Origin of the sequence: Pseudonocardia sp. Ae331_Ps2 (genome assembly GCF_001932405.1) — a bacterium.
GTDB lineage: Bacteria > Actinomycetota > Actinomycetes > Mycobacteriales > Pseudonocardiaceae > Pseudonocardia.
Genome location: NZ_MCIM01000001.1, coordinates 700056 through 754902, shown reverse-complemented (window position 1 = coordinate 754902; position 54847 = coordinate 700056). Strand labels below are relative to the sequence as shown.

The 54847-nt window shown below is 74.0% G+C and carries 54 protein-coding genes (1 of these 54 running past the window's edge); 36 read left to right on the top strand and 18 right to left on the bottom strand.

Annotated features, from left to right (window positions below; all coding sequences use genetic code 11):
• Positions 1-49: 49 nt before the first annotated feature.
• The 3 genes from Ae331Ps2_RS03680 to cofC form a co-directional block, all read right to left on the bottom strand.
• On the bottom strand, positions 50-997 hold the full coding sequence (locus Ae331Ps2_RS03680; RefSeq protein ID WP_075310686.1) for an NUDIX hydrolase: 948 nt from the start codon (positions 995-997) through the stop codon (positions 50-52).
• Positions 997-3378, bottom strand: coding sequence for an RNA degradosome polyphosphate kinase (locus Ae331Ps2_RS03675; RefSeq protein ID WP_233147639.1), 2382 nt, complete (start codon positions 3376-3378; stop codon positions 997-999). Before Ae331Ps2_RS03675 ends, Ae331Ps2_RS03680 begins: the two co-directional genes overlap by 1 nt.
• Before the next feature lie 85 nt (positions 3379-3463).
• Positions 3464-4201 carry a 2-phospho-L-lactate guanylyltransferase gene (gene cofC / locus Ae331Ps2_RS03670; RefSeq protein WP_075310688.1) on the bottom strand — a complete coding sequence of 246 codons (738 nt, stop codon included), beginning with the start codon at positions 4199-4201 and terminating at the stop codon, positions 3464-3466.
• Positions 4202-4330: 129 nt separating this feature from the next.
• On the opposite strand from cofC, the gene Ae331Ps2_RS03665 reads away from it, so the two are divergent.
• From Ae331Ps2_RS03665 to Ae331Ps2_RS03650, 4 genes are all read left to right on the top strand, one after another.
• Entirely contained in the window at positions 4331-5050 is a 720-nt protein-coding gene (locus tag Ae331Ps2_RS03665; protein WP_075310690.1) for a 1-acyl-sn-glycerol-3-phosphate acyltransferase, read from the top strand.
• Positions 5047-6105 (top strand): NAD(P)H-dependent glycerol-3-phosphate dehydrogenase, encoded by a 1059-nt coding sequence (locus Ae331Ps2_RS03660; RefSeq protein ID WP_060712981.1) that lies wholly within the window; start codon positions 5047-5049, stop codon positions 6103-6105. The genes Ae331Ps2_RS03665 and Ae331Ps2_RS03660 overlap by 4 nt, the downstream gene beginning before the upstream one ends.
• Before the next feature lie 5 nt (positions 6106-6110).
• Positions 6111-7223 carry a cystathionine gamma-lyase gene (locus Ae331Ps2_RS03655; RefSeq protein ID WP_060714811.1) on the top strand — a complete coding sequence of 371 codons (1113 nt, stop codon included), beginning with the start codon at positions 6111-6113 and terminating at the stop codon, positions 7221-7223.
• Positions 7224-7285: 62 nt separating this feature from the next.
• Positions 7286-8230: a class I SAM-dependent methyltransferase gene (locus tag Ae331Ps2_RS03650; protein ID WP_075310692.1), complete on the top strand. Its 945-nt coding sequence runs from the start codon at positions 7286-7288 to the stop codon at positions 8228-8230.
• A gap of 6 nt (positions 8231-8236) precedes the next feature.
• Here Ae331Ps2_RS03650 and Ae331Ps2_RS03645 read toward each other — a convergent pair whose 3' ends face one another.
• Positions 8237-9265 carry a glycosyltransferase family A protein gene (locus Ae331Ps2_RS03645; protein ID WP_075310694.1) on the bottom strand — a complete coding sequence of 343 codons (1029 nt, stop codon included), beginning with the start codon at positions 9263-9265 and terminating at the stop codon, positions 8237-8239.
• 161 nt (positions 9266-9426) lie between these two features.
• On the opposite strand from Ae331Ps2_RS03645, the gene Ae331Ps2_RS03640 reads away from it, so the two are divergent.
• From Ae331Ps2_RS03640 to Ae331Ps2_RS03595, 10 genes are all read left to right on the top strand, one after another.
• On the top strand, positions 9427-10719 hold the full coding sequence (locus Ae331Ps2_RS03640; protein ID WP_075310696.1) for an O-antigen ligase: 1293 nt from the start codon (positions 9427-9429) through the stop codon (positions 10717-10719).
• Complete coding sequence (locus Ae331Ps2_RS32425; protein WP_075310698.1) at positions 10716-12716, top strand: glycosyltransferase; 2001 nt, start codon at positions 10716-10718, stop codon at positions 12714-12716. Before Ae331Ps2_RS03640 ends, Ae331Ps2_RS32425 begins: the two co-directional genes overlap by 4 nt.
• Before the next feature lie 189 nt (positions 12717-12905).
• Positions 12906-13547 carry an HNH endonuclease gene (locus Ae331Ps2_RS03630; RefSeq protein WP_369804849.1) on the top strand — a complete coding sequence of 214 codons (642 nt, stop codon included), beginning with the start codon at positions 12906-12908 and terminating at the stop codon, positions 13545-13547.
• A 144-nt stretch (positions 13548-13691) separates the two neighbouring features.
• Complete coding sequence (locus Ae331Ps2_RS03625) at positions 13692-14591, top strand: DUF4397 domain-containing protein (RefSeq protein WP_020624111.1); 900 nt, start codon at positions 13692-13694, stop codon at positions 14589-14591.
• A gap of 9 nt (positions 14592-14600) precedes the next feature.
• Complete coding sequence (locus tag Ae331Ps2_RS03620) at positions 14601-15464, top strand: sortase domain-bontaining protein (protein WP_249265638.1); 864 nt, start codon at positions 14601-14603, stop codon at positions 15462-15464.
• Between the two features lie 47 nt (positions 15465-15511).
• Positions 15512-16735 (top strand): glycosyltransferase, encoded by a 1224-nt coding sequence (locus tag Ae331Ps2_RS03615; RefSeq protein WP_075310702.1) that lies wholly within the window; start codon positions 15512-15514, stop codon positions 16733-16735.
• Entirely contained in the window at positions 16732-17754 is a 1023-nt protein-coding gene (locus Ae331Ps2_RS03610; protein ID WP_139318952.1) for a hypothetical protein, read from the top strand. Before Ae331Ps2_RS03615 ends, Ae331Ps2_RS03610 begins: the two co-directional genes overlap by 4 nt.
• Position 17755: 1 nt before the next feature.
• The gene (locus Ae331Ps2_RS03605; RefSeq protein WP_075310704.1) at positions 17756-19288 is read left to right on the top strand and encodes an oligosaccharide flippase family protein; all 1533 of its coding nucleotides are present in this window, start codon (positions 17756-17758) and stop codon (positions 19286-19288) included.
• A complete protein-coding gene (locus tag Ae331Ps2_RS03600) occupies positions 19264-20145 on the top strand; it encodes a bifunctional 2-polyprenyl-6-hydroxyphenol methylase/3-demethylubiquinol 3-O-methyltransferase UbiG (RefSeq protein WP_075310706.1) in 882 nt (293 codons plus the stop codon). Before Ae331Ps2_RS03605 ends, Ae331Ps2_RS03600 begins: the two co-directional genes overlap by 25 nt.
• Complete coding sequence (locus Ae331Ps2_RS03595) at positions 20142-21257, top strand: glycosyltransferase family 4 protein (protein WP_075310708.1); 1116 nt, start codon at positions 20142-20144, stop codon at positions 21255-21257. The genes Ae331Ps2_RS03600 and Ae331Ps2_RS03595 overlap by 4 nt, the downstream gene beginning before the upstream one ends.
• Positions 21258-21271: 14 nt before the next feature.
• On the opposite strand, the gene Ae331Ps2_RS03590 is transcribed toward Ae331Ps2_RS03595, so the two are convergent.
• Entirely contained in the window at positions 21272-22498 is a 1227-nt protein-coding gene (locus tag Ae331Ps2_RS03590) for a putative glycoside hydrolase (RefSeq protein WP_075310710.1), read from the bottom strand.
• Positions 22499-22542: 44 nt separating this feature from the next.
• Here Ae331Ps2_RS03590 and Ae331Ps2_RS03585 point away from each other — a divergent pair, with 44 nt between their 5' ends.
• From Ae331Ps2_RS03585 to Ae331Ps2_RS03575, 3 genes are all read left to right on the top strand, one after another.
• Positions 22543-23286: an SDR family oxidoreductase gene (locus Ae331Ps2_RS03585; protein WP_075310712.1), complete on the top strand. Its 744-nt coding sequence runs from the start codon at positions 22543-22545 to the stop codon at positions 23284-23286.
• A 151-nt stretch (positions 23287-23437) separates the two neighbouring features.
• Positions 23438-24028, top strand: coding sequence for a dTDP-4-dehydrorhamnose 3,5-epimerase family protein (locus tag Ae331Ps2_RS03580; protein WP_075312907.1), 591 nt, complete (start codon positions 23438-23440; stop codon positions 24026-24028).
• Positions 24025-25125, top strand: a complete 1101-nt coding sequence (locus Ae331Ps2_RS03575) for a class I SAM-dependent methyltransferase (RefSeq protein ID WP_075310714.1) — start codon at positions 24025-24027, stop codon at positions 25123-25125. Before Ae331Ps2_RS03580 ends, Ae331Ps2_RS03575 begins: the two co-directional genes overlap by 4 nt.
• Before the next feature lie 70 nt (positions 25126-25195).
• Here the strand turns inward: Ae331Ps2_RS03575 and Ae331Ps2_RS03570 are convergent, their stop codons facing one another.
• The gene (locus tag Ae331Ps2_RS03570) at positions 25196-25501 is read right to left on the bottom strand and encodes a hypothetical protein (RefSeq protein ID WP_075310717.1); all 306 of its coding nucleotides are present in this window, start codon (positions 25499-25501) and stop codon (positions 25196-25198) included.
• Between the two features lie 276 nt (positions 25502-25777).
• Here Ae331Ps2_RS03570 and Ae331Ps2_RS03565 point away from each other — a divergent pair, with 276 nt between their 5' ends.
• From Ae331Ps2_RS03565 to Ae331Ps2_RS03555, 3 genes are all read left to right on the top strand, one after another.
• Entirely contained in the window at positions 25778-26839 is a 1062-nt protein-coding gene (locus tag Ae331Ps2_RS03565; RefSeq protein WP_075310719.1) for an LCP family protein, read from the top strand.
• Positions 26840-26921: 82 nt separating this feature from the next.
• Positions 26922-27512, top strand: a complete 591-nt coding sequence (locus Ae331Ps2_RS03560; protein ID WP_075310721.1) for a hypothetical protein — start codon at positions 26922-26924, stop codon at positions 27510-27512.
• Positions 27513-27514: 2 nt separating this feature from the next.
• On the top strand, positions 27515-27763 hold the full coding sequence (locus Ae331Ps2_RS03555) for a helix-turn-helix transcriptional regulator (protein WP_075310724.1): 249 nt from the start codon (positions 27515-27517) through the stop codon (positions 27761-27763).
• A gap of 7 nt (positions 27764-27770) precedes the next feature.
• Here Ae331Ps2_RS03555 and Ae331Ps2_RS03550 read toward each other — a convergent pair whose 3' ends face one another.
• From Ae331Ps2_RS03550 to Ae331Ps2_RS03535, 4 genes are all read right to left on the bottom strand, one after another.
• Positions 27771-28568 (bottom strand): glucose-1-phosphate cytidylyltransferase, encoded by a 798-nt coding sequence (locus Ae331Ps2_RS03550; protein WP_075310726.1) that lies wholly within the window; start codon positions 28566-28568, stop codon positions 27771-27773.
• 86 nt (positions 28569-28654) lie between these two features.
• Positions 28655-29626, bottom strand: a complete 972-nt coding sequence (locus Ae331Ps2_RS03545) for an IS30 family transposase (protein ID WP_075308805.1) — start codon at positions 29624-29626, stop codon at positions 28655-28657.
• A 324-nt stretch (positions 29627-29950) separates the two neighbouring features.
• The gene (locus Ae331Ps2_RS33940; protein WP_083695205.1) at positions 29951-30091 is read right to left on the bottom strand and encodes a sugar transferase; all 141 of its coding nucleotides are present in this window, start codon (positions 30089-30091) and stop codon (positions 29951-29953) included.
• Positions 30092-30218: 127 nt separating this feature from the next.
• The gene (locus tag Ae331Ps2_RS03535) at positions 30219-30722 is read right to left on the bottom strand and encodes a hypothetical protein (protein ID WP_139318953.1); all 504 of its coding nucleotides are present in this window, start codon (positions 30720-30722) and stop codon (positions 30219-30221) included.
• Between the two features lie 126 nt (positions 30723-30848).
• On the opposite strand from Ae331Ps2_RS03535, the gene Ae331Ps2_RS03530 reads away from it, so the two are divergent.
• Positions 30849-31928 (top strand): glycosyltransferase family 1 protein, encoded by a 1080-nt coding sequence (locus Ae331Ps2_RS03530; RefSeq protein WP_075310730.1) that lies wholly within the window; start codon positions 30849-30851, stop codon positions 31926-31928.
• A gap of 8 nt (positions 31929-31936) precedes the next feature.
• On the opposite strand, the gene Ae331Ps2_RS03525 is transcribed toward Ae331Ps2_RS03530, so the two are convergent.
• Positions 31937-32761: a transposase family protein gene (locus tag Ae331Ps2_RS03525; protein ID WP_075313133.1), complete on the bottom strand. Its 825-nt coding sequence runs from the start codon at positions 32759-32761 to the stop codon at positions 31937-31939.
• Between the two features lie 416 nt (positions 32762-33177).
• Between Ae331Ps2_RS03525 and Ae331Ps2_RS03520 the strand changes: the two genes are divergently transcribed.
• Positions 33178-34503: an HNH endonuclease signature motif containing protein gene (locus Ae331Ps2_RS03520; RefSeq protein WP_075310732.1), complete on the top strand. Its 1326-nt coding sequence runs from the start codon at positions 33178-33180 to the stop codon at positions 34501-34503.
• Between the two features lie 22 nt (positions 34504-34525).
• Here the strand turns inward: Ae331Ps2_RS03520 and Ae331Ps2_RS03515 are convergent, their stop codons facing one another.
• Positions 34526-35668 (bottom strand): acyltransferase, encoded by a 1143-nt coding sequence (locus Ae331Ps2_RS03515; protein WP_075329685.1) that lies wholly within the window; start codon positions 35666-35668, stop codon positions 34526-34528.
• A 125-nt stretch (positions 35669-35793) separates the two neighbouring features.
• Here Ae331Ps2_RS03515 and Ae331Ps2_RS03510 point away from each other — a divergent pair, with 125 nt between their 5' ends.
• From Ae331Ps2_RS03510 to Ae331Ps2_RS03495, 4 genes are all read left to right on the top strand, one after another.
• On the top strand, positions 35794-36387 hold the full coding sequence (locus tag Ae331Ps2_RS03510) for a DUF4232 domain-containing protein (protein WP_075310736.1): 594 nt from the start codon (positions 35794-35796) through the stop codon (positions 36385-36387).
• Positions 36388-36418: 31 nt separating this feature from the next.
• Complete coding sequence (gene rfbC / locus Ae331Ps2_RS03505) at positions 36419-36991, top strand: dTDP-4-dehydrorhamnose 3,5-epimerase (protein WP_020628444.1); 573 nt, start codon at positions 36419-36421, stop codon at positions 36989-36991.
• A complete protein-coding gene (locus Ae331Ps2_RS03500; RefSeq protein WP_075310738.1) occupies positions 36991-38274 on the top strand; it encodes an NAD(P)H-dependent oxidoreductase in 1284 nt (427 codons plus the stop codon). Before rfbC ends, Ae331Ps2_RS03500 begins: the two co-directional genes overlap by 1 nt.
• A gap of 82 nt (positions 38275-38356) precedes the next feature.
• Positions 38357-38833, top strand: coding sequence for a hypothetical protein (locus Ae331Ps2_RS03495; protein ID WP_075310741.1), 477 nt, complete (start codon positions 38357-38359; stop codon positions 38831-38833).
• A 22-nt stretch (positions 38834-38855) separates the two neighbouring features.
• Here the strand turns inward: Ae331Ps2_RS03495 and Ae331Ps2_RS03490 are convergent, their stop codons facing one another.
• From Ae331Ps2_RS03490 to rfbD, 3 genes are all read right to left on the bottom strand, one after another.
• Complete coding sequence (locus Ae331Ps2_RS03490) at positions 38856-40361, bottom strand: sugar transferase (RefSeq protein WP_158071525.1); 1506 nt, start codon at positions 40359-40361, stop codon at positions 38856-38858.
• 356 nt (positions 40362-40717) lie between these two features.
• Positions 40718-41605 (bottom strand): glucose-1-phosphate thymidylyltransferase RfbA, encoded by an 888-nt coding sequence (rfbA, locus tag Ae331Ps2_RS03485; protein WP_075310745.1) that lies wholly within the window; start codon positions 41603-41605, stop codon positions 40718-40720.
• Positions 41602-42447, bottom strand: a complete 846-nt coding sequence (gene rfbD / locus Ae331Ps2_RS03480; RefSeq protein ID WP_075310747.1) for a dTDP-4-dehydrorhamnose reductase — start codon at positions 42445-42447, stop codon at positions 41602-41604. Before rfbD ends, rfbA begins: the two co-directional genes overlap by 4 nt.
• 73 nt (positions 42448-42520) lie before the next feature.
• Here rfbD and rfbB point away from each other — a divergent pair, with 73 nt between their 5' ends.
• Together rfbB and Ae331Ps2_RS03470 are read left to right on the top strand one after the other, a co-directional pair.
• Entirely contained in the window at positions 42521-43483 is a 963-nt protein-coding gene (gene rfbB, locus Ae331Ps2_RS03475; RefSeq protein ID WP_075310749.1) for a dTDP-glucose 4,6-dehydratase, read from the top strand.
• Positions 43480-44079 carry a dTDP-4-dehydrorhamnose 3,5-epimerase family protein gene (locus Ae331Ps2_RS03470; protein ID WP_075312916.1) on the top strand — a complete coding sequence of 200 codons (600 nt, stop codon included), beginning with the start codon at positions 43480-43482 and terminating at the stop codon, positions 44077-44079. Before rfbB ends, Ae331Ps2_RS03470 begins: the two co-directional genes overlap by 4 nt.
• 4 nt (positions 44080-44083) lie before the next feature.
• Here Ae331Ps2_RS03470 and Ae331Ps2_RS03465 read toward each other — a convergent pair whose 3' ends face one another.
• Positions 44084-44758, bottom strand: a complete 675-nt coding sequence (locus Ae331Ps2_RS03465; protein WP_075310751.1) for a GPP34 family phosphoprotein — start codon at positions 44756-44758, stop codon at positions 44084-44086.
• 115 nt (positions 44759-44873) lie between these two features.
• Between Ae331Ps2_RS03465 and Ae331Ps2_RS03460 the strand changes: the two genes are divergently transcribed.
• Entirely contained in the window at positions 44874-46223 is a 1350-nt protein-coding gene (locus Ae331Ps2_RS03460; protein WP_212611752.1) for a UDP-glucose/GDP-mannose dehydrogenase family protein, read from the top strand.
• Here the strand turns inward: Ae331Ps2_RS03460 and Ae331Ps2_RS03455 are convergent.
• Positions 46193-47122: an NmrA family NAD(P)-binding protein gene (locus tag Ae331Ps2_RS03455; RefSeq protein WP_075310753.1), complete on the bottom strand. Its 930-nt coding sequence runs from the start codon at positions 47120-47122 to the stop codon at positions 46193-46195. The two genes, Ae331Ps2_RS03460 and Ae331Ps2_RS03455, sit on opposite strands and share 31 nt — an antisense overlap.
• 96 nt (positions 47123-47218) lie before the next feature.
• Here Ae331Ps2_RS03455 and Ae331Ps2_RS03450 point away from each other — a divergent pair, with 96 nt between their 5' ends.
• The 7 genes from Ae331Ps2_RS03450 (at position 47219) to Ae331Ps2_RS03420 (ending at position 52861) form a co-directional block, all read left to right on the top strand.
• Complete coding sequence (locus Ae331Ps2_RS03450) at positions 47219-47794, top strand: TetR/AcrR family transcriptional regulator (protein ID WP_075310755.1); 576 nt, start codon at positions 47219-47221, stop codon at positions 47792-47794.
• Positions 47791-49221 carry a DUF2252 domain-containing protein gene (locus Ae331Ps2_RS03445; RefSeq protein ID WP_020626926.1) on the top strand — a complete coding sequence of 477 codons (1431 nt, stop codon included), beginning with the start codon at positions 47791-47793 and terminating at the stop codon, positions 49219-49221. Before Ae331Ps2_RS03450 ends, Ae331Ps2_RS03445 begins: the two co-directional genes overlap by 4 nt.
• An 11-nt stretch (positions 49222-49232) precedes the next feature.
• Positions 49233-49487 (top strand): hypothetical protein, encoded by a 255-nt coding sequence (locus tag Ae331Ps2_RS03440; RefSeq protein ID WP_020626927.1) that lies wholly within the window; start codon positions 49233-49235, stop codon positions 49485-49487.
• Entirely contained in the window at positions 49474-49953 is a 480-nt protein-coding gene (locus tag Ae331Ps2_RS03435; RefSeq protein WP_075310757.1) for a DUF5130 family protein, read from the top strand. Before Ae331Ps2_RS03440 ends, Ae331Ps2_RS03435 begins: the two co-directional genes overlap by 14 nt.
• 81 nt (positions 49954-50034) lie before the next feature.
• Positions 50035-50706, top strand: coding sequence for a response regulator transcription factor (locus tag Ae331Ps2_RS03430; RefSeq protein ID WP_075310759.1), 672 nt, complete (start codon positions 50035-50037; stop codon positions 50704-50706).
• A gap of 101 nt (positions 50707-50807) precedes the next feature.
• Positions 50808-52370, top strand: a complete 1563-nt coding sequence (locus Ae331Ps2_RS03425; protein WP_075310760.1) for a sensor histidine kinase KdpD — start codon at positions 50808-50810, stop codon at positions 52368-52370.
• Between the two features lie 167 nt (positions 52371-52537).
• Entirely contained in the window at positions 52538-52861 is a 324-nt protein-coding gene (locus Ae331Ps2_RS03420; RefSeq protein ID WP_075310761.1) for a hypothetical protein, read from the top strand.
• A gap of 63 nt (positions 52862-52924) precedes the next feature.
• On the opposite strand, the gene pepN is transcribed toward Ae331Ps2_RS03420, so the two are convergent.
• A protein-coding gene (gene pepN / locus Ae331Ps2_RS03415) for an aminopeptidase N (protein ID WP_075310762.1) crosses the window boundary here: on the bottom strand, positions 52925-54847 show its 3' portion. Its footprint extends 684 nt past the window's final position; 1923 of the gene's 2607 nt are visible here — the last part of the coding sequence; its start codon lies off the right edge, out of view; the stop codon is at positions 52925-52927.

Here is a 54847-nt window from a genome sequence, read left to right as displayed (position 1 = left end):
GCGGCACCGGGGATGCCGGGAGGCGGGCGGAGCGGGACGGCGAGGCGGGTCAGGCCGGCGGGCGGCGGTAGTAGTCGGCCGACAGCAGGGCGCCGTCGTCGCCGAAGCCCAGGACCCAGGTGCTGGCCTTGTGCGAGGGCAGGTCGGGGTCGGGGGACCTCCCCGCGTCGGCCAGCAGGTGCCCGACGACGTCCGGGATGACCCCGCCCTGGCTGCACAGCAGCGTCACGCCGGGCTGGGCCGCGAGGGTGCGGAAACGGGCCAGGCCGTCGGCGGGCGAGACCCAGTAGCCGTGCTCGCCCAGCAGCGGCTCCACGTCCGGCTCGCCCGCACCGGACGCCCGTGCGTAGGGCTCGATCGTCTGGCCGCAGCGCAGCGGCGGGGCGGTCGCGAGCCGGTCCGGGCCGAAGCGGGCGAGGAAGTCCGCGAGCCGGTCGGCCTGGGTGAACCCGGTGCCGGAGAGGGGGCGCAGGTCGTCGTCGCCCTCCCAGGCGGTCCGGCTGCCCGCCTTGGCGTGCCGCACGAGCACCACCGTCGACGACGGCGGCCCCACCTGGTCGAGCCGGTCCAGCAGGTCGGCGTCGGCCGGGCGGCTGAGCAGCGTGGCGGCCTCGTCGCGGGGCAGCCACCTCAGCTCGTCGGTCTCGTCGGTGGCGGTGAAGCCGGGGTCGCGGACGACCTCGGCGGCCCAGTAGTGCACGACCTTGTGGCCCTTGCCGGGCACGTCGTACGCGGTGTGGCCGAGCCGCGCGCCGAGGCGGCACTCCAGGTGCGCCTCCTCGACGGTCTCGCGCAGCGCGGTCGACGTCAGCGCCTCGCCCGGGTCCTGGTGGCCCTTGGGCCAGGACCAGTCGTCGTAGCGGGGGCGGTGGACCAGGGCCACCTCGACGGTGCCGTCGTCCGCGCGGCGCCACGGCACCGTCCCGGCCGCGACGACGTCGGCGATCCCCGCCGGGTCGACCTCGGCCCCGTCGGTCCGGAACTGCGCGGAGAGCATCAGTCCTCGCTCTTCCCTCGCCGGGAGTTCATCATCTCCACCTGGTGGTCGCGGACACGGATGTTCTCCGATCCCGGCGCGGGCGACGGCGACCAGGTCCCGTCCGGGCCGAGCGTCCAGCAGCGCGTCGCCGGGTCCAGGCAGGAGTCGAACATCGCGCCGAGCTGGTCGGCGAGCTTCGGGTCGGCGACCCGCAGCATCACCTCGACCCGGCGGTCCAGGTTGCGGTGCATCATGTCCGCCGAGCCGATCCAGTACTCGTCGGCCGAGCCGAAGTGCAGCACCCGGGAGTGCTCCAGGAACGGCCCGAGGATCGACCGGACGGTGATGTTCTCGCTGAGCCCCGGCCGCCCGGGGACGATCGCGCAGATGCCGCGCACCACGATGTCGACCGGCACCCCCGCCTGCGACGCCCGGTAGCAGGCGTCGATGATCGCCTCGTCGACGAGCGAGTTCGCCTTGATCTGCACCCGCGCGCCGGCCTCGCCGGACAGGTGCGCCTCGATCTCGTCGTCGATGCGGCGGACGATGCCGCGGCGGATCCCGTACGGCGCCACGAGCAGGCTCCGGTAGGAGGTCTGCCGCGAGTAGCCGGTGAGGGAGTTGAACAGGTCGGTGAGGTCCGCGCCGATCGTCGGGTCGGCGGTGAGCACGCCGACGTCCTCGTAGAGCCGCGCGGTCTTCGGGTTGTAGTTGCCGGTGCCGATGTGGCAGTACCGACGGATCTCCGACCCCTCCTGGCGCACGACCAGGCAGGTCTTGCAGTGCGTCTTGAGCCCGACGAGGCCGTAGACGACGTGCACGCCGGCCTTCTCCAGCTCGCGCGCCCAGCGGATGTTGGCCTGCTCGTCGAACCGGGCCTTGATCTCCACCAGGGCGACGACCTGCTTGCCCGCCTCGGCGGCGTCGATCAGCGCGTTGACGATCGGGGAGTCGCCGGAGGTGCGGTACAGGGTCTGCTTGATCGCGAGCACGTTCGGGTCCGCGGCGGCCTGCTCGATGAAGCGCTGCACCGAGGTCGAGAACGAGTCGTAGGGGTGGTGCACGAGCACGTCGCCCTCGCGCAGCGTCGCGAACACGCTGCGGGGGGTCTCCCGCTCGGCGAACGCGGGGTGCGTCGCGGGGCGGAACGGCTCGTCCTTCAGGTCGGGGCGGTTGACCCCGTGCACCTGCCACAGGCTGGTGAGGTCGAGCAGCCCGGGGACGGTGACGACGTCGTTGGGATCGACGTCGAGCTCGCGCAGCAGCAGCTCCAGCACGTGCTCGGACATCGTGTCGAGCACCTCGAGGCGCACCGGCGGCCCGAACCGGCGCCGGGCGAGCTCGCGCTCCAGGGCCTGCAGGAGGTCCTCGTCGCGGTCCTCCTCGACCTCGAGGTCGGCGTTGCGGGTGACCCGGAACGGATGGACCTCGGTGACCTCCATGCCGGTGAACAGGTCACCGAGGTGCGCGGAGATCAGGTCCTCGATCGGCAGGAACGTGCACTGCCGGTTCCCGGCGCGGGTGTCGGTGTCCGGCGGGTCGACCGACACCAGCCGCGGCACGTTGTTCGGAACCTTCACCCGGGCGAAGCGTTCGGTCCGGCCCTCCGGGTCACGGACGGTCACCGCCAGGTTCAGCGACAGCCCGGAGATGTAGGGGAACGGGTGCGCCGGGTCGACCGCGAGCGGGGTGAGCACCGGGAACACTGTCTCGGTGAAGTAGTCCGACAGGCGCAGGCGCTCGGCGTCGGTCAGGTCCTCCCAGCTGCGCAGGTGGATGCCGGCCGCGTCGAGCTCGGGGAGCAGCTCGTCCATGAACACCTCGGCGTGCGCCCGCGACAGCGCGCGGCTCCGCTCGGTGATCCGGGCCAGCTGCTGGCGCGGGGTGAGGCCGTCGGCGCTGCGCACGGACAGGCCGGTCTCGTCGCGGCGCTTCAGGCCCGCGACCCGGACCATGTAGAACTCGTCGAGGTTGGAGGCGAAGATCGCGAGGAACTTCGCGCGCTCCAGCAGCGGCTGGCTGGAGTCCTCGGCCAGGGCCAGCACGCGGGCGTTGAAGTCGAGCCAGGACAGCTCGCGGTTGAGGTAGCGGTCCTCGGGGAGCAGCTCGCCCATCGTCGACGCCGGGGTGGTCGCCCCCGCGGGCGGCGCGATCGGGGCCGCCCCCTGGCTCGGCGACGGCGTGGCGGCCGGCGGGGCGGGCGGTGCCGCGGGACCCGAGGGCGCGTGCTGCTGGGCCGGGATCTCCGCGGACGGTGCCTGGTCGGCGACGCTGCGGCTCGCGGTGTGCAACCGCCGCGACGCCGGCCGCGGGGCACGGCGCGCCGCCGTCCGGGGACGGCCGCCCGGGTGCGCGGAGGTGCCGTTCCGTCCGTCCGGGGTCGCCGAGTCGTCGCTCACGTCACGATTGTTTCGTACCGCTCCGCAACCGTCCACGGGGACACGGCCCCGGCCGACGACGTCACGTACGTGGCCTGCCACACCGTCACGTACGTGGTGTGCCACACCGTCGGGCGACGGCCTCCCCCGGCGGGTGACATCCGGGTGGGCGGGGTACGGCGGGGGGTCCGTGCCGGGCGTCGACCACGGCCCGGGTCCACGCCCCCACCCCGAGGGCGACGGCGTCGTCGAGGTCGGCGGCGGTGTCGACGTCGCGGCGCAGACCGGGACGGTCACCGGGCAGCGGCCGGGCCCCGGAGGCACGGTGCCGGGCGGCCGACCCGCGGCCGAAGTGCGGGTCGAGGTCCTGCCCCGGGGCGACCAGCAGCAGCGTGGTGCCCTCGCCGGGCGCGTCGGGCTGGAAGGCGCGGGTCGCGCCGCCGTCGAACAGCACGGCGGCCGCGGCGACGGCGGCGTCGAGCTCGGCCGGGCGCAGGGCGGGCAGGTCGGCCTGCAGCGCCCCCAGCGCGACGTGCGGGTCGCGCGAGCGCAGCAGCGCGGCACCGTGGCGCAGCGCGCCGTTGAGCCTGCGCCCGGGGTCGGTGACGACCTCGGCGCCGAGCGCGCCGACCTCCACCGCCACCGCCGGGTCCGAGGAGATCACCAGCACGTGCCGGACCGCCGTCGCGGCGACGGCGGCGGCGACCGTGTCGCGGGCCAGGGCCAGCGCGAGCCGCTGGTGCGCGCCGAGATCACCCACCCCGCCGTCGGCGGCACCACGCAACCGGGTCTTCGCGCGGGGCAGCGGCTTCACCGGCACCACCAGGTCCACCCGCAGGGTCACGGCCCCAGTCTGGCACCCCGCGTGACAGCGTGGGGCCTCTGTGGGGAGACTCCACGGATCAGATCCGGATCATCCCGATCCGCGACGACCCCACGACCCGCCGCAGCGGCGGGCAGGAGGAGGCCGCCGGTGGCACGCGAGAAGGGCGGATTCTGGGTCGGTCTCGCCGTCCCGTTCTTCTACTCGATCGGCTGGCTCACCGGCCGGCCGCGCTACCAGGGCCGCGAGCACCTCCCGGCCCGCGGCGGTGCGCTGCTGGTCGGCAACCACATCTCCCATCTGGACCCGATCCACACCGGCACCTACGTCCACAGCGCGGGCCGGGTGCCGCGCTTCCTGGCCAAGAGCAGCCTGTGGAACGTGCCGGTGCTCGGCGCGGTGCTGCGCGGCTCGGGCCAGATCCCGGTGTTCCGCGACTCCGCCGACGCCCAGCAGAGCCTCGCCGCGGGCACGCAGGCGCTCGCCGACGGCAAGATCGTCATCATCTACCCCGAGGGCACCATCACCCGGGACCCCGACGGGTGGCCGATGCGCTCGCGCACCGGCGTCGCGCGGATGGCGCTGGCCTCGGACGCGCCGGTCATCCCGATGGTGCACTGGGGGACCCGCGAGGTCCTGAACGGCTACGAGAAGAAGTTCCGCCCGCTGCCGCGCACCGACGTCGTGCTGCGCGCGGGGGACCCGGTGGACCTGAGCGCCTACCGCGGGCGCCCGCTGGACGCCCACGTCCTGCGCGAGGTCACCGACCTGATCATGGGACGGGTGCGGGAGCTGCTCGCCGAGGTCCGCGACGAGGACGCGCCGGAGGAGTTCTACCGCCGACGCCCGGAGAGCGAGGCAGGCCGATGAGCGTCCCTGGGGTCCCGTCGTTCGGGGAGCGCCCGGTCAACGAGCCGGTGCACTCGATCCAGCGCGTCGCCGTGCTCGGCGCGGGCAGCTGGGGCACCGCGTTCGCGAAGGTCCTCGGCGACGCCGGCCGGGACGTGCGGCTGTGGGCCCGCCGCTGTGAGATCGCCGAGGCGATCAACGCCGACCGGCGCAACCCGGACTACCTGTCCGACGTCGCGCTGCCGGACACGCTGCGCGCCACCCACGATGCCGCCGAGGCCCTCGACGGTGTCGACGCGGTGATCCTCGCGGTGCCGTCGCAGTCGCTGCGCGCCAACCTGGAGCAGTGGCGTGACCTGGTCCCGGCCGGGGTCACCCTGACCAGCCTGGCCAAGGGCGTCGAGCTGGGGACGCTCAAGCGGATGACCGAGGTCATCGACGACGTCACCGGTGTCGGCGCGGACCGGCTCGCCGTCGTGTCCGGGCCGAACCTGGCCGCGGAGATCGCGCACGAGCAGCCGACGGCCACCGTCATCGCCTGCTCCGACCACGAGCGCGCGGTGGCGCTGCAGACCGCCTGCGCGACCGGCTACTTCCGCGCCTACACCAACACCGACGTCGTCGGGGCGGAGCTGGGCGGGGCGGGCAAGAACGTCATCGCGCTCGCCGTCGGCGTCGCCTCCGGGATGGGGCTGGGTGACAACTCGCGGGCGTCGCTGATCACCCGTGGGCTGGCCGAGATGTCGCGGCTCGGGATGGCGCTCGGCGCCTCGCCGCTGACCTTCGCCGGCCTGGCCGGCATGGGCGACCTGGTGGCGACGTGCAGCTCCCCGCTGTCGCGCAACCGGACCTTCGGCGAGCAGCTGGGGCGCGGCGCGAGCCTCGCCGAGGCGGAGAAGGCCAACCACGGCCAGGTCGCCGAGGGTGTGAAGTCCTGCCTGTCGATCTGCGAGCTCGGCGAGCGCGCCGGGGTCGAGCTGCCCATCGCCGACGCGGTCCGCCGGGTCTGCCACGAGGGCATGACCGCCCACCAGATGGCCAAGGAACTGATCTCCCGGGCCCCGAAACCGGAGTGAACCCCATGCTCGGAGACGGCACCCGCTGTGTGCACGGCGGGGAGCAGCACGCCCACGCCGTGGGCGACCCGATCCATCGCGGACCGGTGCTGACCAGCACGTACCACCTCGGACGTCCGGAGGAGGCCGACCAGGGCGCGGACTTCTACGCCCGCGCGGACAACCCGACGTGGCGGGAGTTCGAGGCCGCCGTCGGCGAGCTAGACGGCGGGCCGTGCACGGTGTTCCCGTCCGGGATGGCCGCGGTCGCGGCGGTCCTGCGCGCCTTCACCGGCGCCGGGCGCGGCGTGCTGCTGCCCAGCGACGGCTACTACGTCGCACGCCTGCTCGCCGACGAGGAGCTCGCCCCGCTCGGGGTGCCGGTCGCCTACTGCGCGACCGCGGGCGACTGGGCGTCGGCGATCGCCCGGCACCGGCCCGCGCTGGTGATGCTGGAGACGCCGTCGAACCCCGGCCTGGAGGTCTGCGACGTCGCCGCGGTCGCCGCCGCCGCGCACGCGGCCGGTGCGGTCGTCGCCGTCGACAACACCACGTGCACCCCGCTCGGGCAGCAGCCGCTCGCGCTGGGGGCCGACCTGGTCGTCGCCAGCGACACCAAGGCGCTGTCCGGGCACGGGGACCTGCTGCTCGGGCACGTCTCCGCCGCCGACCCGGTGCACCACGAGCGGGTCCGCGCCTTCCGCACCCGCGGCGGCGCGATCGCCGGGCCGATGGAGACCTGGCTGGCGCTGCGCGGGCTCGGCACCCTGGACCTGCGGCTGGGCCGGCAGGCCGAGAACGCCCGCGCGCTCGCCGTCGCGCTGCGGGAGACCCCCGGCGTACGGGACGTCCGCTGGCCCGGGCTGGCCGACGACCCGTCGCACCTGCTCGCCCGGACCCAGATGCGGCGCTGGAACGGCATCCTGCGGTTCACCCTGGCCGACACCCACGCCGTCTCGGACTTCCTGGCCGCCGCTACGCTGGTCGACTCGGCGACGAGCTTCGGCGGACTGCGCACGGCCGCGGACCGGCGGGCCCGGTGGGGCGACGCGGTGCCGGACGGCCTGGTGCGGCTGTCCTGCGGGGTGGAGGACACCGACGACCTCCTCGCGGACGTGATCGGCGCCCTCGGGGGGTAACGGCGGGCAGGTCCGGCACGAGCGCAGCGGTGCACGATCCGCCGCGAGACGAGGTGCCGTCCATGACCACCGACCACGCCGACCACACCGACTACGCCGACCATGCCGAGCGCACGTCCGGCACCGGGTCGGCCGGTGCCGCCGCCTGCCCGGCCTGCGCTGCGCCGGGCCGGCTGCTCCGCCACGTCGTCCAGGAGCGGTACCGGCTGCTGCGCTGCACCGGCTGCGGCACCGAGTTCCTGCGCGACCCGGTCCCCGGCGGCTCGACGGCGGGGGAGTACTGGGAGGACTACAAGTTCGACGTCTACGCCGGCGACGCCGTCCGGGTGGGCTACGAGCAGCGCTACGCCGCCGTGTTCGACCGGCTGGAGGACCGGGCCGGCCGGTGCGGGCGGGTGCTCGACGTGGGCTGTGGGATCGGGAACTTCCTGGCGTGGGCGAGGGACCGCGGGCTGGACGCCGTCGGGTCCGACGTCGACGAGCGCGCGCTGGCCGGCGCGGCCGCCCGCGGGCTGACGGTGTTCGCCCCCGAGCAGCTCGCCGCGCAGGACACCGAGGTCGACGTGGTCACCCTCTGGGATGTGATCGAGCACGTCGCGGACCCTGGCCCGTTCCTCACCGACGCGCTGTCCCGGCTGCGTCCCGGCGGCTGGGTGCTGCTGGAGACCCCGGACGCCGCGTTCCCGGTGCGGCCGCTGGTGCGTGCGCTGCACCGCGCCACCGGTGGGCGGATCGACCTGGCCAAGAACATGTACTACTGGGAACACAAGATCTACTTCACCGAGCGGGGCCTGGAACGGGTCCTCGCGCCGCACGGGGTGACCGTCGTCGAGGTGCACCGGATGACCTCGCCGGTGGCGAAGATGCAGGCCACCTTCGACCACGGGGCCGAGGGCTCCGGCCCGGTGGATCGGCTGCTCGCGCGCGGCTGGCCCGCGGCGGAGGCGCTGTTCCGGCGGATGGGCCGGGGCAACAAGCTCGTCGTGCTGGCCCGCCGGACCGGGTGAGCGCGCTCAGCGCGCGGCGTCGGTGACCCGCACCGGGACGACCGGCGCCGGGACCTTCCCGCCCCGGGAGCGACGGTAGGCCCAGCGGGTCGCGCCCGGGGCGAGCAGCACCGCGGCGGCGACGGCGAGGGTCCGCGGGTCGGTCCGCTCCCGCAACGCCGCCCGGACCCGGGCGCGGGCGGTCGCGAGATCGCCCTCGAACAGCGCGACCCGGGCGCCGACGACACCGCGGCGGTGCCGGCTGCGCCGCAGCTCCCGCTCCAGGGCGGCGGCGACGGCCGGGTCGTCCGAGCGTGCGGCGGCCGCGCGGACCGCCCGTTCCCGGGCCTGTTCCACGGCCAGCACCGCGGGCCCGCCGCGGGACAGCGACTGCGGCGCCTGAGCGTAGCTCGCGAGCCGCTCGGGCAGCGTCACCATCCGGTGGCCCGCCGCGACGATCCGCAGGAACAGGTGCAGGTCCGCGACGGTCACCCCGGCGTCGTCGACGTGGCCGTGGGCGTCCCACACCTCCCGGCGCACCGCCCCGGTGTAGTACGGGCACGGCCCCTCGATGAGCTCGGGCAGGGTCAGCACGTGCTCCGGGTCCGGTGTCGGCGCCCCGGCGTTCTCCAGGTAGGAGGCGGGCAGCCGCGCCCCGGTGGCGGCGTCGGTGAACCAGGCGTCGCAGGTGACGGCGGCGAGGTCCGGACGGGAGTCGAGCACGTCGCCGAGCCGGGCGCAGAACTCGGGCAGCACCCGGTCGTCGGAGTTGAGCAGGGTGACGTACCGGCCCGAGGACTCGGCCGAGGCGCGGTTGATCCCGCCCGCGGCGCCCCGGTTGGGCTGGCGGACCAGCACGATCCGCGCGTCGCGCTCGGCGCGGGAACCGACGATCCGGGCCATCTCGTCCGACATCCCGTTGTCGACGACGACGAGCTCCCAGTCCGGATCGGTCTGGGCCTGCACCGACCCGATCATCCCCGACACCGCGTGCTCGGTGCGGTAGGCGGTCGACAGGAAGCTGAACCGCGGACGTGCCTGACGGTGGTGGCCCATTCTCGTCCGTTCTGTCGGGGTTGCTGGGATGACCGTCGTCCCGGAGTGGCACCCGCGTTACGCCGCAGTGTCGTCGATCTCCGCCACGAGCGGTAACGATCCCTGGTGAACGGCCGAATGCACCGCAGTACGGATCACGGCGGGCGGCGGGCGGAGGCGGGATGGTGCAGCGGACCGCACCGGCCGGGGTGGTCCTGCGGGACACCGGCCCGCGGCCCGGCACCCCGCTGGTGCAGGAGATCGCCACCCGCACGCCGCTGGCCCGGCTGCTGCAGGGGCTCGTGTTCCTGACCGTGGGCGTGGCCTCCTGCGAGGGGTACCTGCTCGACATCAACGACGTCGTCACCAAGCTCCCCGCGGCGACGCTCGTGCTCGTGTGGCTGGTGGCCCGGCTGCGCCCGTTCCGGCTGCCGCGCTTCCACCCGGTCCACGTGCCGCTCGCCGTGCTCGCCGTGGCCGTGCTCGCCTCGACCGCGGTGCACGCCGGCGACACCTTCACCATGAGCTACGCCCAGCGCTGGGTGTCGTTCCTGGTCACCGTGACGGTGCTGATCGACGTCTGCTCCCGCGAGGTCCCGGTGCGGGTGCCGGTGTGGGCCTCGGTCACCGGCGCGACCGTCGCCGCGAGCGGGGCCCTGTGGAGCTTCCTCATCGAGGGCTCGCCGCGGGCGACCGGGCCGCTGGAGGACCCCAACGACCTGGCCTACGTGCTGGTCTCGGCGGTGCCGCTGCTGCTCGCGCTGTGGCTGCGCCCTCCGCGCCGGGACGGGCCTGAGCGCGCACCCCGGGCCGCGCAGGTGCTGGTCGGGGTGCTGCTGGTGCTGCTCGTGCTGGGGGCGGCGGTGACCGTGTCCCGCGGCGGCATGATCGCGCTCGTCGTCGCCATGGTGTGGCTGACGGTGCGCGGGGCGATCGCGCCCCGGGTGCTCGCCGCGGCCGCCGTCGCCGTCGTGGTCGCGGGGGTCGGGCTGGTCGCCGGCTTCGGTGACGACGTCGGCCGCGCGCTCTCCCAGAAGGACCAGGTCGCCGCCTCCAACATCGACAGCCGGGCGCTGCGCTGGGAGGTGGCGGCCACACTGCTGCCCGAGCAACCGCTGCTCGGTGTCGGGCCCGGAGGGTTCCGCTCGCACTACCTCGCGGCGTCCCACAACGCCGAGCTGGAGGAGCAGACCCCGGTCGCCCACAACATGTACGTCGAGGTCGCCGCCGAGCTCGGGGTGCTCGGTCTGGCCGGCTTCGTCGGGATGATCGCGGCGGCGCTGTGGTCGGCCGAGCGGGCGGTCCGGGCCGCCGGCCCCGGCCCCGGGCGGCTGCTGCCGCTGGCCGTGCAGACCGCGCTCATCGCGGTCTGCGTCGCCTCGACGTTCCTGTCCGAGCAGTACTACATGCCCCTGTGGGCACTGACCGCCGCGGCCTGCGCCGTGGGCCTGCGCAGCGAGGGAGCGATCCGGTGAAGGTCCTGCAGGTCGTCAACGAGATGGGGACCGGGGGAGCGGAGCGCGTCGTCGCCGACCTCGCCCGGCACGGGACCGGCCTCGGCTGGGACACCGTGGTCCTGTCCTCGGGTGGGGTGCGGGCCGACGAGCTGGCCGCGCAGGGGTACCGCACCGAGACGATGCCGCTGGTACGCCGCACCCCGGTGGGGATCCTGCGCGGGGCCCTCGCCGTGGCCGCCGCCCTCCGGCGGCACCGCCCGGACGTCGTGCTCGCCCACAACGTGCTGGTCGGGCTGGTCTGCCGGCTCGCCGCGCACACCCGGCGCCGCCGACCGACGCTGGTGACGGTGTTCCACGGCGTCGCCGCCGACGACTACCCGGCCGCGGCCCGGCTGCTGTCGGGCGCCGCCGACGTCGTGGTCGCGGTGTCCGCGGCGGTCGCCGACCGGCTGCGTGCCGCGGGCCTGCACGACACCCGGATCGCGGTGCTGCGCAACGCCGTCACCCCGCCGGTGCTGCCCGCCCGGGCCGACGCCCGGCGCGCCCTCGGCCTGCCCGACGACGTCGGCGTCGCACTGTGCGCGGCCCGGCTGGTCCCGCAGAAGCGCCACGACGTGCTGCTCGACGCCTGGCGCGCGGTGCGGGGCGGGCCGGTGCTGCTGCTCGCCGGGGACGGCCCGCTGAGCGCCGGGCTCGAGGAACGCGTCGCGGACCTGGGTGACCGGGTGCGGTTCCTCGGCGCCCGCGACGACATACCCACCCTGCTCGCCGCCGCCGACGTCGCCGTGCTGACCAGCGACTGGGAGGGCCTGCCGATGGTCGTCCTGGAGGCGATGGCCGCCGGGCTCCCGGTGGTCGCCACCGACGTCGACGGGGTCCGCGAGGCGCTCGGCCCGCGCGCCGACGCACCCGCGGCGGGGCTGCTCGTACCGCCGGGCGACCCGGCCGCGGTCGCCGCCGCGCTGAACGGGCTGGCCGACCCGCGCCGCCGCGGGGCACTGGCCGCGGCCGGGCGGGCCCGGGTGGCTGCCGAGCACGACCCGGCCGCGCTGGCCGCCGACTACGACGCGCTGCTCCACGACGCCCGTGCCGCGGGCGCCGGCGGGCCCGGCCGGTTCTGGCTGGCCGGCGTCGCCGCCCTGGCCGGGCTCGCGACGACGGCCGCGGTGCTGCTGGCCGTCGCGCTCGGACCGGTCACCCAGCAGGCCAGCGTCACGCTGGTGGCCCGCCCGGACGTCGGAGCGACCGTCTCGCTGGACCCGGCCCGCCCCGTGGTCTCGACCAGCTACGGCGAGGTCGTCTCGCTGGCCCTGCCCGCGTTGCCCGAGATCGTGACCGGGCCGTCGCTGCTGGGCCGGGCGGCCGCGGCGGTGCCCGGCGGTCCCGACCCCGAGCAGCTGCGCCGCGCCGTGTCGGTCGAGCTGGTCCCGGCGTCGGGGCTGGCGCGGATCTCGGTGCGCGACCCCGACCCGGGCCGTGCGGAGGCGCTGGCCGAGGCCGTCGTCGACCAGGTCGTGGCGGCCGACGTCCTCGACCCGGCCGGGCGGCTGGTGCCGGTCGACACCCGGGCCGCGGTCACCCCGGTCGCCACCTCGACCACGCTGGCCGCGGCGCTCGCGCTGCTCGCGGGGATCGTCGTCGCCGTCGTGACGGGGGCGGCGCTGCTGCCCCGCCGACGTGCCACCCCGCACTCGGGACTGCTGCGCGCCGTCGCCGCGTCGGGCCGCGGCCCGGTCGCGGTGCTGGATGCGGCGGACCCGGTGCTCGTCGACCGGATCCGGCTGCTGGCGGGGCCGGACCGCACCCGGGTGGTGCCGGCCGGTCCCGGCCTGGAGACCGACGCCCGGCGGATCACCGAGGCACTCGCGCTGCGCGACGGTCCGGTGGCCGGCCCGGCGCGGCCCGGCGCGGTCGTGGCACTCGCGGACCCGCGGCGCACCCGCACCGAGGACCTCACCGGTGTCCTCACGGCCGTCCCGGAGCGGGATCGGGTGCTGGCGGTCGTCCTGACCTGACCTGGTCCGATCCGACGAACGGTCGCGCGGACCCGGAGGGCCGTCGTGCGGCACCGGCGGGCGGGTGTGCGGTCCCGGGGCGCCCGCGCCGCGCGGTCACCTCCCCGAGGCCGCGTTATCACCCTCGCGTAACCGGGCTTCCGTATGGTCGACTACATCACGGACCTCGTGCGTTCCGGAGGTGGTCGCGTGCCGTACCGACAACCCGTCCCCAGTGGTGCCGAGATGATCGTCCCTGGCGACCTGAGAGCGGTCGACCCGCTCCCCGACGATCCCGTCCCGGCACCGGGGACCGAGCCGCCGACCACGGCTCGCATCCCGGCGGGGTCCCGGGTCCTGCTCCTCAACGCCAGCTTCGAACCGCTGGCCGTCGTCACGTCGAAACGTGCGATCTGCCTGCTGCTCTCCGGCAAGGCCGAGTGCCTCCAGGAGGCGCTCGAGGGGGCGGAGTTCCGCTCCGAGTCCCTCTCGCTCCCCGCCCCGTCGGTACTGCGCCTGTCCCGCTACGTCCGGGTGCCCTACCGCCGCGTCGTCCCCATGACCCGGGCCGGTGTGCTGCGCCGCGACGCCCGCCGCTGCGCCTACTGCGGCAAACGTGCCGACACGATCGACCACGTCGTCCCGCGCAGCCGCGGCGGGGCGCACAGCTGGGAGAACTGCGTCGCCGCCTGCAAGGCCTGCAACTCCCGCAAGGCCGACCGGCTGATCGAGGAGATCGGCTGGACGCTGCGCACCACTCCGGCACCGCCGGCCCGCAACGGGGCCGGGGTCCTGGTGCTGGCCGTGGAGCCGCTGCCGGCCTGGGAACCGTGGTTGACCGCCGCCGCGTGAGCCGCTCGTCCACGGTCGGGCACGCAGAGTGACGAACTTGGCCACTATGCCCTGATCGTGGGTAGTCTCGCTGTCGAGATCGTTGCATTCAGTAATGCGATGGACTCGGCGACCGAGCCGGACACGGGGCGGGGGGAGAGCGGGATGCACGGGCGGAGCGGGCGTGAACGGGCCGCCGTCCTCGTGGGCACGGTCCTGCTCGCGATGGCGGTCGGACTGGCGTTCGCGCCGGTCGCGGGCGCGGCGCAGCCGACAGGGCAGCTGCGGCTCGGCCACCTGTCGCCGGGGACCGGCGCCGTCGTCGCGACGATCTCCGGCCCCGAGGGCGCGGGCTCGACCGAGCAGGTCGTCGCCCGGGACGCCGCGTACGGCGACGTCACCGGCTACCTGCGGCTCGTCCCGGGTCGTTACACGGTGACCATGCGCCCGGTCGGGAGTGACCCGGCCGGGCCGGCCCCGCTGTCGGCGGGGCTGCAGATCGCACCCGGCACCACGCAGTCGCTGTTCTTCTTCGACACCGGCTCCGGCCAGGTCCGCGGTGACCTCGTCCCCGACGACCTGACCGCGCCCGCCGCCGGCTCCGGCCGGGTCCGGATCGTCCAGGGCGTCCGGACGCCCACCCCGCTGCAGGCCCTGGCGGTCGGCGGCCCCCGGCTGGCGACCGACCTCGCCTACGGCGCCGTCACCGACTACGCGACCGTCGCGGCCCGCACCTGGGACGTGCGCCTGTCCTCCGGCGCCGCGACCGAGGCCGCACAGCTCCCGGTCGGCGCCGGGTCGGTCACCACGGTCGTCGTGACCGGTGGCCCCGGCGGGGCGCTCACGGCGCACCCGATCACCGACACCCCCGGCCTGCCGGTCGGCCCCGCGCCCGCCGCCGCTCACGGCGGCGTCCCGCCGCCCCGCGGCGGCGTCCCCGCCGGTGCCGGCGGCACGGCGGACGACGACGGCCCTGGCGTGCTGCCACTGGTGCTGTGCCTGCTCGCGGCGCCCGTCCTCGTCTACGGGACCTCGGTGCTCCGCGCCGCCCGCCGCAGGGGCTGAACGGTGGCCGTGCCGCGGACCGAGAGCACCCGCACCGAGGGCACCCGTCCCGACGGAACCCCCGACCCGACCTGGCTCGACGCGACCGGCCTGCCCTGGCGGGCGCCGCTGCGCACGCCGACCGCCCCTGCCTGGACCCCGCCGCTGCGGACCCCGCCCGGGCCGGTCCGGCGGCTGCGGGCGGCGGCGTCCGGGGTGGGCGCGTCCGCGCGCGCCGGGGTCGCCCGAACCCCGGGCGGGCCCGCGGCCCGGGCCGCCGTCGCCGCCGCGGTGCTCGCGCTGCCGCTGGTCCCGGTGCTGACCCCGGCGGCGGAGCCGGGGCCGTCGTTGCCGCCGGTGGTCACCGCCGCCTCGGTCACCGGGCCGTCCGCCCCGGAGGCGACCCGCGCCGCCACCGTCGCGACGACCGGGTCCCGGGCCGCGCGTCCGGTCGCGCCGCCGTCCGGGCTGGTGGTCCCCGTGATCGGACTGACCGCCGGCGCACCGGAACAGCTGGTCGTCGGCCCGGACGGGACGCTCGGCGCCCCGGTCGACTTCGGCCGGATCGGCTGGTGGGCCGCCGGTCCCCGGCCCGGCCAGGCCGGGCCCGCGGTGATCGTCGGGCACGTCGACTCGGTCGCCGGGCCCGCGGTGTTCTGGCGGCTGCGCGACATCCCGGTCGGCGCGCAGATCGTCGTCCCGCGCACCGACGGCAAGCGGACCACCTTCACCGTCGACCGGGTCGCGACCTACCCGAAGGACGCCTTCCCCGCCGCCGAGGTCTACGGCGGCACCGCGAACGCCCAGCTCCGGCTGATCACCTGCGGCGGGTCGTTCGACCGTGCCGTCCGCTCCTACACCGACAACATCGTCGTGTTCGCGTCCGTCCACTGAACCTCCATGCCGCCACGCCGCCACCGACCGCACCCCGCGGAGCCCCGATGAGCCGCCCCCTACGCGTCCTGCACGTCAGCCAGCCCGTCGACGGCGGGGTGGCCGCCGTCGTGCGCACGCTGTGCGCCGACCAGCACGAGCGCGGCTGGGACGTCAGCCTCGCCTGCCCCGACGGTCCGCTCGCCGACGCCGCCCGCGGTGCCGGTGTGCCGGTACGGACCTGGCAGGCGACCCGTTCGCCCGGCCGGTCGGTCCTCGCGGAGGTCCGCGCGCTCGCCCGGATCGTGGCCCGCACCGCACCGGACGTCGTGCACCTGCACTCGTCGAAGGCCGGGCTGGCCGGGCGGCTCGCCGTCCGCGGTCGGGTCCCGACGATCGTCCAGCCGCACGCCTGGTCCTTCGACGCCGTCGCCGGGCCCCTCGCCCGCGCCGCCCGGACCTGGGAACGGGTCGGCGCCCGCTGGACCTCCCTGCTGCTGTGCGTCTCCGCCGACGAGCTCGCCACCGGCCGCGCGGCGGGGATCGGCGGTGCCGCGGTCGTCGTCCCGAACGGGGTCGACCTCGACCGGTTCACCGCGGGCGGGCCGGACGACGCCCGCTCCGTGCTCGGCCTCGGACCGGGGCCGTGGGCGCTGTGCCTGGGCCGGGTCACCGAGCAGAAGGGCCAGGACCTGCTGCTCGACGCCTGGCCGTCGGTCCGTGCCCGGGTTCCCGGTGCGCGGCTGCTGGTCGTCGGCGACGGACCGGACGCCGACGCGCTGCGGGCACGCTGCGCGGCCGACCCGGTGCTGCGGGACTCGGTGCTGCTGCACCCGCCGACGACCGACCCCGCGCCGTACCACCGGGCCGCGGACGTCGTGGTGCTGCCGTCGCGGTGGGAGGGCATGCCGCTGGTGGCGCTGGAGGCGATGGCCAGCGCTCGACCGGTCGTCGGCTTCGCGGTGACCGGGATGGCCGAGGCGGTCGGACCGGCCGGGCGGACCGTCCCGCCCGGCGACGTGCCCGCGCTCGCCGACGCGATCGCCCTGCGGCTCGCCGCGCCCGGCCTGGCCGCCGGGGAGGGCCGGGCGGCCCGCGCCCGGGCCGAGGAGCTGTTCGACCGGAGCCGGGTGACGGCCCGGGTCGCCGCGCTCGTCGCCGAGCTGGTCGCTGGGGAGTGGCCCATGTCATCCCCGCCGGAGACGGCTCCGGGAAACGGATCGACGGCCGGGAACGAGTCAGGGGAAGCCGGGAGATCGACAGGACCGCCCGGTGGGGGAGGAACGTGGTGAGCAGGTCGAACGGTGTGGTGCGCGATCGGCACGCCCCGGGCACGACGCCTCTGGGCCCCGCCCAGCCGCCCACCCGCACGGCCCCGGCCGCCGGGCCGCGCCGCCCGGGACTGCGCGTCGCCGCGGTCGCGGTGCTCGTGGGCCTGCTGGTGGCTGCGCTCGTCGCGGGGGTGTTCGCGGTGCTGCCCGGCCGCTGGGAGGGTCGGGTGGGGCTGCTCGCCCTGCCCTCGGGCTCCACCGGTTCCGCGCTGATCAGCGAGTCCGGGGTGTCCACCAGCTACGGCGAGGTCGTCACCCTGGCGATGCCCTCGATCGCGGACCTGGTGACCTCCCCGTCGACCCTCGACGCCGTCGCCGCCGCGGTGCCCGGGAGTCCGGCCCCCACCGAGTTGGCCGATGACGTGTCGGTGGAGCTGCTCGCCGGCTCCGGTGTGGCCAGGGTGTCGGTCTCGGCGGGGTCCCCGGAGCTCGCCGCGCGCCTGGCCGAGGCCTTCGCCGGCCGCGTCGCCGCCGCCGACCTCCTCGCCCCGGCCGGGACGTTGCGGGTCCTCGACCGGCAGGCCACCCTGCTGGAGAAGGGCCCGGACCTCACGCTCGGCGTCGGGCTGGGCCTGATCGCCGGGACGCTCGCCGGGCTGGGCACCGCCGTGGTGCTGGTCGGCCGGATGCGTGCCCGCCGCGGGGACGTGCGCCGCTCGGTGCTCTCGACGCTGGTCGCGGCCGGGCACGGGATCGTCCCGGTGCTGAGCGCCCGCGACCCCGACGCCGGCGAGCGCCTGCTCGTGCTGGCCCGCGCCGCGGGCGGCCCGGTCCAGGTCGCTGCCGGGTCGCCCGGCGTCGCCGACGCGGTGCTCGCTCTGCAGGCCGACCTGGCCCGGGAACCCGGCGGTCGTGCGGGCGGGCGGGCCGACGAGTCGCTCGTGCTCGTCGTCGACCGGGCCGCCGACGGGGCCGACCTGGACGCGGTGGTCCGCTCCCTGCGCCCGGGCACCCGGGTGCTCGCCGCCGTCGTGTCCTGAGATGACCGTGACCCCGACCGGGGCCGACACCGGGTCCGCCTCCGGTCTCGCCCGCAGCGCCACCCGCGGGACCCTGTGGCTCGGCCTGGTCAACCTGCTGGCCAAGGGCAGCCAGATCGTCCTGACGGTCGTGCTCGCCGCGTTCCTCACCGAGTCCGAGCTCGGCCTGGTCACCGTCGCCGTCGCGCTGATCGGCGTCGGGCAGGTCGTGCAGTCGATGGGCGTCTTCGACATCGTCGCCCGCACCGACCGCGACCCCGGCACGATGGCCGGCGTCCTCATGACGATCTCGGTCGGCATCGGGGTGCTGCTGGCGCTGGCCGGGCTGCTCGGCGCCGCCCCGATCGCGGCGGCGATGGGCGCGCCGCACGCCGAACCGCTCGTGCGGATCGCGTCGCTGTCGCTGCCGTTCACCGCGGCCGGCGGCGTGCAGATGGGGCTCATGCACCGGAGCCTGCAGTTCCGCCGCCGGATGGTCCCCGACGTCGGGTCCGCGCTGGTCTCCTCGGTGCTCGCGGTCTCGCTCGCGGCGGGCGGGTTCGGCGCGCTGTCGCTGCCGGTCGGTCTGCTCGCCGGTGCGGTTGCGCTGCCGCTGCTCGGGATCGCCGCCGGGGTGCGGATCCGCCCCGGCTGGGACACCGCGGCCGCCGCCGAGGCGCTGCGCTGGACCCGGGTCGTCGGCCCGGGCGCGGTCGTCGCGGTGCTGCTGGTGAACGTCGACTACCTCGCCGTGTCCCGCACACTCGGCCCGCACGCGGTCGGCGTGTACTCGCTGGGCTTCCGGATCGCCTGGGCGCCGTACGTGATGGTGTCGCTGGTGCTGGGTGCGGTGTCGTTCCCGGTGTACGCCCGGCTGCGCCGTGAGCGCCGGGACCTGCGGCCCGCGGTCACCCGGTTCGTCCGGGCGCTGCTCGTGCTCGCCGGGGTGCCCTACGTGGCCTTCGCCCTGCTCGCCGAACGGATCGTCGTGCTCGACGGCCGCTGGGCCCCGGCGGCCCCGGTACTCGTCGTGCTCTGCGGGTACGGCCTCGGTTTCGGCCTGCAGTACATGCTGCAGGAGGTCGTGCGGGCCGTGGACCGGCCGGGTGCCTACCTGCTGCTGCAGCTCGCGCACCTGGCGCTGCTGGTCGCCGGGCTGGCGCTGCTGGTCCCCCACGGCGTCGTCGCGACGGCCTGGGCGCAGCTCGTCGCGGTGTGGCTGGTGGTCCCGCCCGCGCTGCTCGTGCTGTACCGGGCCGGTGGCCTCCCCCGGCCGTGGCCGGTGCTGCGGACCGTGGGCGGGCTGGCCGCGGCGCTCGCCGCGGGCGAGCTCGCCGACCTCGCCGTCCGCGCCGCGGGGGCCGACGACCCGGCCTCGGTGCCCGCGTTGCTGGCGGCCGGCACCGTCGTCGTCGTGACGGTGGCCGCCGTCGCCGCGGTGACCAACCTCGACCTGCTGCGCGACCTGCGCGGTGGGCTTCGCGACGCCCCGGACGACGGGGCCCGCCCGACCGACCCGGAGGTGGGAACATGCTCGCACCCGCAGAGCGGCTGAGCGCGTTCGTCGAGTGGCCCGACGAGCCGCTCCACGTCGGCGGCACCCCGGTGTACGTCGACTTCGCCACCAGCGTCCTCGACAAGGACCGGCTGCTCGCCGGCGGCGCCGCCAGCGAGATCGACCGGGGGCACGGCGCGCTCGCCGCGCTGCGCCGGAACCTGCGCCGGATCACCAACCCCGACAGCGGCACCCGTCGCAACCTCGACGTGTTCCTCGACCGGCTCCGCGCCCGGCACCCCCGCCCGACGGTGCTCGTCGTCGGGGGCGGGGAGATCGGCAACGGCGCGGACCGGCTCTACTCCGACGCGGGCGTCGAGGTCCTCGCCTTCGACATCTACGCGAGCCCGCACGTGCAGTTCGTCGCCGACGGGCACCGCATCCCGTTCGCCGCCGGGGTCGTGCACGGCGTGGTGGTGCAGGCCGTGTTGGAGCACGTGCTCGATCCGGCGACGGTCGTCGCCGAGATCCACCGCGTGCTCGTCCCGGGCGGTCTCGTCTACGCCGAGACGCCGTTCCTGCAGCAGGTCCACGAGGGCCCCTACGACTTCACCCGGTTCACCGAGTCCGGCCACCGCTGGCTGTTCCGCGGCTTCGACCGCATCGGGTCCGGGGTGGTCGGCGGGCCCGGCGTGCAGCTGATCTGGACGATCGGTGCCGTCGTGACCGGCCTGACCCGCTCCCGCGCCGCCGGGCGGGCGGTGCGGCTGGCCCTGTCCTGGCTGCGTCTGCTGGACCGCGTCATCCCGGAGCCCTTCCAGTCCGACGGCGCCAGCGGCGTGTGGTTCCTGGGGGCGCGCTCGGACACCCCGCTGCCCGCGTCGGCGATGCCCGGCGAGTACCGGGGCGCCCAGTGAGCCCCGCGGGGCCGCCGCGCGTCGCGTTCGTCCTCACCCAGGACCGGGGCGGCCCGGTCGAGGTGTGCCTGACGCTGGCCCGCGAGCTCCACCGCACCGGTGCCGCCACGGTCCGGGTGTTCGGCCCGCGGCCCGCCCGGGGGCCCGGCGTACCGGCCGAGGTGTTCACCGAGTCGGGGGTGGGGGACAAGACCGACGTCGCCGCGGCCCGTGCGCTGCTCGCCCGGATCGACGACTGGGGCCCGGACCTGGTGCACGCCCACGACCGCCGCGCCGGCCTCGTCCTCGCGACGACGGCGTGGCGCCGCCGCCGCCCGTGGCTGCTGCAGACCTACCACGGGGTCCCCGAGGACGTCGGCGAGGCGTGGTTCCGCGGCACCGCCGCAGCGCCCGCCCCGTCCCGCTACACCCGCGCGACGCTCGCCGCGGACGCCGTCGTCGGGCGGGTGCTGGACCGCACCGTGGTCTGCGCCGAACCGATGCGCCGGTTCCTGTCCGGGCGGCTGCGGGTGCCCGCGCGCCGCCTCGTGCACATCGACAACGGCCTGGATCTCGGCCCGCCCCACCCGCCCGCCGGGCCGGTGCGTCACCTCCTCACGGCCGGGCTCCTGCTGCCCCGCAAGGGGATCACCGACCTGATCGACGCGGTGGAGCGGCCAGGGGTGTTCCCCGCCGACGCGACGCTGACCGTCGTCGGCGACGGCCCCGAGCGCGCCGCGATCGAGGCCCGCGCGGCCGCCTCGGGCGGCCGGATCCGGCTGCTCGGGTTCCGCACCGACGTGCCGGAGCTGATGCGTGCCGCGGACGCCGTCGTCGTGCCGTCGCGGATGGAGCAGCAACCGCTGGTCGTGATCGAGGCGATGGCCGCGGGCAAGCCGGTGCTCGCCACCGACACCGGCGACACCACGACGATGCTCGCCGCCCCCGGCGCCGCCCGCTTCACCGCCGCCCCGGGCGACCCGGAGTCACTGGCGACGGCGTTGCGCGCGCTGTTCGCCGACCCCGACCCGGGCCTGACCGGGAAGCTGCTCGCCGCCCGGGCCGCCGAGCGGTACTCGGCGTCGGCGTCGGCCCGGTCGCACCTGGCGCTCTACCGCTCGCTGCTCGGCTGACCGGGGTGGGCGGGTCAGCGTCGCACCAGGATCGTCGCGTCGGCGGATCCGATGCTCACCGTGTCCCCGATCTGGCCCCCGTCGAGGGTCCGCAGCCCGCCCGGGGCCGGCACCTCGGCGTCGTCGGGGGTGGGGTTGAGCGCCACCCAGCCGCCGGCGAACCCGCGGGTCCACACACCGGTGCGTCCGTCGCGGACCGCGGGTCCGGTCGCCGCGCCCAGGTCGAGCGACCGGTAGCCGGACCACTCGGGCAGGGAGTAGTCCCGGGTGGTCGACGGCGTCCAGCAGGAGCGCGACGGCCCGCCGAGCAGCGCGGCCCCGGCGAACCCGGCCCGCTCGGCCGCGCCGGGCCGCGCCTCGGGCCGTCCGGCGGTCGCGGTGACCAGGAGCGTCAGGTCCTGCGGTGGGGCGGCGAGCATCTCCGCCCACTGGTGGCCCTGCCAGGTGGTGAGGGCGCCGTCGTCGCCGTACTGGGCGAAGTTCTCCTCCATCGCCCCGCCGAAGCGCGCGTGCCGGGTCCAGCGGCCGGGGAACAGCCGCGCCTCGGACAGGTTCGGCACGAGCACCTTGCCCTGCTCGCCGAGCGCGGTCCCGGCGCGGGTCACCAGCGCGTCGAGGCCGTCACGCAGCAGGGCGTCGGTGCCGCTGCGGTCGGGGGTCCCGGCGACCACGGCGTCGGAGTAGAAGCGCAGCGAGGACATGTCGTTGTCGGCGAACACCCCGTCCCAGCCGTCGCGGACGGTCTCGGCGACGACGCGGTCGGTCCAGGCCCGCTGGTAGGCCTCGTCCCACACCGCCATCTGCCAGTGCTGCGGGTAGGGCGCCCACTCGATGCGCCGGCCCGCGGTGTCGGTGGCGAACCAGGCCGGGTCGGCGGTGGCGCCGTCGACGCCGGTCGGCAGGAGCCCGCCGTGCAGCCCGACCTCGGCGTAGCCGCGGGTGGAGGACAGGTCCTTGTAGACGAGCAGGACGATCCCCGGGTCCTGGGCGCGCAGCCGTTGCGCGACGTCGGTCTCCCAGGCGTTGAGGACGACGACGCCGTAGCGCCCGGCCGCGTAGCGGACCTGCTCGTCGGTCGGGGTGCCACCGGTGGCGAGCCACAGCCCGCACACCGCGGGGGCGCTCGTGGGCTCGGATCCCGACGGTGCCGGGGGTGCGGCCGCGGCGGCGCAGCCGGCGAGCACCGCCACGACCAGCACGAGCGTGACGAGGACGCGGCGGTGACACACACCTCCGATCATGCCAAGATCCCGGACCCGGGGCGTGGGGGACGGAAGGGACCGTGATGACGGAACAGGCGGTCGTGACGGGCGCGTCGAGCGGGATCGGCGCCGCGTTCGCCCGGGAGCTGGGCCGCCGCGGGGTCCCGGTACTGCTGGTGGCGCGCGACGCGGAGCGGCTCGGCGATGTCGCCGCCGGGGTGCCGCGGTCCCGGACACTCGTCGCCGACCTGGCGACCGACGCCGGTCTGGCCGCCACCGAGCAGGCGATCGCCGAGGCCCCGGTCGGGCTGCTGGTGAACAACGCCGGGACGGCCGGGCCGGGCACGCTCTCCGAGCACACCGACCACGACATCGACGCCCAGGTCGCGCTGAACCTCACCGCCGTGGCGCGGCTCTCCCGGGCCGCGCTGCCCCCGATGCTGCGCCGCGGTAGGGGCGGGGTCGTCATGGTGTCCAGCTCGGCGGCGGTGCACCCCACGGCGGGCACCCCCGTCTACTCGGCGACGAAGGCGGCGGTCGAGGCGCTCGCCGGGGCGCTGCGCCACGAGGCGGCGCCGCACGGGGTGCGGGTGACCGTGGTGCGCCCGGGGTTCACCCGGACCCCGTTCCACGAGCGGCACGGCGAGGACGTGTCCTGGGTCCCGGCGTGGCGGTGGGCGACCCCGGAGCAGGTGGCGTCGGCCGCGCTGGACGCGCAGCGGCGGGACACCGCGGTGGTGGAGGTGCCCGACACCCGGATGCGGGACGCCGCGGGCCGCGTCCTGGGCCCGGTGGTGCGGATGCTCGGCCGCCGCAATCGTCACTGAAGGTCACTGTTCGGTTGCGCAACGCCCCGGTTCCTGCTGGTCTGCGCCGCACGGGCCGTCGTCGTCGCGACACCCCGTAACGTTGATCAGTGGTGGGGCGACCTCGCCCGCGGTGCGGCCGACCGGGCCGCCGGCGGTGGAGGAACCACTGATGGACGTCGAGACGACCGCGATCGAGGGCGTGCTGCTCTTCCGGCCGCGCCCCTTCCGCGACGACCGGGGCTTCTTCTCCCGCACCTACGACGACGCCGTGGCGCGACAGTGGGGCATCACCCGCGCCGACTACGTCCAGGACAGCCAGTCCCGCTCCGGGCACGGCGTGCTCCGCGGGCTGCACGGCCGCAACCACGGGGGCGAGGGCAAGATCATCCGGGTGGCGCACGGCGCGGCGCACCTGGTCGTCGTCGACGGACGACTGGAGTCGCCGACGCTGGGCCGTCACGTCGCCGTCCGGCTCGACGACCGCGACCTGGTCTCGATCCGGGTGCCGCGCCGGATGCTCGTCGGGCTCCAGGTGGTCGGCGAGGTCGCCGACGTCTGCTACGCCATCGACCGCGTGCACGACCCGATCCAGGCCGTCTCGGTGCACTGGGCCGACCCCGACCTCGGCGTCGACTGGCCGATGCCGCCGTCGGCCACCAGCGAACGGGACCGTGTCGCGCCGTCCTGGGCGGACTACCTGCGCACCCTCGACGGCGCTCCGGTCGAGGTCCCCAGCACGCGCGACGAGGGCCGCCGATGACGGCCTGCCGGTTCTGCGCGGGGACCGACGGGGAGGTCGTGCTCGACCTCGGTGTCCAGCCGGACTGCGCGACCTTCCCGCCCGCCGCCGACCCGGGGCCGGACGCGACGTCCCCGTTGCGCATGTGGCTGTGCGACGCCTGCGGGCTGGCCCAGCTCGCCGAGGACCCGGGCGGGGTGGAGGAGGTCGTCGGCCTGGAGCCCGCGGCACTGGTCGAGCAGGGCCGGTCCGCCGTCGCCGCCCTCGCCGCGGCCGGCGTCGTCGGACCGGGGGTGTCCTTCGTCGAGTACGGCAGCCCGCACGGCGGTTCCTGGGTGGCCGACCTCTCCGCGACCGGCGCGACGCCGGTGGCACCGGACGAACCGGCCGACGTCGTCGTCGACAACCTCGGTCTCATGCACGACGCCGACCAGGCCACCGCCGTACGTGAGCGGGCCGCCCGGCTGCGGCCGGGCGGGACGCTGGTGATCGGGTTCCACACGCTGCACGCGATCGTCGAGGGCGCGCAGTGGAACGCCCTGCGCCACGGCCACTTCGCCTACTACTCGACCCCGGCGCTGGTCGGGATGCTGGAGACCGTCGGCCTCGCCGCGGTCCGGGCCTGGTGGTTCCCGCTCTACGGCGGCACCGTGCTGCTCGTCGCGCGGGCGGGCGGCGAGCAGCAGGAGTCGGTGCGGGCGATGGTCGCCGCCGAGGACGCCGCCGGCGTGCGCGACGCGGCGACGGTCTCGTCACTGCAGCGGGCCGCGGACCGGACGACGACGGGTGTGCGGGAGTTCCTGGAGGCCGAGCGCGCCGCCGGTCGCCCGGTGTGGGGCTACAGCGCGGCGTCGCGGGCGGTGGCGCTGCTGTCGCGGGCCGGGATCGGCCCGGACCTGCTGCCCGCGATCGCCGACGGCTCGGTCGCCAAGCAGGGCAGGCGCACACCGGGGACGGCGATCCCGATCGTCGCCCCGGACGCGCTCGTCGCGGCGGCGCCGCGGTCGGTGCTGCTGTTCGTCGACGATCTGCTCCCGGAGATGCGCCGCGCATTGCCGCAGGTGGAGGCGCCCGGCGGCCGGTGGCTGCTCCCCGACACGCTCCCGGTCCGGGCGTGACCCGGCCCGGCCGGCGCCGGGAGGGCCTTCGTGCCCCGCCTCCCGGCGGACCGTCCGGGGACGCAGGGAATCAGCGACGGCGCAGCAGGGCCGAGGTGAGCCGGGCGGCGCGACCGGACGGGCGGCCGTGGGCGGAACCGGTGCGAGCGTGGAAGGCGCGGCAGGAGGTGCCGCAGACACCGCAGTCGGTGCCGGCGCGGTAGTGGTCGTGGGCGTCGCGCTCGTGACCGCAGCGGCACAGGTCGACCGCGACCGAGGTGGTCGCGACGGGCGGCAGTGCGGTGTTCTCGGCAGCGGCCCGCGGAGCCGGGATCGCGGCGGCGGGGGCGGTGCCGACGGGGACGGTGGTGGCGGGGGTCTCGGGCGTGACGTTCATGGTTCCTCCTCGGTGCACGAGGGCCGTGCGGCCGTGCTGCCCCTGATATCGCCCCGTCCGTCGGGACCGTCAGCACCAGCGCCGTGGGTTCCCTGCATCTGATGACACAGCACGTCCCTGTGACTGCGCTGTGTGCACACTGAAGGTCTGTCGTGCACGGTCCGGTGGCGTGTCGCACCACCGGGAGTGGGACCGTGCGGTGTCGCGTAACGCCGTGCGCGTGGCCGCGACGGACCGGACGACCGCCCACGCCCGACCCAGGAGACCCGATGCGCAATGCCGTCCCCCCCGACCCGGCACGACGACGTGGTGCCCGGCCCGCGTGGCGGGCCTCCCCGTCGGCGCGGGCGGCGGGTGCTGGCCGTGCTGCTGGCGCTGGTGCTCGTGCTGCTGCTCGCGGTCGGCGGCGTGGTGGCCTACCTGACCTCCAGCATCGGCGGCGGCATCGCCCGCATCCCGGACGCGTTCCGCGGGATCGACGGGGGCAGCCGTCCCGCCACGTCCGGCGGCACCACGTTCCTGCTCGTCGGCACCGACTCCCGGGCCGAGGCACCCACCACCGGCACCGACGCCGCCCCGGGGGTCGACGCCGGTTCCCAGCGGTCCGACGTGATCATGCTCGGCACCCTCGCCCCCGACGGCGAGCACGCCAGCGTCGTGTCGATCCCGCGCGACTCCTGGGTCGACGTCCCCGGCCGCGGCATGAACAAGATCAACGCCGCCTACGCCTTCGGCGGTGCCCCGCTGCTCATCGAGACCGTGGAGAAGCTGACCGGGGTGCGGGTGGACCACTTCGGCGTCGTCGACTTCGCCGGGTTCACCTCGCTCGTCGACTCGGTCGGCGGCATCGACGTGACCGTCGCGCACGCCACCAGCAACGCCGGGGTGGACTTCCGGGCGGGGGAGAACCACCTCGACGGCGCCCAGGCCCTGGCCTACGTCCGTCAGCGCCACGGCCTCCCGAACGGCGACATCGACCGCGCCGCCCGCCAGCAGAACGCGATCAAGGCGCTGCTCGCGACGGTGCAGGAGAAGGCCACCACGGACCCGACCGCGCTCTACTCGTTCGCGACCAGTGTCGGCGACGCGGTGAGCGTGGACGACTCGCTGTCGAACACGGGGCTGGTCCGGCTGGCCCTGGAGAACCGCAACCTACGCGGGTCGGGCGTCGCGTTCGTGACGGCGCCGGTGGCCGGGCTGGGCCGGGAGGGCGAGCAGTCGGTCGTCCACCTGGACGAGCAGCGCAGCGCGGAGCTGTGGGGAGCGGTCCGCAACGGGTCGGTGGCGCAGTACGCGGACCGCAACCCGACGGAGGCGCTGAGCTCGACGCCGTCGTGATCTATATCGTTCCTCGATGTACTGTTCTTCGATGTATCGAGGAACGATGCATCTGGGGGGTGTCATGACAGTGGATTCATGGGTGCTCAGCGCCGTCAGGCTGGTCGCGAGGCTCTACTTCGTGCTGCTGGCGGTCGGGCTGGCGGTCCTCGCCGCGGCGGCGGTCGGGAAGATCGGACAGTCGCTGGCCGGGGAGCCGACGTCGTACGTGTTCGAGCTGGGGTACGACCACCCGCCGCTGGCGGACTCCGCGCGGATGGTCGAGGGAGCGCCCCTGGTGACCGGCCACGACTCGCCGCGCCTCGGCTCGGTGCTCGCCGAGCTGCCGCAGCTCCTGCCCACTCTCTACGGGGCGGTGGTCATCGGCCTCGCGCTGCGGGCACTGGACCTGGCGCGGGAGCGGGGCCTGTTCTGCGACGGCCTGCCGCACCGGGTGGGCCTGCTGGGCTGGGCGCTGGCGGGCCAGCCGGTGTGGGCCCTGGTCGAGGCGACGACCACCGCGTACCTGCGCAGCCAGGTGCTGGCAGGTGCGACCGTCGGCGGTGAGCTGGGCCCGGCGTTCGGCGCGGCGCTCGAGTGGTCGACGGTGGCCGTCGGCGTCGGGGTCCTGTTGCTGCGCTCGATCATCGTCGAGGGCGTCGGGATGCGGCGCGAGCTCGACGGGACGGTGTAGCGGTGCCGGCGGAGGACGGGGCGGCGATCGAGATCCACCTCGACGCGCTGCTGGCACAGCGGGGGATGACGCTCACCGAGCTCGCACGCCGGGTCGGTGTCACGCACGCGAACCTGTCGGTGCTCAAGAACGGCCGTGCCCGCGCGATCCGGTTCTCGACGCTGTCGGCGATCTGTGCGGTGCTGGGCTGCCAGCCGGGGGACCTGATGAGCCACCGGGTCGGGGAGCCGTCGCTCCCCGACCCGCGGTGAAGGCCGATCAGGCCCAGATCTTCCAGGGCGCCTCGCCGCGCGACCACAGGTCGTTGAGGTACTCGTAGTCCTTGAAGGTGTCCATCGCCGACCAGAAGTCCTCGTGGCGGTGCACGTTGAGCTGCCCGTCACGGGCCAGTCGCTGCAGCGGCTCGTGCTCGAGCCAGACGCCGTCGCCGCCGGGCTCGCCGAGGTAGCTGTCGAGGAACTCGCGCCGGAAGGCGAAGAAGCCGCCGGAGACGAAGCCGGTGACCTGGGTGGGCTTCTCGTTGAACTCCACGACCCGGTCGCCCTCGACGTTCATCTCGCCGAACTTGGAGGTCGGGTGCACCCCGGTGACGGTGCCGATCTTCCCGGACTCCTCGTGCTCCTTGGCCAGGGCGGTGATGTCGACGGTGCCGACGCCGTCGCCGTAGGTGAGGAAGAAGTTCTCGGTGTCGACGTACTGCGCGATCTTCCGGACGCGCGAGCCGGTCGCGGCCTCCAGGCCGGTCTCGGCGAAGGTGATCTCCCAGTCCTCGTCGACGCTGTTGTGGAAGTCGATGCGGTGCCGGTCCGACATGGACAGGGTGAAGTCCGCGGAGCGGGCCCGGTAGTCGAGGAAGTACTCCTTGATCGCCCAGCTCTTGTAGCCCAGGCACAGGACGAACCGGCGGAAGCCGTGCTCCCGGTAGGTCTTCATGATGTGCCAGACGATCGGCCGTCCGCCGATCTCGACCATCGCCTTCGGCAGGCTCTCGGAGGCCTCCCGGATGCGGGTGCCCTTGCCTCCGCAGAGGATGACGACGGGGGTCTCGGGATCCATGGGCTGAGTATCCGTTCCTTCGTGGGGAGCGTGGTGGGCGGCGGCGCCTGTCGTACAGGGGAACCGAACACCACTACCGGGCGAATTCAGGCGGTCGAAGCATCTAGCTCAACGAGTTCGGCGAATATCTCGGAGGGCTTCTTCCAGTTGTGGATCTTACGGGGTCGGTCGTTGATATCGCAAGCCACCATCGCCAGATACTTCGGGTCCGAGGTGATTTCCGTGCCTTTCGGGAAGTACTCGCGCACGATGCGGTTGAGGTTCTCGTTGCTGCCGCGTTCCCACGGCGAGTGCGGGTGGGCGAAGTACACCGGCATCGACCCCTTGGTGACGGCGGCGTGGCCGGCCATCTCCGCCCCGCAGTCCCAGGTCAGCGAGGCCCGCATGTGGGCGGGCAGGCCACTGGTGGCGGCGATGACCCCACGGCCGACGGTCAGCGAGTCGCGCCCGTGCAGCGGAACGAGCACGAGGAACCGGGAGGTGCGCTCGACCAGGGTCCCGACGGCGGTCTTGCCGTCCTTGCCGATGATCAGGTCACCCTCCCAGTGCCCGGGCACCACACGCCCCTCGGCGTTGACGGGGCGCTCGTCGATGTAGACGGGGTCCTTGATCCGCGGAGCCGGTGGTGGCTTCCGTCCGCCACGTCGAGTGGTGCGCCCGGAGCGCAGTGCGAGCAGCTCGCGGGCCAGGGTGGACACCGGGGTGGCATAGATCCACTGGTAGATCGCCTCGTGAGACACCCGGCAAGCCTGATCGTCGGGATACTCGGTCGGCAACCGGCCCGCGATCGAGGCCGGTGACCAGCCACGACGCAGCAGAGCGTGCACGATCCCGCGCAACCGCGGATAGCGGTCCACCGCGAGCTGCTTCGGGCGCGCCCGCGCCGCCTGGGCCCGTTCCTGCGCTGCCGCGGCCCGGTACTCGTGGCGTCCGCCGTGGCGACGGACCTCACGAGAGATCACCGACGGATCACGACCCACCACCGAGGCGATCTGCTTGTAGGACAAGCCTTCCGCCAGACCCCTCGAGATCTCCTCCCGATCCGACAACATCAACATTTCACGCACGGAACATCCTGTCCCGCCCAACTCGCCAAGATCAAGTGCTACGACCGGCAGAACTCACCCCGCACTGTTAGCGCCGTGTGTCTGTTCGCCGGCTCACACCGTGCGGGAACGGACACGGTCCGTAACTCTAGTTTTACGCAGCGCGATGGTGCGTTGCTGCGACCTGGGGCGCCGCAGCGACGCCGCCTCGGCCCGGTGCTTCCGGTTCGGAAACATACCCGGCCGGCGCAGGTCGGTGGACGGTCGACCGCGGTGACCCGACCCCGGTCATGCACCTCATGATCTCCGCCGTCGTGGAGGAGGTGGGGAACGGGGTCAGTAGGCGCCCCCGGCGCGGGCGATCGCACCGGCGGTGCGGGCCAGCATCCCGAACTCGGTGCCGTGCTTGCCGACGCGGGACTGGCGGAAGAGCACCGGGCCGCCGTCGAGCTTCACCGCGATCGCGACGGCCAGCATTACCGGGGCGAGCAGAAGGATGCAGCAGCGCGGCGACGGCGTTGAGGACCGTGTAGGCGCGGCCGGCGGTGCGGTCACGCTCAGCGGTCGATCATGGGTGGATCGAGGACGCGCATGTGGCACCGGGCTACCAACGCGGGTAGCGGACGGTCGACGCTGACGAACCGTTCTCGCATTCGACGCTGCAGGCGGGCCTGGTGACGTCGAGCGCCCGGCGGGTGCGGCCGTTCGGTGCGTCGTCGGACTCCAGTCCGGACAGCCGCAGGTCGTCCGCCCGGTCGAACCGGGCCGCGAGAGTGGAGCCGCACGTGGTGCTGTGTTGCCAGCAGCGTCGGGGAGCGACGAACGGCGACGCGGCGTAGCCGGTGTCCTGATCCCTCGGCTGCGATCGCGGGATCAGCGCGGTCACGGTGAGTGGTGAGAAGGTGCCGTGCACGACGCCGTGGGAGAGCGGCACGAGTGGCAAGCCTGATACGCCCTCTGTGAGACCGAGGCCGGTTATGCCCGACCGCGGAACAATTAAAACAGGACTGCTGCTGCGATCACAGCCCATCGTCCGGCCGGTGCGCATGTCAGTATGGCTGCTGACACAGACGGCAATAGTATGATCGATTGTGTGCTCGAGCGCCACCTCAGACTTTGCTTGATCAACACAGTCAGTGCGGAGCAGAATTCGTGATGCGTCGAGCCTGGTAGATCCTGTCGTCCGAAGGACCGAGATGCTGCACCTATCCGCTAGGAGAGAAGCTTGAGAGTCATGTTCGACTGCTACTGGTGGTTCGAGGGCCCGCCGTCGAACAGGCATGTTCTTCGCGATATTGTGACCACGTGGAGCACGGAATATCCGCAGGACGAGTTGGCCGGAGTGTTCTACGAAAACAACCGCAACGAGCTGGCCAAGGGTGGCGACTTCCCAGGTGTCTACTATTGGACCCGGCTGCGCCCCCACGGCTTGGGTGTGGCGTTGGGCAGCGGGGCGGCTTTGAGAGACTTTCAGCCGTGCGTGTACATCGGTCAGAACTTTACTCCGATCTTGAAGAATCCCGCCGTTAAACTGACGTACATACACGACTTGATGTTCCTCGAGCACCCGGAGTGGTTCTCCTTCGTCGAGCGTGCATACTTTCGCGGCATGAGTCTGACCGCTCGATTCGCCGACTCGATCGTTACCTCGTCTGAATCTGAGGCCAAGCGAATCGCAAGGCATGTCTCCCGGCCTGTAGATGCAGTCGGTCTCGGCCTCAGTAGTGAACTGACCGAGATCACGCCAACGAAATCTGTCGCGATGCGACTCGGCCTGGTCGCCGATAGCTTCATTCTCGCTGTTGGACGCCTCAATAAGAGAAAGAACCTTGGACGGGCGATCGACGCAGCTCGAGCGAGCGGGCTTGTATGCAAGGATTTTCCGCTGGTAGTGGTCGGCGAGCGTGATGGGCGTCAATCACAGTTGTCTGAATCCGCACGCGAAGGGATAGATCGGAATGAGATTCTGTTTACTGGGTATATCGGCGACTCAGAGCTGACGTGGTTGTACAAGAATACTCGAGCGCTAGTCTTCGTGTCGTTCGATGAGGGCTTCGGGATGCCTCCGGTCGAAGCGGCATTCTTCGGCACGAAGTCGGTGGTGAGTGACATTCCTGTGTTCCGTGAGACACTTCAAGATAATGCCGTGTTTGTCAATCCGAATAACGTTCAAGATATTAGTCGAGGAATACGTCAGGTCTGCGATCAGCCTGCTATGCCGATCGAACCCTCGTGGTGGCAGAGCAAACACTCTTGGGAGGTCAGCGTTTCAAGAATCAGACACCTCGCCATGACATTGAGGTGTTCTCAGTAGCGGGTTGATCATGTCGTGCGGTCGTACTCGGTGTGGAGTAGTACGAGCGCAGCTGCGGTGATCGCGCCGGTGCGCCAGGGACATAGCGTGACTCGCCGCAACGCGGCGAAGGTGGTCTTGAGCAGGGCGTTTCCGCGTTCGGCCAGAGCACGAAGGGCTGAGTGCAGGGTGTTGACGGTGCGCTGGTTGACCGTCTGCCCGCGGCCGGGGGCGAGTTTGATGGGCACGGTGAGCCGGTCGGCTTCGCCTTCGTAGCCGAGGTCGCCCAGCGCGGCGTGGGTGTCGTCGGTGAACGCGGCCAGGCCCTCGAGCAGCCCGGGGTGGGTACGGGCGCAGCGGGTGTCGTGCTCGCGGCCCGGCCGCACGTCGCTGGTCCATAGCGGCCATCCATCAGGTGCGGTGAGGACCTGGATGTTCCCGCCGTGGCGGCGGTGCTTGCCCGACCACCACAGGTCGACCCCGGGGGTGAGGCCGAGCGCGCGGCACCGGTCGGTGGCGATCAGGGTGCCGTCGAGATTCACGTGGGTGTGCCCGGCTGTGCGGGCGGCGAGCAGGGCTCCGTGCAGGCCGGGTGCGGCCGCGGCGAGGACGTCGATGCCTTCGTGCAGGTAACGGTAGGCCGTTGCAGTGCTGATCGCGTTGTCACCGGCCAAACATCGGACCCGGGTAGCATCACAGAACCAGCGGATCACCAGCACTGCCTGGGCGAACGGGGTCAACGCCCGCCGCCGGGTGCCACGTCGACGGCGTTGAAGGACCAGGAGCCGCGCCAGATAGGCCACGGTGCGCTCCCCGATCGGGAGGACAGCGGTGTAGGTGACAGGATCAGACATGCAGGACCTCGGTGACGGTGTCGATCTGTGCTGGACCGAACCGATCTACCGGGGTCCTGCCCCGTTCCCGCTCATCTCACCACCCTCGGCGTGTCGCCACGACCTGCCACCCCGCTACTGAGAACACCTCATTAGCGCAAGAGCGGCGTTGAATCGTTCAGTATGCGTGATCCTGGACGACTCTCGCCAATGAGGCTTTGCCCACCTGGCAGACTGGTTGGTCGAGACCGGTACGGCGTGGCGTGACCCCGTACGGCTGAAGCTCCCGGCTGGCAGGCTCCGCTCGTGTTGCCCACCTGTGTACGGGTGGGACTTACGCTGACCTGGCTTGCGGTGGAGTGACCGCTCGTCTCCACCAGTCTGCCGCCCAGCTCAGACGCCATGAGTCGAACATTAGTTCGAGTAGAGTGGAGTGCGTGGACGGAACCTGGCAGACCGGCGACGAGGAGCTTCTCCTCGCGGTCGCGGCCGTCCAGGAGCGGATCAACCGCGAGTCCCACGCCCTGGTGGCGCTGGTCGCGGAGGTCGCGACCCGGGGCCTGGCCGAGGCACGGGGCTTCCGCCACACCGCGGACCTGCTGCGTACGGTGCAGAACGTGTCGCTGTCGACCGCGCGCGCCCGCGTCGACGCCGCCCGGAAGCTCTCGCCGCTGTTCCTGATCACCGGCGAGCAGGTCGACGCCGAGCTCCCCGAACTGGCCGCTGCGTTCGCCGAGGGCGCGGTGACGCCCGAGCACGTCCGCGTGATCGTCCGGGTGCTGGCTGCGCTCCCGCCGCACCTCGACGAACATCGGCCTGCGCTGGAGGCCGACCTGGTCCACCACGCCCGCGGCCTGGACCCCGACGCGGTGGAGAAGCTGGGCCGGCGCGCGATCGCGATGCTCGACCCGGACGGGCCCCGTCCCCAGGAGCCCACGCCGTCGCGCAACCGGCTCACGCTGCGCCCGCAGGGTGCGGGGTTCGAGGCGCGGGGCTGGCTGGACATCGAGTCCGCGGCGCTGCTGCGTACCGCCCTGTCGCCGCTGTCCGCTCCGGCCCCTGCCGACGGGCCGGCCGGAGCGGGGCGCGACGAGCGATCGACGGCCGAGCGCATGGGCGACGGGCTGGCCGAACTGGCCCGCCGCATGCTCGCGACCGACGGACTCGGGATCGAGAACGGGCAGCCGGTCGCGCTCACCGTGACCGTGCCGCTGGAGACCCTGACCACGGCCACCGGGGCGGCGCTGCTCGGGTTCGGTGCGGGCGGACTGGCCGCGCCGGTCCCTGCGCAGGACGCGCTGCGGCTGGCCTGCGACGCGAAGGTGGTGCCGGTCGTGCTCGCGGGCACGGGGGAGCCGTTGGCGGTCGGGCGCGAGCACCGGCTCGCGACCCGGGCGCAGCGCCGGGCCCTGGCCCAACGCGACGGCGGGTGCGTCTTCCCCGGCTGCGAGGCCCCACCGCAGTGGTGCGTGGCCCACCACGTCGTGCACTGGGCCTCGGGCGGAGCCACCGACCTGGACAATCTGGTGCTGCTGTGCCCGCACCACCACCGCATGATCCACACGGGGGACTGGTTGGTGCTGGTCACCAGCGGGTTCCCGGTTTTCCACCCGCCGCCCTGGATACCGGGCGGCCCCCACCGCAACCTCCTGCACCGTCCCGACCTGCTCGGCGGCGACGATCATTGCGCGCACGGCGACGACCCACCCGTGCCGATCGAGGATCTCGTCGGCGCCGGTGCCGGCCGCGGGCCGGTGTCGTGATCGCCCGGGCCGGTGTGCCGGGTCAGGCCACCGGCCGGACCTGCGCCGCTCCCTCGACACGACGACCGATCCTGCGGGCCAGCCGGTGCGCCGGGCGCTCCGCGACCCGGAAGAACACCTCTGCCACGACCAACGCGACCGGCACGGCGACCAGCATCGTCAGCCACACCGGCGGCCGGCCGCCGAACAACAGCACCGTCGAGATCACCACGGCGTCGTGGGTCAGGTACAGGCTGAACGACCGGCTGCCCAGCCACTGCACCCACGGCCGCTCCAGGACGCGGAGAACCGGAGGCCGGCACAGCGCCGCGACCACCAGCAGCAGCGCACCCACGATCTGCAGCGCCCGGGCCCCGGACACCACGATCCCGGGCACGTCCGGCGAGACCCGCGCGACCCAGTAGGAGGCAAGCAGCAGCAGCGCCACCACGACCAGCCACGGCCACACCGCACCGAGTCGTGCGGCGGCCTGCACAACCCGCTCGCGGTGCACGGCCAGCAGCACGCCGAAGCCGAACACGGGCAGGTAGCGCAGGGCGTCGGCGTCGAACACCGACCCGGCGATCATGGCCGCCAGCAGCCCGGCCGCCGACGGGACCACCAACCACGGCCGCCGGCGGCTCGCCACACCCAGCAGCACGTACGCCGGCAGGGCCAGGGAGAACCACACCTCCCAGGTCAGCGACCACAGCGGGTTGTCCAGGAAACCGGTGCCGCCCAGCAGCACCGCGTCGCGCAGCGCGCCCGGCAGGTCCGGGGCGGTGTGCGCGTCGACCCACCAGCTCCCGCCGGTCGGCACACCACGTGCGACCACGGCGGCCGAGCCCGCCGCGAACAGCAGCGCTGCCCACACCGGCAGGTACAGGCGGGGCAGCCGCTGTGCGTAGTAGGAGCCCCACCCGAACCCGTCCCGGGTCGCCGATCCGGTGAGCACGAAGCCGCTCAGCACGAAGAACAGCAGCACCGCCTCGGTGCCCGCCCACACCAGGTGCAGTGGGGTGTAGGCCAGCCACCAGGCGAGCGTTCCCGGTGCCGCGTGGCCCGTTCCGGCCGCCACCGCGGCCAGCGTCGGGTCGGTCATCAGGCAGTGGTTCACCACGACGACCAGGGAGGCGACGCCGCGCAGGCCGTCGAGGGCCGGCACACGGGACGGGGCAACGATCACGGGAATGGCCTCGGCGACGGCCGGTGATCGTTACCGGCGACGCGGGTCACAGGTCGTCGTCACGGCCGGGTGGTTCTGCCGCCGCGGCCCAGCGTGATCGGACGAACCGGAGAACGGTGTCGCGCATGACCACTCACCGCGCACCACTGCTGATCGGACTGCTGTCGGCCGGCCTGCTCGTCGCCGGGTGCGGCGGCGCGGCCGAGCCGGCGAACCAGGCGCCGGCGGCGCTGTCGTCCCCGCCCACCACCGCGGCGCAGCAGCCCACCGGGGAAGCCGGCCAGGTCGCCCGCTGCACCAGCCAGAGCCTCGAGGCGTCGGTCGGCACCACCCTCGGCAACGACCAGAAGGACACGACCATCGTCTGGCGCAACACCTCGGCCGCGCCCTGCACCATGACCGGCTTCGGCGGCGTCGACCTGCGCGGACCGGACGACCCGCAGTGGGGGCCGTCCTACTCGCTGCCGCGCGGCGGAGGAGCCGACCACGCTCGTCGTGAAGCCGGGCGGCACCGCGCACACCGTCATCACCTGGCTGCCCGGGGGCAGCTGGACGCCGACCGAGATCGTCGTGACCGCGCCGGACGAGACCACGTCGACGACGCTGAGGTGGGACCAGGGTCCGGTGCTCCGCCAGGACGGCGCGACCCGCCCCGGCACCTACATCCACCCGGTGGCGCCCGGCTCGGTGTGACCGGGGCGTCGCCACCCTGCGGTTAACGAAGCCACGGTCGTGACGTACAAGAGGGGCATGGACATCCATCCGACCCCGCTCCCCGGATCGGCTCTCATCGACCTGAGGCGACTCGAGGACGACCGTGGCTTCTTCGCGCGTTCCTTCTGCGAGCAGGAGTTCACCGACGCCGGGCTCGACCCGACGATCACCCAGTGCAACCTCTCGTACAACCACGAGGCGGGCACCCTGCGCGGCTTCCACTACCAGCTGGAGCCCAACGCCGAGGTCAAGGTCATCCGCTGCGTCCGCGGCGCAATCTACGACGTGATCGTGGACCTGCGCCCCGACTCCGACACCTATCTGCAGTGGTTCGGCGCCGAGCTGTCCCAGGACAACTACCGGGCGATGTACGTGCCGCGGAACTTCGCGCACGCCTACCTCACCCTCACCCCGGACGCGACGACGATCTACCAGGTCTCGACGCCCTACACCCCCGGTGCGGAGCGCGGCCTGCGCTGGAACGACCCGGCGCTCGACGTCGCGTGGCCGCACTCGGTCGACCACGTCTCGGACAAGGACGCGAACTGGCCCCTGCTGGCCGACAACGCCGACTTCCCGTCGGTCGCCACCGGGGCGGCGGGCCGCTGATGCTGATCCTCGACACCGCGCTCGCGAAGCGCGCCGCCGAGAACCGACCGATCCGGGTCGGCCTGGTCGGTGCCGGGTTCATGGGCCGCGGCCTGGTCAACCAGATCGTGAACTCCACCCCCGGGATGGACGTCGTCGCGATCGCCAACCGCAGCGTCGCCACCGGGGTGCGTGCCTACACCGAGGCCGGGCTGGAGCCGGTCGAGGTGTCGAGCACCGCGCAGGTCGAGGCGATGATCGCGAAGGGCGTCCCGGCGGTGCTGGGCGACGCGTTCGCGCTGCTCGCGGCGGAGAACATCGACGTGCTCGTCGACGTCACCGGCGCGGTGGAGTTCGGCGCGCGGGTCACCGTCGCCGCCATCGAGCGCGGGCTGCCCGTCGTCACGATGAACGCCGAGCTCGACGGCACCGTCGGCCCGCTGCTCGCGCACCGCGCCCGCGCCGCCGGGGTCGTCCTGACCGGCGCCGACGGCGACCAGCCCGGCGTCCAGGCCAACCTGCTGCGCTTCGTGAAGGGCATCGGGGTCACCCCGCTCGTCGCCGGCAACATCAAGGGCCTGCAGGACGAGTACCGCACCCCCACCACGCAGCAGGCGTTCGCCGAGAAGTGGGGACAGGACCCCTACATGGTCACCAGCTTCGCCGACGGCACCAAGGTGTCGTTCGAGCAGGCGATCGTGGCCAACGCGTTCGGCTTCACCGTCGGGAAGCGCGGGATGTACGGGCGCGACCACGCCGGGCACGTCGACGAGCTGACGCAGGCCTACGACGTCGACGAGCTGCGCGAGCTCGGCGGGGTCGTGGACTACGTGGTCGGCGCCAAGCCGGGCCCCGGCATCTACGTGCTCGGCACCCACGACGACCCGAAGCAGCGTCACTACCTGAACCTGTACAAGCTCGGCGAGGGCCCGCTGTACAGCTTCTACACGCCCTACCACCTGTGCCACTTCGAGGTCCCGAACACGATCGTGCGGGCCGTGGACTTCGCCGACGCCGCGCTGAGCCCGCCCGCCGGGCAGCGGGTCGACGTCGTCGCCACCGCCAAGCAGAACCTGCGGGCCGGGCACACCCTCGACGGGCTGGGCGGCTACGACACCTACGGCGTCGCCGAGGCCTCCCCGGTCACGCGGTCGGAGCGGCTGCTCCCGATGGGTGTGGCGGAGGGGTGCACGCTCACCCGCGACGTCGCCAAGGACGCCGTGCTCACCTACGACGACGTGACCCTGCCCCCGGGCAGGCTCGTCGACGTGCTGCGCGAGGAGCAGGAGAAGCTCTTCGCCTGAGCGACTCATCAGTTTTGCGTAACGCCGGCCCGCCCGAATGCGACAGGTGATCGAACGATCATCCTGCGTGAGGAGGCGACGGGTGCCGTTGCGCCGCTTCGACCGGACGTCCTGGCCCGAGCACGGCCCGCACCGCGAGCTCCTGGACCTGCTCGGCGCCGTCCACGACCGGAACGGCTGCCGGTCCGAGCGCGACATCGCGCGCAGGCTGCGGACCCCGGTGGCGCGGGTCCGCGGCATCGCCCGCGGGCGGATCCTGCCCGACGACGAGGCCGCGACCCGCGCGCTGCTCGCCGCGCTGGCCGGGGACGGGGGAGTCGACCCCGCCACGGCCGACCGGGCCGCGGCGCTGACCGCGGCCGCGCGCCGGGAGCACGACGGCGTCGCCCCGTGGCCGGCCGCCCGCCGGACGGGCGAGCCGGTGTGGCCGGACCCGGGATCCGCCACGTCGCCGGGGCCCACGACCGTGCGCCGCCGGACGAGGGTCGCCGCGGTCCTGGTCGTGCTCACCGCCGCGGTCGCCGTGGCCGTCGTGCTCTCGGGGTACCTGCCGCTCTGAGCCGCCGGTTCCCGGCCACCGCTCAGTGTTGGCCGCGTCGGACCAGCTCCCGCACGGTGCGCACGACGATCTGGGCGTCGAGCCACAGCGACCAGTTCGCGATGTAGTAGTTGTCGTGCCGGACCCGGTCGGCGATCGAGGTGTCACCGCGCAGCCCGGAGATCTGGGCGAGCCCGGTGAGTCCGACCGGGACGCGGTGGCGGGCGGTGTAGCGCTCGTGCTCGGTGGCGAAGCGCTCCACGAACGACGGCCGCTCCGGGCGCGGACCGACCAGGCTCATGTCGCCGCGCAGGATGTTCCAGAGCTGGGGCAGCTCGTCGAACGAGGTGCGGCGGATGAACCTGCCGACCGGGCCGACCCGGGAGTCGCTCGCGATGGACCACTGTGTCTGCTGCTCGCGCTCGTCGACCGGCCGCATGCTGCGGAACTTGAGGACGGTGAAGGGCTTGTTGCCCAGCCCGATGCGTTCCTGGCGGAAGATGACCGGCCGCCCGCTCTCGACGAGCACCGCGACCGTGATCGCAAGCAGCAGTGGCGAGGTCAGCACCAGCCCCGATGCGGACACCACGATGTCGGCGAGGCGCTTGAGCCGCCAGGAGAGCCGGTTCATGGGGTCCGCGGGCAGCCGGAGCAGCGGGATGCTGCGCAGCCGTTCGACGCCGGAGTGGTCGTGCACCAGCTCCGAGAGCCAGGGGAGGAGCAGGACGTCGAGCCCGTCGCGACGGGCCTCGATCGCCGCGTCGAGGACGGCCGCGTCGTCGACGGTGTGACAGGCGAACACGACGACGCGCACCCGGTGCTGCTCGGTGGCGGCCCGGATCCGGGCCGCCAGCGCCGCCCGCTCGCGCTCCACCAGGAGGTCGAGGTCCTCGGACAGGACGTGACCGAGCGGGCGCAGGCCGTACTCGGGGTGCGCCCGCATGGTCTCGTCGAGCTCCACCGCCCGCGTCCCGGTGCCGACGATCAGCGTGGGCTCGCCGACGGTCCATCGGACCCGGAGCAGTCGGGCGGCGGACAGCACCACGGCGCGCAGGACCAGGGCGAGCAGGGTGGCCAGCAGCACGACCCGGACCGGTCCGGCTACGTCGATGCGGGTGTCCAGCCTCTGCTGCACGGCCATCGCCCCGGCCAGCAGGAGGCCCATCGTCACGACGAGGGCGGCCAGCTCACGGGGCAGGTCGTCGAACCAGGACAGCCGCAGCCGGGAACGGTGCAGGCGGGCCGCCGAGCGCACCCCCAGCAGCAGCACGGACGCGGCGACGACTCCGCTGCCGCCGGTCGGCGCGACCACGAGTACGGCGATCCCGACGGCCACCACGTCGGTCAGCACCAGCGCCGACCGGACGAGGCTGACCCGCGCGGACAGCCTGCGCACCGGCGCCGGCGCGGCAGAGGAGTCGGCCCGCGCCCCGGACCCGGCCCGTCCGGCGGGGCCCGCGGCCCGGACCGGCCGCCGGTCCACGAGCCGGTGGTGGGTGCGGGGCGTGGCGCTCCCGGGTCGACGGGTCTGCATCGATCCGGAGCTCATGGCCGGCCGGCCCTTCGGAAGGTGCTCTGCGACAACGAGAACCACACCGCGGACCGCGTGTTCGTGCGACGGAGCGTAGCGGAGGGTGGTGCCGGCGTTGTCACGATGAGTAACCACCAATCGCAGAGACGGGCCGAGCTGCGGGCACGGCATTAGTCCGTTCGGAGGTGTCCTTGGGAACTTGCCGTACGACCTGCACGCTCGTCACGCTCGTTCCGTTCGTTACATCGGCGAACGTGGGACGTGCATCACTCCTTTGCTCTGCTTGCTCTTTCAAGGAGAACGCACAGTGTTATGAGAGAGTGTGTCGCGCCGCCGTAACCGCTGCAGCCATTTGGTAACGGAAAGTAACGGATCTACGACCTGAACTGATCCGCGACGGCCATGACGTACTCGCCGTAGCCCGAGCCCGCCTGCCGTGCCCCCAGGGCGTGGCAGGCGTCGGCGTCGATGAAGCCCATCCGCAGGGCGACCTCCTCGACGCAGGCGATCCGGATGCCCTGGCGGTTCTCCAGGACGCGGACGTACTGACCGGCCTCCATCAGCGACTCGTGGGTGCCGGTGTCGAGCCAGGCGAAGCCGCGTCCGAGGTCCTGCAGGCGGGCGCGGCCCTGTTCGAGGTAGGCGCGGTTGACGTCGGTGATCTCGAGCTCGCCGCGGGCCGACGGGGTGATGCGCGCGGCGATGTCGACGACACTGTCGTCGTAGAAGTAGAGGCCGGTGATCGCGCGGTCCGAGCGGGGGTGCTCGGGCTTCTCCTCGATCGAGAGCAGGGTGCCGTCGGGGGCGGCCTCGCCGACGCCGTAGCGCTGCGGGTCGCGGACGGGGTAGCCGAACAGCACGCAGCCGGCGTCGCCGGAGGTGACCTCGGCGGCGCGGCGGCGCAGCAGGTCGCCGAACCCGGCGCCGTGGAAGATGTTGTCGCCGAGCACCAGCGCCGACGGCCCGCCGCGGACGTGGTCGGCGCCGATGACGAACGCCTCGGCCAGGCCGTTGGGGTGCTCCTGGGCGGCGTAGGTGATCCGTAGGCCGAGCCGGCTGCCGTCGCCGAGCAGACGCCGGAAGCCGGGAAGGTCGTGCGGGGTGGAGATGAGCAGGATGTCCCGGATCCCGGCCAGCATCAGCGTGGTCAGCGGGTGGTAGATCATCGGCTTGTCGTAGACCGGCAGCAGCTGCTTGGACACCGCCGCGGTCAGCGGGAACAGCCGGCTCCCGGTGCCGCCGGCCAGCACGATGCCCTTCACCGTGGGGTCCGGGCGAGGACCTGGTCCAGCCCGTCGCGCCAGGCGGGCATCGCGACCCCGGCCCGGGTCGCGCGGGACAGCTCGAGCACCGAGTTCGCCGGGCGGCGGGCCAGGTGCGGCTTGTCCGCGGCGTACTCGCTGCTCGACACCGGTCGGACGTCGCCGGGGTCGCGGCCGCAGCGGGCGAACACCTCCCGGGTCAGCTGGTACCAGCTGACCGGCTCGCCGTCGCCGGTCGCGTGGAACGTGCCGTGCTGCCCGGACCCGGCCAGCACGAGCAGCGCCGTGGCCAGGTCCGGCGCGAACGTCGGCCGCCCCACCTGGTCGTCGACGACGGCGGGGCGGACCCCGTCGCGGGCCAGCCGCGCCATGGTCGCGACGAAGTTGCCGCCGTCGCCGACGACCCAGCTGGTGCGCACGATCACGTGCCGATCCGGCAGTGCCGCCCGCACCGCAAGCTCCCCGGCGGCCTTCGACGCGCCGTACACCCCGAGCGGGGACAGCGGGGCGTCCTCCGGCACCGGGCCGGGCGCGGTGCCGTCGAACACGTACTCGGTGGAGACGTGGACCAGCAGGAAGCCGTGGTGCCGGGCCGCCGCGGCGAGGTGCGCGGGGCCCGCCGCGTTGGCCCGCCACGCGCCGGCCGGCTCGGTCTCGGCGCGGTCGACGGCGGTGTAGGCGGCCGCGTTGAACACCACGTCGACGCCGGTGAAGTCGTGCGCGGCGACGGCGTCGGCGTCGCCGATGTCCAGTGCCGCACGGTCGAGTGCCACCGCATCGGGCCGGGTGGCGACCAGCGCCCGCCCGAGCTGCCCGTTCGCCCCCAGCACACACGCGCGCACTCGCCCACCTCCGGATATCGTCGCGACCGACTCTGACACGCTGGTGGGGGCGGACAGTGAGCGGGGAGGGCACGTGCGCATCGTGGTGACCGGGGGGGCCGGGTTCATCGGGTCCTGTTTCGTCCGGGAGGTGCTGGGCGGGGAGCATCCCGAGCTGGCCGGGGCCGAGGTCCGGGTGCTCGACGCGTTCACCTACGCCGGCCGGATCGAGAACCTCGCCCCCGTCGCCGACGACCCGCGGCTCACGGTCGAGCGGGGCGACATCCGTGACCCGCGCCGCGTCGCGGAGGTGCTCGACGGCGGCGCCGACCTGCTCGTGCACTTCGCCGCCGAGACCCACGTCGACCGCTCCATCACCGGCGCGGCGGACTTTGTGACGACCAACGTCCTCGGCACCCAGGTGCTGCTGCAGGCGGCGCTGGACGCGGGCGTCGGCCGGTTCCTGCACGTCTCCACCGACGAGGTGTACGGCTCCATCGAGTCGGGCTCCTGGCCCGAGACCCACCCGCTGGAGCCGAACTCGCCCTACAGCGCCGCGAAGGCGGGCAGCGACCTGCTGGCACGCAGCTACCACCGCACGCACGGCCTCGACGTGGTGATCACCCGCTGCTCGAACAACTACGGGCCGTACCAGTTCCCGGAGAAGGTGATCCCGCTGTTCACCACACGGCTGCTCGACGGCGGCACCGTGCCGCTCTACGGCGACGGCCTCAACATCCGCGACTGGCTGCACGTCTCCGACCACTGTCGCGGCATCGCCCTGGCCGCCACGGCGGGCCGCGCCGGAGAGGTCTACAACATCGGCGGCGGGACCGAGCTGACCAACCTGGACCTGACCCGCGCGCTGCTCGCGGCCGTCGGTGTGGGGGAGGACCGCATCGAACGGGTGGCCGACCGCAAGGGACACGACCGCCGGTACGCGGTGGACTGGTCGAAGATCCGCGACGAGCTCGGCTACGCCCCCCGGGTGCCCTTCGACGAGGGCCTGGCCGCGACGGTGGCCTGGTACCGCGACCACCGGAGCTGGTGGGCATGAAGGCCACACCGCTGTCGATCGACGGGGCCTGGCTGTTCGAGGCGACCACGTTCGCCGACCACCGCGGCTCGTTCACCGCGCCCTTCCAGGGCCCGGCGTTCCGCGACGCGCTCGGGTTCGACCTGACCGTCGCCCAGACCAACCAGTCGGTGTCGACGCGCGGGGTCGTCCGCGGCGTGCACTACGCCGACGTGCCGCCCGGCCAGGCCAAGTACCTCTACGTGGCCGCCGGTGCCGTCCGCGACGTCGTGGTGGACCTGCGCGTCGGGTCGCCGACGTTCGGGCGGTTCGAGGCCGTCGAGCTCGACGCCGCCTCCCCGCGGACGCTCTACCTGTCCGAGGGGCTCGGGCACGCCTTCCAGGCGCTCGCCGACACCACCGTCGTCGGGTACCTGTGCTCGACGTCGTACGCGCCGGCGGCGGAGCACGGGATCAGCCCACTGGACCCGGCGCTGGCACTGCCCTGGCTCGAGGGGGTCGAGCCGGTGCTGTCGGAGAAGGACCGCGCCGCGCCCACCCTGGAGGAGGCACTCGCCGCGGGCGCCCTGCCCACCTGGGAGGACTGCCGCGCCCGCCTGGCGCAGCTGCGCGGGTAGCGGCTCAGTTGCCGGCCCAGCCGGACCGCACCGCGAAGTAGGCCCGGACGAACGGGTCCCGCGCGGCGCCCTCGGCCAGCAGCGCCGCCCGCCGCGCCGCCTGCTCCCGCGTCCCGGCGTCGATCTCCGGCGGCAGCACGTCCACGGCGAGGTCGCTGTGCGACAGCAGCACGAGCAGCAGCCCGTCGCGATCGCCGGGCGGGGTGTCGGTCACCAGCGCCGCCGCGAGCCGGGTCCGCAGCGCACGGGCGGGCTCCGGGTCCTGCTCGGTCAGGTGCACCCGGCGGAACAGACCGAACCGCCGGTACTCCTGTGCGCCGAGGACCCCGTCGGCCACCAGCTGCCCGACGGCGCCGCCTGCGCTCCCTGCCGGGGTCCGCGCCAGGTGCACCGCGGCCGCGGTGACCGTCCGCGAGCCCGAGTCGGTGCCGTCGTGGGTCACCGCGGCGAGCGCCGCGGCCAGGGCCGGGTGCTCGGGCTCCCCGCCCGAGGGCGTCACGGTGTTGGCAGGCTCCCCGGCACCCGCGGGACCGGCGTCGAGGTGCAGCGCACCGGCGTCGACGAGGTCGCGCACCAGCGCCACCGGCAGCACCCGGGCGTCGAACCGGTCGCTGATCCGGCCGGTCGCCCGGTCCAGCCCGAGCAGCAGCAGTTCCTCGGCTAGCAGCAGCGTCCTCACACCCGGTGACGCTATCGCCCGGCCGACGGCACCGTCGCGCCACCGCAGCGTCACCCTCACGCCCACTGCCCGACGTGCGCGACCCGTCCCCCGGACGGGGAGATAGCCTCCGCCCATGTCGGATACCACCACCGGGCTGAAGCTCTCCGTGATCGGGTGCGGCTACCTGGGTGCCGTGCACGCGGCGTCGATGGCGGAGCTGGGCCACGAGGTCGTCGGCATCGAGGCCGACGTCGCGAAGGCCGAGTCACTGGCCGCGGGCCGGGTCCCGTTCTTCGAGCCGGGCTTCGAGGAGCTGCTGCGCCGGTCGTTGGACTCGGGGCGGCTGTCGTTCTCCTCGGACATGGCCGACGCCCGGGGCGCGGCGGTGCACTTCGTGTGCGTCGGCACCCCGCAGCGGCGCGGCGAGTACGCCGCGGACCTGACGTACGTGGAGGCGGCGACGGCGTCGCTGATCGGGGTGCTGGGCCCCGGCGAGCTGGTCGTCGGGAAGTCCACGGTGCCGGTGGGCACGGCGGCCCGGCTCGCCGAGCAGGTCGCCGCCCGGGTGCCGGGCGCCGCGCTGGCGTGGAACCCGGAGTTCCTGCGCGAGGGGTTCGCGGTGCAGGACACCCTGCACCCGGACCGGCTCGTCTACGGCGTCCCGTCGCTGTCCGGTGTGGACGCCGACGTGGACGCGGAGAAGGTCCTGGACACCGTCTACGCGCGGATCGTCGCCGACGCCACGCCGAAGGTCGTCACCGACTACGCCACCGCGGAGATGGTCAAGACCGCCGCGAACTCCTTCCTCGCCACCAAGATCTCCTTCATCAACGCGATGGCCGAGCTGTGCGAGGCCACCGGCGCCGACGTGAAGCAGCTCGCCGACGCGATCGGCCACGACGACCGGATCGGCCGCAAGTTCCTCAACGCCGGGCTCGGCTTCGGTGGCGGCTGCCTGCCCAAGGACATCCGGGCGTTCATGGCCCGTGCCGGGGAGCTGGGCGCCGACCAGGCGCTGACCTTCCTGCGCGAGGTCGACAACATCAACATGCGGCGCCGGATCCGGATGGTGGAGCTCGCCCGCCAGGTGTGCGACGACTCGCTGCTCGGCAAGCGGATCGCCGTGCTCGGCGCGGCGTTCAAGCCCGACTCCGACGACATCCGCGACTCCCCGGCGCTGAACGTGGCCGCGCAGCTGCAGCTGCAGGGCGCCAACGTCCGGGTGACCGACCCGCAGGCGCTGCCCAACGTGCGGCGGCACTGGTCGCAGCTGGACTGCGTCGACACCCCCGAGGAGGCGGCCGAAGGCGCCGACGTCGTCCTGCTGCTGACCGAGTGGAAGCAGTACCGCGAGCTCGACCCGGGCTCGTTCGGCAAGGTCGTGAAGACCCGCCGGGTGCTCGACGGCCGCAACGCCCTGGACCGGGAGACCTGGGAGTCCGCGGGCTGGACCTACCGCGCGCTGGGCAGGCGCAACGTCTGAGGCCTGCCCACCCTCCGTGCCCACGCCGCGAAGCCGACCGGGTCGAGCCCGAACTCCCGGGCCCGCTCCGGACCCGCCGCGCGGGGGTGGGCGTCGAGGAAGGCGTGGGACTGCACGAACGCCTCGACCAGCCCCTCCGCGCGGGCCTGCTCCGGGCTCTCGGTCAGGGTGAACGGCACGTCCCAGGCCTCGGTGAGCGCCGCGGCGGCCTGCCGGTAGCTCAGGCGCTCGCCGACCAGGTCAAGCGCGACGCCGTCGAACCGGTCCGGGTCGGCGAACGCGGCGGCCGCCGCGGCCCCGATGTCGGCCACCGCGACGAACGGGTGCACCAGGTCCGGATCCAGCGCCAGCAGCAGCCGCGGCGCGTCGCCGCCGGCCAGGTACATCGACCACGGCACGAAGTTCTCCATGAACCCGCTGGGCCGCAGCCGGGTGACCCACCGGGCCCCGGCCCCGGCGAGCGCCTCCTCCGCGGCGGCCTTGGACCGCCAGTAGTGGGCCATGTGCTCACCCCAGACCGCGGCGTCGACGGCGCCGGGGTGTCCCAGCTCGGCGACCCCGGACACCGAGGTGTGCACCACCTGCGCGACGCCGGCCTCCCGCACGGCGGCCGCGATCGACTCCGCGTGGCGCAGCTCCCGGCCGCCGAGCAGGTCCTCCAGGTCGGGCATCTGCACCGAGAACACCCCGCGGGAGCCGCGGGCGGCCGCCGTCACCGATGGGGGGTCGTCGAGGTCGCCGGTGACCAGCGCGGCGCCGGCGTCGGCCAGTGCCCGCGCCGCGGCGGTGCCGGGGTCACGGACCAGCGCCCGGACCGGCGTGCCCGTGGCCAGCAGTGCCCGGGCCGCCGCCCCGCCCTGCTTGCCGGTCGCCCCCGTGACCAGAACCGGTGCGTTCATGACGTGCTCCTCCCGTTGAAACGGAGTGGTCCCCCGTTTTCTGTCCGCTACGATATGGAGGACCACCCCGTTTTGTCGAGCAGTCCGGGAGACCCCATGCCGCGCGACGCCACGGCCACCCCACGGGCCGACCGCCTCCGCAACCGGGAACGCCTGCTCAGAGCCGCGATGGAGGTCGTCGCGCGGGACGGTGCCCAGGCGTCGATGGAGGAGATCGCCCGCCGGGCGGGTGTCGGGTCGGCGACCATGCACCGGCACTTCGCCTCCCGCAGGGTGCTGCTCGAGGCGGTGTTCGCCGACGGCGTCGACACGCTCTGCGCCCGGGCCGAGGCGCTCTGCCGCGCCGAGCCCGCCACCGCGCTGTGGGTCTGGCTCGACGAGTTCGTCCAGTACGTGGCGTCCGCCCGGGGCATGGTCGAGGTCCTGCTCGCCGAGCCGTCCCCGGAGGCCCCCGTGTGCCACAGCGACCGGGTGTGTGCCGCCGCCCACCCGCTGGTCGCCGCTGCGGCGGCCGCGGGTGGTCTGCATCCCGACGCCCGCCCCGAGGACGTCGTCGCCCTCACCGCGGCCGTGTCCACGGCCGCGGGAGAGGACCCGGCTGCCGCACGGAGGCTGCTGCAGTTGACCGTGGAGGGGCTGCGGACGTCCGGCTGCGGTAGAACGCAGGCGTGACCTCCCACCCCGTCCTCGCCGGATCGGACCGCGCGGCCTTCGACTCGCTGCAGCGGGCCTCGACGCCACGCGCGGAGCGCTACCGCATCGGGAAGGGCCTGCGGAAGGTCGCGCCCCGGTCCGGGCTCGCCACGTGGTCGGCGGACGTGCGTCGGGCCGACCCGGTGGACGTCGTCGAGGCGCAGAACGCGGGGCGCGTGCACGAGCTCGTCCCGCTGCGGATCCAGCGGATGACCGCCTCGCCGCACGCGTTCCTGCGCGGCGCCGCCGCCCTGCACGCCGCGGACTTCGCGGTGCTGCCCGAGACCGGCGTGCACCCCGTCATCTGCGGCGACGCCCATCTGGGCAACTTCGGCTTCTACGCCTCGCCCGAGCGCGACCTCGTCTTCGACCTCAACGACTTCGACGAGGCCCACCCCGGTGCCTGGGAGTGGGACCTGCGCCGGCTGGTGTCCTCCACCTGGGTCGCCGGCCGGGTCTCCGGCGCGACCGAGGAGCAGTGCGGCGAGGCCGTCACCCGCTGCGTGACCTCCTACGCCGAGCACCTGCGCCACCTCGCCGACGAGCCGCTGCTCGCCCGCTCGTTCGACGTCATGGACGTCGACACGCTGCGCTCGGACGCCGACCACGAGACCTCGCGCCGGGCCATCGACAAGGCCGCCGAGCGGGCGCGCCGGCGGACCAGCGACCGCGCGCTGCCCCGGTTCGTGACCGAGGAGGGCGGGGCGCGGCGGATCGTCACCGAGCCGCCGCTGATCACCCACCCCGACGACGAGCACACCGCGCGTATCCTGGCCGCCCTCGACGGCTACCTCACGACGCTGCCGCCGCACTGGAGCCGGATCCTCGGCGGCTACCACGCCGTCGACGTCGCCCACAAGGTCGTCGGGGTCGGCTCGGTCGGGCTGCGCGCCTACCTCGTGCTCTGCGAGGGCTCCAGCCCCGACGACGTGCTGTTCCTGCAGCTCAAGCAGGCGCGCCGGTCCGTCGTCGCGCCGTGGGTGCACGGCGGCGAGGCGTGGCACGCCCACCAGGGGCAGCGGGTCGTGGAGTACCAGCAGGCCCTGCAGACCGTCTCCGACCCGCTCCTGGGCTGGACGACGATCAACGGCCGCCAGTACTACGTCCGCCAGTTCCGCGACATGAAGGGCGCGATCGTCCCCGACACCCTCGACGCCACCGCCCTGGCCGACTACGCCGACGTCTGCGGCAAGCTGCTCGCCAAGGGGCACGCCCGCACCTCGGGAGCGTCGATGATCGCCGGCTACCTGGGCAAGGGCGGCAAGGTGGCCGGGGCGCTGACGACCTTCGCCAGGGCCTACGCCGACCAGACCGAAGCCGATCATGACGCACTGGTCCGCGCGGTGCGGTCCGGGCGGCTGTCGGATCGGACACCTGAGCAGGTGCCGGGCACGGCCATCGGCTAGGTTCTGGCCCCGTGACCGTCGTCGAAACCCTGCTGGTCTTCGTGGTCGCGCCGGCTGTCCTCTACTTCGCGATCTGGGGCTGGATCGCGATGCGGAACCGGAGCAACCGCCCCCGCTACCACGCGGGTGACCCCTGGCCGTACGAGCCGCTGTTCTGGATCGCCGAGCCGTCCGGCGCGGGGCACCACGCCGCGCACGCCGGACACGGCGACACCGCCCCGTCCGAGGGCGGCGACACCCGAGGAGGTACCGGTGGCAAGTGGTGACCTCGCCGTCTTCACCGGCAACGAGGAGGATCCGCCCGAAGGGGCGGTCGTCACGAACTCCGGCCGCCTCTCGGTGGCCGAGAACTTCGTCGAGCCGTCCGCTGCCGCGCACCCGTTCACCCCGGTGCAGCTGACCCGCCTGGACGAGGCCCTCTACCTGGCCAGCCGCGAGACCGGTCTGCGGTTCGCGCTGTACCTGGGCGATCTGGGCTCGGACGCGCGGGCGACCGCGGTCGACCTGCACGGGCGCATCGACCACCACGACGACGCGGTGCTCGTCGCCGTGAGCCCTGAGCAGCGCCTGCTGGAGATCGTCACCGGTGCCGAGGCGAAGGTCCGCCTCCCCGACCGCGGCGCCAAGCTCGCTCTCATGAGCATGGTCGCCTCCTTCAAGGAGGGCGATCTGTTCGGTGGGATCCTGTCCGGGCTGAGGATGCTGGCGGACCAGGCCGGAAGCCGCCCCTGAACCGGAGGGCACCCGTGGGCCACCACGATCGGTGTCACGGCTCTAAGGTGTCAGCATGTCGCGTAGTGGGAGGACCGAGCGGTGACCGGGCCCACCGGCAGCCCGATCCTGATCGTCGACGACCACGAGCTGGTGGGGTCCGCCCTCGCCCTCAACCTGCGCGCCGAGGGTGAGGACGCGACGTTCCTCCCGGTCCGCTCCGCGGCGGCCGTGCTCGAGCACACCCGGCGGGTCACGCCCGGGCTGATCGTGCTCGACCTCGACCTGGGGCGTGATCCGGAGGGCAACCGCATCGACGGGGTCCGGCTCGTCGGCCCCCTGTGCGAGGCGGGCTGGCGGGTGGTGGTGCTGTCGGGCAGCTCCGACGCCGGCCGGGTCGGCGCCGCCCTGGACGCGGGCGGGTTCGTGTTCGTGCCGAAGAACGCGCCGTTCCCGGCGCTGCTCAGCGCCATCCGCGAGGCCCACGCCGGGCGCTCGATCATGCCGCCGGGCCGCCGCGAGCAGTTCATCCGGCTGCACCGCGACCGGGAGCACGAGCGCCGCGACCTGCACGAGAAGCTGGGCAGGCTCACCCAGCGCGAGCGCGAGGTCCTCGCCCTGCTGGCGGGGGGCAAGCGGGCGCAGTCGGTGGCCGACCACTTCGTCGTCTCGCTGGCGACGGTCCGGACACAGATCCGCGCGGTGCTGACCAAGCTGGAGGTCGGCTCCCAGCTGGAGGTCGTCGCGTTGTACCGCAAGGCCGCCGGAATCTGACCCGTTCGGCCCTCGGCGCCGCCGCCGGGGGCCACCGAGAATGACGAGTCCTATCATCGCGTTCTCAACCAGTCCGGCGACATCTGCAGAGCGGAGACGACGTGGCGTCCGGTGTCGTCGGCGAGGTCCTGGGGCCGCAGCGGCGGGCCCGGTTCCTGGCAGGTCACCTGACCGACGTGCTGGTCGTCGCGGTGATGACCGTCGTCGTGGTGGCCGTGAGCCGCCCCGCGGTCGTCGACGGCCGGGTCGACCTCTCCGACGCGACGGCGGTGCTCACCCTCGTCGCTGCCGCGGTCGGGTCAGCGGCGGCGATCGTCGCGCTGGTGACGGGCCGGCTGTCCGGTGACCCCCGTCCGTCGTGGTTCGGGGCCGCCCTCCTGCTCTACGGCGTGGTGCTCCTTCCGCTGTCCGCGCTGGTCCTGCCCCAGTACCCGGCGGGCACCCCGCGGCTGGCCGTGCTGACCATGTTCGTGATCAGCCTGTGCATCCTGGTCGCCGGGCTCCGGCCGCCGCCGGTCCTCGGGGCCTGGGGTGGCTGGGCGCTGGCCGCGGTCGGTCTCGTCGTCGGCGGGGTCGTCGCGTTGCAGACGGAGAGTCCGTTCACCCGGATGCTGGCGACCTCGCCGCTGTACTCGGTCGTGGTGCAGAGCGGCTGGGCCCTGGTCGCGGTGCTGTTCCTGCTCGACGGCTACCGGCGCCCGAGCCGGGTCCGGGCCCGCATGGGGCTCGGCCTGCTGATCATCGCGGTGTCGCAGCTGTACCGGGCGATCGTGCCCGGCCAGGAGCCGATGGCCGGCCTGGTCTACCCGTCGCTGCGGGTGCTCGGGATGGGCGTCGTGCTCGCCGCGCTGCTGACCATGGCGCTGCGCACGGTGACCCGGATGCAGGACGACTACGACCAGCTCCAGGACACCCTCGGCGAGGCCTCGGCGCTGCTCGAACGGGCCACCGGCCAGACCGCCGAGCGCGACCACGAGCTGCGCAACGGGCTGGCAGGTCTGGCCGGAGCGGCGCAGCTGCTGACCACCCGCCCCGGCGGCGAGGACCCCCAGGTCGACCGGATGCGGGAGGCGGTGCTCGCCGAGCTGAACCGGCTGCGCCAGATGCTGCAGACCCCGGTCGCCGTCGACGACGCCGCGGCCGACCCGACGACCGGCCGGAGCGACGCCGCCCTGCTCGACTTCGGCCCGGCGTACGCCCCGGTCGCCTCCCCGCCGGGGGCGGACACCGGCGGCGAGCACGACGTCGGGGCGGCCCTGCGCACCCTGGTGGACCTGCGCGACGGCCGCTCCATCACCCTCGACACCCAGGACGACCTGCCCCCGGTCGCGGCGCCCGAGTCGCTGACCCGCCAGGTCGTGACGAACCTGCTGGCCAACTGCGACCGGCACGCGCCCCGGACCCCGGTGGTGGTGCGGGCCCGGCTCGCCGACGAGCCGGGGCTGGTGGCCGTCGAGGTCCGCGACCACGGCCCCGGCCTGCCCGGCGGGCAGGAGCAGCTCGAGATCGTCCGCGGGCGGCACGACGAGGCCGCCGGCGGCTCCGGGCTCGGGCTGCACATCAGCGCCCAGCTGGCTCAGGAGCACGGCGGCAACCTGGTGCTCCGTACGGTGCACGCACCCCGCGGCTGTCTCGCCGTACTCACACTTCCGGTGGCCCGCTGATCGGGTGATGCCGTGTCCGTGAGCTGCCGATCCGTCCACGGAAGGTCTATTCGTCGCTCCGAGCCATTCCCACGCGCCCCACGCGATCTCATACTGGTGACGCAGCGGCACGGTGCGATGACGCAATGGTCGTCCGCGCTGCCGTTCGCCGGCACGAAGGAGGTCACATGGCGCACGAGAACGACGGCACCGACCGCGGGACCCCCGCCGCCCCCACGGCCGCGGTCCTGACACCGCCGACGGGCCTGCAGCCCGTCCCGGCGCTGCCCCGGCCGCGCACCCCGTCCGAGCCCCGGACCCCGGCAGGTCCGCCGGCGCCCGCCGTACCGCAGGTGGGACTGTGCACCTGTGGCCACCCGGAGGAGGTGCACGAGCACTACCGCCCGGGCACCGACTGCGGCAGCTGCGGGCCGCGTGTCTGCGCGGGCTTCCGCTCCGCCGACGAACCGGCGCCGGCCAACCCCCTGAGGCGGTGGCTGCGCCGCCGCTGACCACACCCCGACACACGAACGGCGCCCCGGAAGCACGTGCTTCCGGGGCGCCGTTCGTGTGGGTCAGGGCTGCTGGACCGCGGTGGTCCGCTCCGGGTCCGGAGTGGCCTGACCGTCGAACTCGCGGGCGGCCAGCGCGCGCACGATCCCGGCGCGCCCCTCGGACACGAGCCGGCGCAGCGCCGCCGGCTTCGACTCGTCGGCGAGCCAGGCGTCCGCCGCCGCGACGGTCGGCTCCGCGACCGCCCAGGACGGGAACAGCCCGACGACGACGTTCTGCGCGAGCTCCGAGGTCCGGCGGGCCCACACGCCGTCGATCTCGTCGAAGTAGCGCCGCACGTAGCCGTCGAGCAGGCCGGGGTTCACCGTGGACAGCGCGGGGTGGGAGAACCCGGAGATCGCCGACTCGTTGATCGCGTTCGGGAGGGAGTCGTCGTGCACGGCGCGCTGCCACGCCCGCTCCTTGGCCTCCGCGGTCGGGATCAGCGCGCGGGCCCGCTCGGCCTGCCGCGCCCCGGTGGAGGTGGCGTCGCGCTCGGCCTCCTCGGCGATCTCGGTCTCGCCGGCCTTCCCGTGCGCGACGAGTGCGTGCAGCAGCCGCCAGCGCAGGTCGGCGTCGACGGTCAGGCCCTTCGGCACGTCGATGTCGAGCAGCCAGCCCTTCATCCGGTCCAGGGTGTTCTCCGGCAGCACCGACGCGGTCAGCGCGTTGACCACCGCCAGCTGGACGTCGGACCCGGGCGGGGCGGTGTCCAGGCGGAACCGCAGCGCGTCGGTCAGCAGCGGCCAGCCGCGGCCGTGCGCCCACTCCGGGGTGCAGTACGACGCCGTCGCGGTCTGGGCCTGCAGCAGGAGCCGCTGCACGACGCCGATCTCGGACTCGGTGTCGAACCCGCCGGCGACCAGGGTGACGAAGTCGCGGGCCTTCAGCTCGGCCTCGCGGGTCATCTCCCACGCGGAGGACCAGCACAGCGTGCGCGGCAGCGAGTCGGCGATGTCGCCGATGCGGTCCACCAGGGTCGCGAGCGAGCCCGGGTCCAGGCGCAGCGCGCAGTAGGTGAGGTCGTCGTCGTTGACCAGGACGAGCTTGCCGCGGGGCACCCCGACCAGGTCCGGGACGGGCGTGCGCTCGCCGGAGACGTCGAGCTCGACGCGGTGGGTGCGGACGAGCTTGCCGGTCTCCGGGTCGTCGTCGTAGACGCCGACGGCGATCCGGTGCGTGCGCAGCTCGCCGGCGCCCGGCCGGGCCCCGCCCTGCACGACGTCGAAGGAGGTGAACCTGCCGGCGTCGTCGATCTGGAACGACGGGCGCAGCAGGTTCAGGCCAGTGGTGCGCAGCCACTGCGCGCCCCAGTCCGACAGGTCCCGACCCGACGCCTTCTCCAGCGAGCCCAGCAGGTCGTCGAAGGTGGCGTTGCCCCAGGCGTGGGCGGCGAAGTAGTCGCGCAGCCCGGCGAGGAACGGTTCCAGCCCGACGTAGGCGACGAGCTGCTTGAGGACCGACGCGCCCTTGGCGTAGGTGATGCCGTCGAAGTTCACCTCGACGGCCTGCAGGTCCGGGATGTCCGCGGCGATCGGGTGCGTCGAAGGCAGCTGGTCCTGCCGGTAGGCCCACGACTTCTCGAGGTTCGCGAACGTCGTCCAGGCGCCGGTGTACTCGGTCGCCTCGGCCTGGCACAGCACGCTCGCCCAGGTCGCGAAGGACTCGTTGAGCCACAGGTCGTCCCACCAGCGCATGGTCACGAGGTCGCCGAACCACATGTGCGCCATCTCGTGCAGGATCGTCTCGGCGCGGCGCTCGTAGAGCGTGCGGGTCACCCGCGACCGGAAGACGTAGTCCTCCAGGAACGTGATCGCACCGGCGTTCTCCATCGCGCCCGCGTTGAACTCGGGGACGAACAGCTGGTCGTACTTGCCGAACGGGTAGGTCACGCGGAAGTTGCGGTGGTAGAAGTCGAAGCCCTGGCGGGTCTCGGTGAAGATCCG

What these genes read in the sequence shown, in the direction of transcription:
- Ae331Ps2_RS03625 (WP_020624111.1), top strand. Translation starts at nt 13,692, where the DNA reads ATGCACGGGCGGAGCGGGCGTGAACGGGCCGCCGTCCTCGTGGGCACG.
- Ae331Ps2_RS03640 (WP_075310696.1), top strand. Translation starts at nt 9,427, where the DNA reads ATGGTGCAGCGGACCGCACCGGCCGGGGTGGTCCTGCGGGACACCGGC.
- Ae331Ps2_RS03490 (WP_158071525.1), bottom strand. Translation starts at nt 40,361, where the DNA reads ATGAGCTCCGGATCGATGCAGACCCGTCGACCCGGGAGCGCCACGCCC.
- Ae331Ps2_RS03650 (WP_075310692.1), top strand. Translation starts at nt 7,286, where the DNA reads ATGACCACCGACCACGCCGACCACACCGACTACGCCGACCATGCCGAG.
- rfbC (WP_020628444.1), top strand. Translation starts at nt 36,419, where the DNA reads ATGGACATCCATCCGACCCCGCTCCCCGGATCGGCTCTCATCGACCTG.
- Ae331Ps2_RS03500 (WP_075310738.1), top strand. Translation starts at nt 36,991, where the DNA reads ATGCTGATCCTCGACACCGCGCTCGCGAAGCGCGCCGCCGAGAACCGA.
- Ae331Ps2_RS33940 (WP_083695205.1), bottom strand. Translation starts at nt 30,091, where the DNA reads ATGCTGGCCGTCGCGATCGCGGTGAAGCTCGACGGCGGCCCGGTGCTC.
- Ae331Ps2_RS03550 (WP_075310726.1), bottom strand. Translation starts at nt 28,568, where the DNA reads ATGGATCCCGAGACCCCCGTCGTCATCCTCTGCGGAGGCAAGGGCACC.
- Ae331Ps2_RS03655 (WP_060714811.1), top strand. Translation starts at nt 6,111, where the DNA reads ATGCTCGGAGACGGCACCCGCTGTGTGCACGGCGGGGAGCAGCACGCC.
- Ae331Ps2_RS03420 (WP_075310761.1), top strand. Translation starts at nt 52,538, where the DNA reads ATGGCGCACGAGAACGACGGCACCGACCGCGGGACCCCCGCCGCCCCC.
- Ae331Ps2_RS03450 (WP_075310755.1), top strand. Translation starts at nt 47,219, where the DNA reads ATGCCGCGCGACGCCACGGCCACCCCACGGGCCGACCGCCTCCGCAAC.
- Ae331Ps2_RS03455 (WP_075310753.1), bottom strand. Translation starts at nt 47,122, where the DNA reads ATGAACGCACCGGTTCTGGTCACGGGGGCGACCGGCAAGCAGGGCGGG.
- Ae331Ps2_RS03510 (WP_075310736.1), top strand. Translation starts at nt 35,794, where the DNA reads ATGACCACTCACCGCGCACCACTGCTGATCGGACTGCTGTCGGCCGGC.
- Ae331Ps2_RS03460 (WP_212611752.1), top strand. Translation starts at nt 44,874, where the DNA reads ATGTCGGATACCACCACCGGGCTGAAGCTCTCCGTGATCGGGTGCGGC.
- Ae331Ps2_RS03600 (WP_075310706.1), top strand. Translation starts at nt 19,264, where the DNA reads ATGCTCGCACCCGCAGAGCGGCTGAGCGCGTTCGTCGAGTGGCCCGAC.
- Ae331Ps2_RS03525 (WP_075313133.1), bottom strand. Translation starts at nt 32,761, where the DNA reads ATGTCTGATCCTGTCACCTACACCGCTGTCCTCCCGATCGGGGAGCGC.
- Ae331Ps2_RS03615 (WP_075310702.1), top strand. Translation starts at nt 15,512, where the DNA reads ATGAGCCGCCCCCTACGCGTCCTGCACGTCAGCCAGCCCGTCGACGGC.
- Ae331Ps2_RS03565 (WP_075310719.1), top strand. Translation starts at nt 25,778, where the DNA reads ATGCCGTCCCCCCCGACCCGGCACGACGACGTGGTGCCCGGCCCGCGT.
- Ae331Ps2_RS03470 (WP_075312916.1), top strand. Translation starts at nt 43,480, where the DNA reads ATGAAGGCCACACCGCTGTCGATCGACGGGGCCTGGCTGTTCGAGGCG.
- Ae331Ps2_RS03680 (WP_075310686.1), bottom strand. Translation starts at nt 997, where the DNA reads ATGCTCTCCGCGCAGTTCCGGACCGACGGGGCCGAGGTCGACCCGGCG.
- Ae331Ps2_RS03545 (WP_075308805.1), bottom strand. Translation starts at nt 29,626, where the DNA reads ATGTTGATGTTGTCGGATCGGGAGGAGATCTCGAGGGGTCTGGCGGAA.
- Ae331Ps2_RS03605 (WP_075310704.1), top strand. Translation starts at nt 17,756, where the DNA reads ATGACCGTGACCCCGACCGGGGCCGACACCGGGTCCGCCTCCGGTCTC.
- Ae331Ps2_RS03660 (WP_060712981.1), top strand. Translation starts at nt 5,047, where the DNA reads ATGAGCGTCCCTGGGGTCCCGTCGTTCGGGGAGCGCCCGGTCAACGAG.
- Ae331Ps2_RS03580 (WP_075312907.1), top strand. Translation starts at nt 23,438, where the DNA reads ATGGACGTCGAGACGACCGCGATCGAGGGCGTGCTGCTCTTCCGGCCG.
- Ae331Ps2_RS03585 (WP_075310712.1), top strand. Translation starts at nt 22,543, where the DNA reads ATGACGGAACAGGCGGTCGTGACGGGCGCGTCGAGCGGGATCGGCGCC.
- Ae331Ps2_RS03530 (WP_075310730.1), top strand. Translation starts at nt 30,849, where the DNA reads ATGTTCGACTGCTACTGGTGGTTCGAGGGCCCGCCGTCGAACAGGCAT.
- Ae331Ps2_RS03645 (WP_075310694.1), bottom strand. Translation starts at nt 9,265, where the DNA reads ATGGGCCACCACCGTCAGGCACGTCCGCGGTTCAGCTTCCTGTCGACC.
- Ae331Ps2_RS03575 (WP_075310714.1), top strand. Translation starts at nt 24,025, where the DNA reads ATGACGGCCTGCCGGTTCTGCGCGGGGACCGACGGGGAGGTCGTGCTC.
- Ae331Ps2_RS03590 (WP_075310710.1), bottom strand. Translation starts at nt 22,498, where the DNA reads ATGATCGGAGGTGTGTGTCACCGCCGCGTCCTCGTCACGCTCGTGCTG.
- Ae331Ps2_RS03570 (WP_075310717.1), bottom strand. Translation starts at nt 25,501, where the DNA reads ATGAACGTCACGCCCGAGACCCCCGCCACCACCGTCCCCGTCGGCACC.